Annotated in this window: 36 protein-coding genes, 2 tRNA genes, 1 rRNA gene and 1 other annotated feature (1 of these 40 only partly in view); of the genes, 18 read left to right on the top strand and 21 right to left on the bottom strand. The window is 64.0% G+C overall.

All coding sequences use genetic code 11. The annotated features are described in order from the left end of the window. Positions 1 to 181: a sequence feature (23S ribosomal RNA rRNA prediction is too short), on the bottom strand. 270 nt (positions 182 to 451) lie between these two features. The 5 genes from M1D44_RS16620 to M1D44_RS16600 all read right to left on the bottom strand — a co-directional run bounded on the left by M1D44_RS16620 (position 452) and on the right by M1D44_RS16600 (position 4,480). Next, positions 452 to 527 (bottom strand) — tRNA-Ala (locus M1D44_RS16620). A gap of 36 nt (positions 528 to 563) precedes the next feature. Next, positions 564 to 640, bottom strand: a tRNA-Ile gene (locus M1D44_RS16615). Between the two features lie 60 nt (positions 641 to 700). Then, positions 701 to 2,238: ribosomal RNA gene (locus M1D44_RS16610) — 16S ribosomal RNA — on the bottom strand. A 498-nt stretch (positions 2,239 to 2,736) separates the two neighbouring features. Beyond that, positions 2,737 to 3,597, bottom strand: a complete 861-nt coding sequence (locus M1D44_RS16605; RefSeq protein ID WP_024977484.1) for a CHAD domain-containing protein — start codon at positions 3,595 to 3,597, stop codon at positions 2,737 to 2,739. Positions 3,598 to 3,706: 109 nt separating this feature from the next. Next, the gene (locus tag M1D44_RS16600; RefSeq protein WP_024977483.1) at positions 3,707 to 4,480 is read right to left on the bottom strand and encodes a DeoR/GlpR family DNA-binding transcription regulator; all 774 of its coding nucleotides are present in this window, start codon (positions 4,478 to 4,480) and stop codon (positions 3,707 to 3,709) included. 143 nt (positions 4,481 to 4,623) lie between these two features. Between M1D44_RS16600 and glpD the strand changes: the two genes are divergently transcribed. From glpD to glpK, 8 genes are all read left to right on the top strand, one after another. Next, complete coding sequence (glpD, locus tag M1D44_RS16595) at positions 4,624 to 6,201, top strand: glycerol-3-phosphate dehydrogenase (protein WP_316854077.1); 1,578 nt, start codon at positions 4,624 to 4,626, stop codon at positions 6,199 to 6,201. Between the two features lie 65 nt (positions 6,202 to 6,266). Then, entirely contained in the window at positions 6,267 to 7,385 is a 1,119-nt protein-coding gene (locus M1D44_RS16590) for an ABC transporter ATP-binding protein (RefSeq protein ID WP_316854076.1), read from the top strand. Beyond that, entirely contained in the window at positions 7,372 to 8,469 is a 1,098-nt protein-coding gene (locus M1D44_RS16585) for an ABC transporter ATP-binding protein (RefSeq protein WP_316854075.1), read from the top strand. The genes M1D44_RS16590 and M1D44_RS16585 overlap by 14 nt, the downstream gene beginning before the upstream one ends. Continuing rightward, a complete protein-coding gene (locus M1D44_RS16580) occupies positions 8,466 to 9,356 on the top strand; it encodes a carbohydrate ABC transporter permease (RefSeq protein ID WP_112186783.1) in 891 nt (296 codons plus the stop codon). The genes M1D44_RS16585 and M1D44_RS16580 overlap by 4 nt, the downstream gene beginning before the upstream one ends. After that, a complete protein-coding gene (locus M1D44_RS16575; RefSeq protein ID WP_027680527.1) occupies positions 9,349 to 10,182 on the top strand; it encodes a carbohydrate ABC transporter permease in 834 nt (277 codons plus the stop codon). The genes M1D44_RS16580 and M1D44_RS16575 overlap by 8 nt, the downstream gene beginning before the upstream one ends. A 144-nt stretch (positions 10,183 to 10,326) precedes the next feature. Further along, positions 10,327 to 10,608, top strand: coding sequence for a DUF2160 domain-containing protein (locus tag M1D44_RS16570; protein WP_024977477.1), 282 nt, complete (start codon positions 10,327 to 10,329; stop codon positions 10,606 to 10,608). A 171-nt stretch (positions 10,609 to 10,779) separates the two neighbouring features. After that, positions 10,780 to 12,516 carry an ABC transporter substrate-binding protein gene (locus M1D44_RS16565; protein WP_024977476.1) on the top strand — a complete coding sequence of 579 codons (1,737 nt, stop codon included), beginning with the start codon at positions 10,780 to 10,782 and terminating at the stop codon, positions 12,514 to 12,516. A gap of 252 nt (positions 12,517 to 12,768) precedes the next feature. Continuing rightward, positions 12,769 to 14,265: a glycerol kinase GlpK gene (gene glpK, locus M1D44_RS16560; RefSeq protein ID WP_024977475.1), complete on the top strand. Its 1,497-nt coding sequence runs from the start codon at positions 12,769 to 12,771 to the stop codon at positions 14,263 to 14,265. 68 nt (positions 14,266 to 14,333) lie between these two features. Here glpK and M1D44_RS16555 read toward each other — a convergent pair whose 3' ends face one another. Further along, positions 14,334 to 14,699, bottom strand: coding sequence for a hypothetical protein (locus M1D44_RS16555; RefSeq protein ID WP_316854074.1), 366 nt, complete (start codon positions 14,697 to 14,699; stop codon positions 14,334 to 14,336). A 191-nt stretch (positions 14,700 to 14,890) separates the two neighbouring features. On the opposite strand from M1D44_RS16555, the gene M1D44_RS16550 reads away from it, so the two are divergent. Further along, positions 14,891 to 15,517: a DUF1415 domain-containing protein gene (locus M1D44_RS16550; protein ID WP_316854073.1), complete on the top strand. Its 627-nt coding sequence runs from the start codon at positions 14,891 to 14,893 to the stop codon at positions 15,515 to 15,517. A 265-nt stretch (positions 15,518 to 15,782) separates the two neighbouring features. Here M1D44_RS16550 and M1D44_RS16545 read toward each other — a convergent pair whose 3' ends face one another. Then, positions 15,783 to 17,396 carry an OpgD/OpgG family glucan biosynthesis protein gene (locus tag M1D44_RS16545; RefSeq protein ID WP_316854072.1) on the bottom strand — a complete coding sequence of 538 codons (1,614 nt, stop codon included), beginning with the start codon at positions 17,394 to 17,396 and terminating at the stop codon, positions 15,783 to 15,785. Between the two features lie 277 nt (positions 17,397 to 17,673). On the opposite strand from M1D44_RS16545, the gene M1D44_RS16540 reads away from it, so the two are divergent. Together M1D44_RS16540 and tcuC are read left to right on the top strand one after the other, a co-directional pair. Continuing rightward, the gene (locus M1D44_RS16540) at positions 17,674 to 18,912 is read left to right on the top strand and encodes an AGE family epimerase/isomerase (protein WP_316854071.1); all 1,239 of its coding nucleotides are present in this window, start codon (positions 17,674 to 17,676) and stop codon (positions 18,910 to 18,912) included. 8 nt (positions 18,913 to 18,920) lie between these two features. Next, entirely contained in the window at positions 18,921 to 20,222 is a 1,302-nt protein-coding gene (gene tcuC / locus M1D44_RS16535; protein WP_024977470.1) for an MFS transporter, read from the top strand. 218 nt (positions 20,223 to 20,440) lie between these two features. Here the strand turns inward: tcuC and M1D44_RS16530 are convergent, their stop codons facing one another. Beyond that, positions 20,441 to 21,532 carry an ABC transporter substrate-binding protein gene (locus M1D44_RS16530; protein ID WP_316854070.1) on the bottom strand — a complete coding sequence of 364 codons (1,092 nt, stop codon included), beginning with the start codon at positions 21,530 to 21,532 and terminating at the stop codon, positions 20,441 to 20,443. A gap of 283 nt (positions 21,533 to 21,815) precedes the next feature. On the opposite strand from M1D44_RS16530, the gene M1D44_RS16525 reads away from it, so the two are divergent. Then, positions 21,816 to 22,613, top strand: coding sequence for an AraC family transcriptional regulator (locus tag M1D44_RS16525; protein ID WP_024977468.1), 798 nt, complete (start codon positions 21,816 to 21,818; stop codon positions 22,611 to 22,613). A gap of 28 nt (positions 22,614 to 22,641) precedes the next feature. On the opposite strand, the gene M1D44_RS16520 is transcribed toward M1D44_RS16525, so the two are convergent. Together M1D44_RS16520 and M1D44_RS16515 are read right to left on the bottom strand one after the other, a co-directional pair. Next, the gene (locus M1D44_RS16520; RefSeq protein WP_112186768.1) at positions 22,642 to 23,949 is read right to left on the bottom strand and encodes an ATP-binding protein; all 1,308 of its coding nucleotides are present in this window, start codon (positions 23,947 to 23,949) and stop codon (positions 22,642 to 22,644) included. Between the two features lie 3 nt (positions 23,950 to 23,952). Further along, a complete protein-coding gene (locus M1D44_RS16515) occupies positions 23,953 to 24,684 on the bottom strand; it encodes a response regulator (RefSeq protein ID WP_024977466.1) in 732 nt (243 codons plus the stop codon). A 202-nt stretch (positions 24,685 to 24,886) separates the two neighbouring features. On the opposite strand from M1D44_RS16515, the gene M1D44_RS16510 reads away from it, so the two are divergent. Beyond that, positions 24,887 to 25,684: a MipA/OmpV family protein gene (locus M1D44_RS16510; RefSeq protein WP_037031881.1), complete on the top strand. Its 798-nt coding sequence runs from the start codon at positions 24,887 to 24,889 to the stop codon at positions 25,682 to 25,684. 24 nt (positions 25,685 to 25,708) lie between these two features. Here the strand turns inward: M1D44_RS16510 and M1D44_RS16505 are convergent, their stop codons facing one another. Then, the gene (locus tag M1D44_RS16505; RefSeq protein ID WP_316854069.1) at positions 25,709 to 26,629 is read right to left on the bottom strand and encodes an alpha/beta hydrolase family protein; all 921 of its coding nucleotides are present in this window, start codon (positions 26,627 to 26,629) and stop codon (positions 25,709 to 25,711) included. 112 nt (positions 26,630 to 26,741) lie between these two features. Between M1D44_RS16505 and M1D44_RS16500 the strand changes: the two genes are divergently transcribed. Next, on the top strand, positions 26,742 to 27,695 hold the full coding sequence (locus M1D44_RS16500) for a helix-turn-helix domain-containing protein (protein ID WP_316854068.1): 954 nt from the start codon (positions 26,742 to 26,744) through the stop codon (positions 27,693 to 27,695). Positions 27,696 to 27,719: 24 nt separating this feature from the next. Here M1D44_RS16500 and M1D44_RS16495 read toward each other — a convergent pair whose 3' ends face one another. The 3 genes from M1D44_RS16495 to M1D44_RS16485 all read right to left on the bottom strand — a co-directional run bounded on the left by M1D44_RS16495 (position 27,720) and on the right by M1D44_RS16485 (position 30,062). Beyond that, positions 27,720 to 28,496 (bottom strand): hypothetical protein, encoded by a 777-nt coding sequence (locus M1D44_RS16495; RefSeq protein WP_024977462.1) that lies wholly within the window; start codon positions 28,494 to 28,496, stop codon positions 27,720 to 27,722. 574 nt (positions 28,497 to 29,070) lie between these two features. Beyond that, positions 29,071 to 29,727 (bottom strand): hypothetical protein, encoded by a 657-nt coding sequence (locus M1D44_RS16490; RefSeq protein ID WP_024977460.1) that lies wholly within the window; start codon positions 29,725 to 29,727, stop codon positions 29,071 to 29,073. Next, positions 29,724 to 30,062 carry a hypothetical protein gene (locus M1D44_RS16485; protein WP_024977459.1) on the bottom strand — a complete coding sequence of 113 codons (339 nt, stop codon included), beginning with the start codon at positions 30,060 to 30,062 and terminating at the stop codon, positions 29,724 to 29,726. Before M1D44_RS16485 ends, M1D44_RS16490 begins: the two co-directional genes overlap by 4 nt. Before the next feature lie 213 nt (positions 30,063 to 30,275). Here M1D44_RS16485 and M1D44_RS16480 point away from each other — a divergent pair, with 213 nt between their 5' ends. Beyond that, on the top strand, positions 30,276 to 31,052 hold the full coding sequence (locus tag M1D44_RS16480; protein ID WP_316854067.1) for a PepSY-associated TM helix domain-containing protein: 777 nt from the start codon (positions 30,276 to 30,278) through the stop codon (positions 31,050 to 31,052). Positions 31,053 to 31,108: 56 nt separating this feature from the next. Here M1D44_RS16480 and M1D44_RS16475 read toward each other — a convergent pair whose 3' ends face one another. Continuing rightward, positions 31,109 to 31,972, bottom strand: a complete 864-nt coding sequence (locus M1D44_RS16475) for a MurR/RpiR family transcriptional regulator (protein WP_024977457.1) — start codon at positions 31,970 to 31,972, stop codon at positions 31,109 to 31,111. 287 nt (positions 31,973 to 32,259) lie between these two features. On the opposite strand from M1D44_RS16475, the gene M1D44_RS16470 reads away from it, so the two are divergent. Beyond that, positions 32,260 to 33,306, top strand: coding sequence for a porin (locus M1D44_RS16470; RefSeq protein ID WP_316854066.1), 1,047 nt, complete (start codon positions 32,260 to 32,262; stop codon positions 33,304 to 33,306). A 281-nt stretch (positions 33,307 to 33,587) separates the two neighbouring features. Here the strand turns inward: M1D44_RS16470 and M1D44_RS16465 are convergent, their stop codons facing one another. Next, positions 33,588 to 35,858: a mechanosensitive ion channel family protein gene (locus M1D44_RS16465; protein ID WP_316854065.1), complete on the bottom strand. Its 2,271-nt coding sequence runs from the start codon at positions 35,856 to 35,858 to the stop codon at positions 33,588 to 33,590. A 66-nt stretch (positions 35,859 to 35,924) separates the two neighbouring features. Beyond that, positions 35,925 to 37,190 carry an MFS transporter gene (locus M1D44_RS16460; protein WP_024977454.1) on the bottom strand — a complete coding sequence of 422 codons (1,266 nt, stop codon included), beginning with the start codon at positions 37,188 to 37,190 and terminating at the stop codon, positions 35,925 to 35,927. A 119-nt stretch (positions 37,191 to 37,309) separates the two neighbouring features. On the opposite strand from M1D44_RS16460, the gene M1D44_RS16455 reads away from it, so the two are divergent. Further along, entirely contained in the window at positions 37,310 to 38,026 is a 717-nt protein-coding gene (locus tag M1D44_RS16455) for a glutathione S-transferase (protein WP_316854064.1), read from the top strand. A 43-nt stretch (positions 38,027 to 38,069) separates the two neighbouring features. On the opposite strand, the gene M1D44_RS16450 is transcribed toward M1D44_RS16455, so the two are convergent. From M1D44_RS16450 to M1D44_RS16435, 4 genes are all read right to left on the bottom strand, one after another. Next, entirely contained in the window at positions 38,070 to 38,471 is a 402-nt protein-coding gene (locus tag M1D44_RS16450; RefSeq protein WP_316854063.1) for a hypothetical protein, read from the bottom strand. 41 nt (positions 38,472 to 38,512) lie between these two features. Next, positions 38,513 to 38,935, bottom strand: a complete 423-nt coding sequence (locus M1D44_RS16445; RefSeq protein ID WP_024977451.1) for a hypothetical protein — start codon at positions 38,933 to 38,935, stop codon at positions 38,513 to 38,515. A 336-nt stretch (positions 38,936 to 39,271) separates the two neighbouring features. Further along, a complete protein-coding gene (locus tag M1D44_RS16440) occupies positions 39,272 to 39,499 on the bottom strand; it encodes a hypothetical protein (protein ID WP_024977450.1) in 228 nt (75 codons plus the stop codon). Between the two features lie 44 nt (positions 39,500 to 39,543). After that, complete coding sequence (locus M1D44_RS16435) at positions 39,544 to 39,753, bottom strand: hypothetical protein (RefSeq protein WP_112186756.1); 210 nt, start codon at positions 39,751 to 39,753, stop codon at positions 39,544 to 39,546. Between the two features lie 275 nt (positions 39,754 to 40,028). Between M1D44_RS16435 and M1D44_RS16430 the strand changes: the two genes are divergently transcribed. Next, positions 40,029 to 40,739, top strand: partial view of a hypothetical protein gene (locus M1D44_RS16430; RefSeq protein WP_316854062.1) — the 5' portion only. 504 nt of this gene lie beyond the right edge of the window; the window shows 711 of its 1,215 coding nt (coding positions 1-711); it begins with the start codon at positions 40,029 to 40,031; its stop codon lies off the right edge, out of view.

The following is a 40,739-nucleotide window of genomic DNA, read 5'->3' as shown; positions in this document are numbered from 1 at the left end:
TGCGTTCGCTTCCCTTGCCTATGTATTCAGCAAGGGATGACCATTCGGGCCGGGTTTCCCCATTCGGATATCTGCGGATCAAAGCTTGTTTGCCAGCTCCCCGCAGCTTTTCGCAGGCTACTACGTCCTTCATCGCCTGTAATCGCCAAGGCATCCACCACATGCACTTATTCGCTTGACCCTATAACGAGTATGTCTCGATATAGGCTGAGTTCTCGCGTTGTGCCGTATTCCAAGACAATCTTTCGATTGCTCTGGTAATACTGGTTGATACAATCACAACCCAGTGTCGCGTTTTGAATGTGCGTCTCATCAACGCACCGCGACACCTTTACTACATTCCATATTGTTAAAGAACAGCCGAGTTATCACTCGTCTTGGCTAAGCCAAACGCAAACACCGCATTCATCGACTTCTCTGTCGATGCTTGCGTTTGGCAACCAAAAGGTATTGGTGGAGGATGACGGGATCGAACCGACGACCCCCTGCTTGCAAAGCAGGTGCTCTCCCAGCTGAGCTAATCCCCCAGTCACGGCAGAGAACAACTTCCACCGTCCGTAACTTGGTGGGTCTGGTAGGACTTGAACCTACGACCCCCGCCTTATCAAGACGGTGCTCTAACCACCTGAGCTACAGACCCTTGGCTGTAACATCAAACAAACCGATAAGTGTGGACGCCTAACGTCGGATGCACGCTCTTAAAGGAGGTGATCCAGCCGCACCTTCCGATACGGCTACCTTGTTACGACTTCACCCCAGTCATGAACCCTACCGTGGTAATCGCCCTCCTTGCGGTTAGGCTAACTACTTCTGGTAAAGCCCACTCCCATGGTGTGACGGGCGGTGTGTACAAGACCCGGGAACGTATTCACCGCGGCATGCTGATCCGCGATTACTAGCGATTCCAGCTTCACGTAGTCGAGTTGCAGACTACGATCCGGACTACGATGCATTTTCTGGGATTAGCTCCACCTCGCGGCTTGGCAACCCTCTGTATGCACCATTGTATGACGTGTGAAGCCCTACCCATAAGGGCCATGAGGACTTGACGTCATCCCCACCTTCCTCCGGTTTGTCACCGGCAGTCTCTCTAGAGTGCCCTTTCGTAGCAACTAGAGACAAGGGTTGCGCTCGTTGCGGGACTTAACCCAACATCTCACGACACGAGCTGACGACAGCCATGCAGCACCTGTGTCCACTTTCTCTTTCGAGCACCTAATGCATCTCTGCTTCGTTAGTGGCATGTCAAGGGTAGGTAAGGTTTTTCGCGTTGCATCGAATTAATCCACATCATCCACCGCTTGTGCGGGTCCCCGTCAATTCCTTTGAGTTTTAATCTTGCGACCGTACTCCCCAGGCGGTCAACTTCACGCGTTAGCTACGTTACTAAGGAAATGAATCCCCAACAACTAGTTGACATCGTTTAGGGCGTGGACTACCAGGGTATCTAATCCTGTTTGCTCCCCACGCTTTCGTGCATGAGCGTCAGTGTTATCCCAGGGGGCTGCCTTCGCCATCGGTATTCCTCCACATCTCTACGCATTTCACTGCTACACGTGGAATTCTACCCCCCTCTGACACACTCTAGCCGTGCAGTCACCAATGCAATTCCCAAGTTAAGCTCGGGGATTTCACATCGGTCTTGCACAACCGCCTGCGCACGCTTTACGCCCAGTAATTCCGATTAACGCTTGGACCCTACGTATTACCGCGGCTGCTGGCACGTAGTTAGCCGGTCCTTATTCTTCCGGTACCGTCATCGACCCCAGGTATTAACCAGAGCCATTTCTTTCCGGACAAAAGTGCTTTACAACCCGAAGGCCTTCTTCACACACGCGGCATTGCTGGATCAGGCTTTCGCCCATTGTCCAAAATTCCCCACTGCTGCCTCCCGTAGGAGTCTGGGCCGTGTCTCAGTCCCAGTGTGGCTGATCGTCCTCTCAGACCAGCTACTGATCGTCGCCTTGGTGGGCCTTTACCCCACCAACTAGCTAATCAGACATCGGCCGCTCCTATAGCATGAGGCCTTGCGGTCCCCCACTTTCACCCTCAGGTCGTATGCGGTATTAGCTAATCTTTCGACTAGTTATCCCCCACTACAGGGCACGTTCCGATGTATTACTCACCCGTTCGCCACTCGCCATCAATCTAGCAAGCTAGATCATGCTGCCGTTCGACTTGCATGTGTAAGGCATGCCGCCAGCGTTCAATCTGAGCCAGGATCAAACTCTTCAGTTCAATCTGCTGTTTTTCGCTCTTTACGAGCGGTCGCTCACTCTCAGAATCTGACTTGAACTTTCGTTCAAACCTTACTTCTGTGCGAGCACTTCATTACTTGTTAGCTAGCGGATCGAAATCCGCCGCATCCAGTATTAAGCGCCCACACTTATCGGCTGTTTGCTTGTTAAAGAACTTCGCGATCAACTTTGTTCACCGCGTCGCTGCGTTGTCTGCAGCAGAGAAACGAGATTATGCAGAGCTTTTTCGTCGCTGTCAACAACTCGTCGAAGAATTTTTATCATCAACTCGCCACCAACCACTCCTGAATTTCCAGCCAATCGCCAACCACACAATCGACCGCAAACCCGCCCCACTCCTGCTTCTCCACCACCCAACTCCACCGCCTCAACCTGCGTCTCGGCGCTGTGTTTTGCAGCGAGGGGCGAACTATAGGCGGGTTTTCCGAACAGTGCAAGCCCTTTCTCATTACGGGGTCTTTCTGCACTTTCCCCAGGGTTATGGCGCCTTGTGGGACCGCATCCATCGCAGACCCTTGGCTGCCCGGCCCCGCGCGCTGCTGGCGCGCTTGTGAAAGGCGTTCACTATAGACAGCGGCGGCGTCGCATCCAATACGCCCGCAACGCAATCAAGGGCGACACTCGCATCGTGTACCTCGCCCAGGGCGTCTTGCAGTTTGCGCAAATGGCTCCGGTACCGCTTGGCTACGTTGGCGCCAAGCGCCGGGTAGAACGCTTCATATAGATAGCGCCATTGCTTGGCGGCGATGCGAGCACGATGCAGCCGCGGTGCAGACAACCGCCTGGGGTGGCGCCCGCGACGGATCAGCTTCTTTCTGAGCGCCCGGGCCTGTGCACGAGCGAAACGGAGATGCCGTTCGGGCTCACCTTCTATATGAAACGCAGCGACCGCCTGCTCCAGTTCAAGCAGCGCTTCCGACACATCTGGCGACGCCAGCTCGGCACGCAGTTCCTCCCATGCACGGTTGCGCGCCCCTTGGGACTTTGTAAGCGCCTCGTCCAGCCATGCCCGGCCTGCCTCGTCACTATCGAGTAGCGACTCCCGGGCAGCGGGAAGCCAATCGGAGAGCAACACATCCCATTCGCGCACAGGACCCGTGGAAGCGGCGAGCGCACGCAGGCGCGGTATCCACTCTGCGGCAAAGCTGGTTGGCAGGACCGGCGCGAACGTCACCCAAGCCGAACGCAGGCGGCGCAGAGTGACGCGAAACTGGTGAAGATCTTCGCCGCTTGGGCTGGGCGCAGCCAGCCTGGCGAGGGCATCGCGCAAAGCAGCGATGTGTTCGGTGACGATGCCCGCGAAGATCGAAAGGATTGCCGCATGTGAGTGCTTGCTCACGATGCTCCCCGTATGACGAATCTGGATGACAGTGCGGCTCGCAAGGTGCGCGCCTTGTCATTTCACTGTAGTCGACGGGGCGAAGACTGCAGGAGCGCCAGATCAAACGTCAGAGCGTTTCGCTGGCGACGACCACGTCGACCTCGGCGGCGCGGAAGACTTCGGCCATCGGCTCGGGCACCGGGACGTCAGTGAAGAACTTGTCGATCTGGGAAACATGGCCCAGGCGGACGACCGCGCGGCGGCCGAACTTGGAGTGATCGGCGACGAGCCAGACTTCGCGCGACTGCTCGATGATGGCCTGGGCGACGCGGACCTCGCGGTAGTCGTAGTCGAGCAGCGTGCCGTCTTCGTCGATGCTGGAGACGCCGATGATGCCAATGTCGACGCGGAACTGCTTCATGAAGTCGATCGTAGCCTCGCCAACGATGCCGCGGTCGCGGTTGCGCACGAGGCCGCCGGCGACGATGACTTCGGCATCCGGGCTGCCGGAGAGGATCGACGCGACGTTCAGGTTGTTGGTGATGACGCGCAGGCCGCGCGGTCCGCTCTGGCCGACCAGCGCCTTGGAGACTTCTTCGGTGGTCGTTCCGATATTGATGATGAGCGAGCGGCCGGGCTCGACATGGCGCGCGACGACTTCGGCGATGCGGCGCTTGGCGTCGATGTGCAGGACCTGACGCTGGTCGTAGTCGATGTTCTCGACCGACGATGGCAGGCCAACGCCGCCGTGGTAGCGCGCGAGCAGGCGCTCGTCTTCGAGCTGCCGAATATCGCGGCGAATGGTTTGCGTCGTGACGCCGAGCACGCGAGCAAGCGCGTCGACGGAGGCATCGCCGTGCTGGCGGACGTATTCGAGGATCTGGCGGTGTCGCGGAAGCATCAAATCACGAAATGAACACAAACGAACACATATGAGCGGATTAGGCGATTCCCTATGTTGCTTTATTTTCGCCCTTCACTAAACTATCCGCCAACGCGTCACTATTCGCAAGAAAAGACGCGCAAATCAACAGATTCCAACCCATGCAACTCACTGACGCGTCGCATCTGGACTGTGATCTGCTGGTGGTCGGAGGCGGCATCAACGGCGTGGGTATCGCGCGGGATGCCGTGGGCCGTGGCCTGTCGGTGGTCTTGTGTGAAAAAGACGACCTGGCCCAGCACACCTCTTCGGCCTCAACCAAGCTGATCCACGGCGGGCTGCGCTACCTCGAATATTACGAATTCAGCCTGGTGCGCAAGGCTCTGCAGGAGCGCGAGGTGCTGCTGCGCATGGCGCCGCACATCATGTGGCCGCTGCGTTTCGTGATGCCGCACGATGCGGCGCAACGCCCGGCATGGATGATCCGCGCGGGCCTCTTCCTCTATGACCACCTGGCGCGCCGGCGCTTTCTGCCGGGTTCGGAATCCATCAAGCTTGCGCAGCACCCGGCAGGTAAGCCGCTCAAGGCAGGCTACACGCGGGGTTTCGTCTATTCCGACGGCTGGGTGGACGACGCCCGCCTGGTGGTGCTCAACGCCCGCGACGCGGCGGACCGCGGGGCGCAGATTTTCACCCGCACGCGCTGCCTGAACGCCGAACGCCGCTCCGATGGCTGGCATGCCTCGCTGGCCGGCCCGGAGGGCATTCGCTCCGTGCGCGCCAAGGCAATCGTCAATGCAGCCGGGCCGTGGGCGGCGGAGTTCGCCCGCTCTGCGCACGCGCTGCCGAGCACGCGCGGCCTGCGCCTGATCAAGGGCAGCCACATCGTCGTGCGGCGAATGTTCAACCACCCGTTCGCCTATATCTTCCAGAACCCGGACGGGCGGATCGTGTTTGCGATTCCGTACCAGAACGAATTCACGCTGATCGGCACGACGGATCTGGAATACAAGGGCTCGGTGGACCAAGTGGCCATTGACGCGGGCGAAATCCAATACCTGTGCGAAATGGCCAGCCGCTATTTCACCCAGCAACTGACACCGGCCGACGTGGTGTGGAGCTACTCGGGTGTGCGGCCGCTGCTGGACGACAGCGCCGCCAACGCTTCGGCCATCACGCGCGATTACCTGGTCGAATGCGAAACCGGCGCCGACGGCGCCAGCGCACCGCTCGTCAACGTGTGGGGCGGCAAGATCACCACCTACCGCAAGCTGGCCGAAGAAGCGCTGGACCACCTGGCCCCGCATTTGCCTCTTGCGGGCAAGCCTTCGTGGACGGCCACCGCATCGCTGCCGGGCGGCGATCTGGAAGCGCCGGGGCAGTTGGTTGCCGAATACACCTTCGACGATTTTGTGACGCGCCTGCAAAAACGTTTGCCTTGGCTGCCGACCCAACTTGCGATGCGCTATGCGCACCAGTACGGCACGCGCCTGAACACGATGCTGGCCGGCGCCACGCGGCTGGAAGAGCTGGGCGCCGAAGTGACGCCCGGGCTGTACGAAGCCGAAATCCGTTATCTGATCGAACACGAATGGGCCCGCACGGCGCAAGACATCCTGTGGCGGCGGACCAAGCTGGGCCTGCACGCCAGCGATGCAGACCGCAGCCGCCTGGAAGGCTGGCTGGCGCGGCATCTGCCCGAAGGCGAGACCGCTCCAGTTGCGGAACGCGCGCCCTGACGCACCGGGCCGGGCGCACGAGCCAAGACATCAAGAAATCAAAGCAGTAAGACGGGAGACATCAATTGATTCTGGAACTGGACCAGGTTACGGCCATGGTCGGGGCGCAGACGCACCTGTACCCGACCAGCCTGCGGCTGGCGCCCGGCGCCATCAACGTGTTGCTGGGGCCGACGCAGGCCGGCAAGACCACGTTGATGCGCATCATGGCCGGGTTGGACCGTCCGACGACCGGTCGCGTACTAGTCGACGGCAAGGACGTGACGGGCGTGGGGGTACGCGATCGCAACCTGGCGATGGTGTACCAGCAATTTATCAACTACCCGGCGATGACGGTGTACGACAACATCGCCTCACCGCTGCGCCTGCAGGGCACCAACAAGGGCGAGATCGACACGCGTGTGCGTGCCGTCGCCGCCAAGCTGCACATCGAACACCTGCTGCAGCGCCTGCCGGCGGAGCTGTCCGGCGGACAGCAGCAGCGTTGTGCGCTGGCCCGGGCACTCGTCAAGCGTGCACCGCTGGTGCTGCTGGACGAACCGCTCGTCAACCTCGACTACAAGCTGCGCGAAGAACTACGTGCCGAGCTGGCATCGCTCTTTGCCGACGGCGGCACGACCGTCGTCTATGCCACCACCGAGCCGCAGGAAGCACTGCTGCTGGGCGGCCACACCGTCGTCATGCATGAAGGCCGCGTGCTGCAGGACGGTCCGACGCTCGACATGTACGAAGTGCCGGTGTCGGTCAACGCGGCGGCCATCTTCAACGACCCGCCGATGAACGTGCTGGACGCCACCGTGGTTGAGGGCAACCAAATCCGGCTGCCGCAAGGCATTGACGTTGCGTGGACGCGCCCGCTGCCGATGGCGGCCGGCACGCGCTGCCGCATCGGCCTGCGTCCGAGCCACATCCGCCTGGCGCCGCGCAACGGCGGCGCAGTTGCCCTGCCGGGCACGGTGGAACTGGCCGAGTTGTCGGGCTCCGAAACGTATCTGCACGTGCGCGCGCATGCCGCCGGCCAGTCGAACACGATCGGCTTGGTCGCGCAGTTGCCCGGCGTGCACGAGTTCGAACTCGGCGCGGCGCTGGACGTGTTTGTCGATCCGGCCGAACTGTTCCTGTTCGACGATGCGGGCAAGCTGGTGAGCGCGCCCAAGCAGGGAGGCGCACATGGCACGCATTGAATTCCGCAACCTGGGGCACAGCTACCGGCCCAATCCGCAAAGTCTGAGCGACTACGCGCTGCAGCCGATGAACATGACCTGGCGCGACGGCGGTGCATACGCATTGCTGGGCCCGTCGGGCTGCGGCAAATCCACGCTGCTGAACATCATCTCCGGGCTGCTGACGCCGTCCGAAGGACAGGTGCTGTTTGACGATCGCGACGTCACGCACGCAACGCCGCGCGAACGCAACATCGCGCAGGTGTTCCAGTTCCCAGTCATCTACGACACGATGACCGTGTTCGACAACCTCGCCTTCCCGCTGCGCAACCGCAAGACGCCGGAAGCCGAAGTGAAGAAGCGCGTGGAGGAAGTGGCCGAGATTCTCGAACTGCAGCACGCGCTCAAACGCCGCGCCTCGGGCCTGGCGGCCGACGCCAAGCAGAAGATCTCCCTGGGCCGCGGCCTGGTGCGCAAGGACGTGGCGGCCATCCTGTTCGACGAGCCGCTCACCGTCATCGACCCGCACCTGAAGTGGCAACTGCGTCGCCAGCTCAAGAAGATTCACCACCAGCTCAAGCTCACGCTGATCTACGTGACACACGATCAGGTGGAGGCGCTGACCTTTGCCGACGAGGTGGTGGTCATGACCGAAGGCAAGGTCGTGCAGCAAGGCGGCCCGGAAGCGCTGTTCGAGCGGCCGGACCACACCTTCGTCGGGTACTTCATCGGAAGCCCGGGCATGAACCTGTACCCGGTGACGGTGGACGGCGATGTGATTGCCCTGGGCGATCAGCGTCTGACGGTCGGGGGCGACACGCTCGCCACGCTCAAGAACGCAAACGGTTCGCTCAAGCTCGGCATCCGCCCGGAATTCGTGCAGCTGGCGGCGGCCGGTGAAGTCGGCACCGTGGCCGCCAACGTGCATCAGGTGCAGCAACTGGGTACGCACCAGTTGCTGACGGCCAGCCTGGGCGAGGCCGGCGGCTTGCCCATCAAGGCAAAGCTGCCGAATGAAGTGAGCATCACCGAATCGCGCGTGTGGCTGCGCCTGGATGCGCCGCAGACGCTGTACTACAGCAATGACGAGAGGATCGGCCGATGAACAAGCCGCTCAACAACAAGGCGTGGTTCCTGATCCTACCGGTGTTCCTGTGCGTGGCGTTCTCCGCCATCCTGCCGCTGATGACGGTGGTGAACTACTCGGTGCAGGACATCATCAGCCCCGAGCAGCACGTCTTCGTGGGCGTGGACTGGTTCCGCCAGATCCTGCGCGACAGCGATCTGCAGGACGCGCTCACGCGCCAGCTGATTTTCTCGCTGTGTGTGCTGGCCGTGGAGATTCCGTTGGGCATCGGCCTGGCGCTGTCGATGCCGTCCAAGGGCTGGAAGGCTTCGGCTGCACTGGTGGTACTCGCCATGCCGCTGCTGATTCCCTGGAACGTGGTCGGCACGATCTGGCAGATCTTCGGGCGCTCGGATATCGGCCTGGCCGGATACTGGCTCAACGAGATGGGGATCGACTACAACTACACGTCGCACTCGTTCGATGCGTGGATCACCGTGCTGATCATGGACGTGTGGCACTGGACGCCGCTGGTGGCGTTGCTGGCGTATGCCGGCCTGCGTTCGATTCCGGATGCGTTCTACCAGGCCGCCGAGATTGACGGCGCCAGCCGCCTGGCCGTGTTCCGCTACATCCAGTTGCCGAAGATGCGCGGCGTGCTGATGATCGGCGTGCTGCTGCGCTTCATGGACAGCTTCATGATCTACACCGAGCCGTTCGTGCTGACCGGCGGCGGCCCTGGCAATGCCACGACGTTCCTGTCGCAGTACCTGACGCAGAAGGCGGTCGGCCAGTTCGACCTGGGTCCGGCGGCGGCATTCTCGATCGTGTACTTCCTCATCATCCTGCTGTTCTGCTTCGTCCTCTACAACTGGATGCAGCGCATGGGCAGCGCCAGCACGGCCGCGGGAGACGACCATGCCTAAGCAGAACAACAATAACGAGCACAAGCGCAAGATTGCTCGCGCGATCACGCTGGCGGTGTATGTGGCGTTTGCCGTGCTGCCGCTGTACTGGATGTTGAGCATGTCGCTCAAGACCAACGAGGAGACGCTCGCCGGTTTCTCGATCTGGCCGAAGCTCGTCACGTTCGACAACTACAAGATCATCTTCACGGACCCGTCGTGGTACTGGGGTTACATCAACTCCATCATCTACGTGACGATGAACACGGTGCTCTCGACCGTGGTGGCGCTGCCGGCGGCCTACGCCTTCTCGCGCTACCGCTTCCTGGGCGACAAGCACATGTTCTTCTGGCTGCTAACGAACCGCATGACGCCACCCGCGGTGTTCCTGCTGCCGTTCTTCCAGCTGTATTCGACGGTCGGCCTGATGGATACCCACCTGGGCGTGGCGCTGGCGCACATGCTGTTCAACGTGCCGCTGGCGGTGTGGATTCTGGAAGGCTTCATGTCGGGCATCCCGCGCGAGATTGACGAGACGGCCTACATCGACGGCTACAGCTTCCCCAAGTTTTTCCTGAAGATCTTCCTGCCGCTCATCAAGGCCGGCGTGGGCGTGACGGCGTTCTTCTGTTTCATGTTCAGCTGGGTGGAGCTGCTGCTCGCGCGCACGCTTACGTCCGTCGATGCCAAACCCATCACCGCGGTGATGACGCGCACGGTGTCGGCCTCGGGCATGGATTGGGGCGTGCTGGCTGCGGCCGGTGTACTGACGATCATTCCCGGCGCGCTGGTGATCTGGTTTGTGCGGAACTACATCGCAAAGGGTTTTGCGATGGGCCGCGTGTAAACGCGATCAGGACGATTCTGACGGCCCGGCGCGGCCTTGCCGTACCACACGTACTGTCTGCGGCCACGCCGAACCGTCAGAACCGCTGTGCTTCGCCCTGATCACGTTTCCACGAACGCGGGAACGAATGTTGGAGAAAAGAATATGTTCAGTTGGATGGCCTGGACGCCCGAAGTGGCGACCTTCTTCGGCTGCATCGCCTTGATGCTGGCCAGCATGACGGTGTGGGAGGTCGTTCGACCGACCGTGGAGCGCAAGGGCTTCCTGCCCATTGCCACCACGCGCGGCGACCGCCTCTTCATCGGCCTGCTGACTGCGGCCTATATCAACCTGGCGTGGGTTGGGCTCACGTCGGAAGAGACGAGCGCCTGGGGTGGCTTCATCGCCTCGATGGTGGTGCTGGTGATCGTGATGTGGCGCGGCTGATGCGCCATCGATGTACTTGAATTTGCAAGTCCGGAGGCATCGGCACACGTTGATGGTTCCACGCCCAAATTGACGTACGGGCACAGGCATTCCATCACGCTCCCCGCGTCGGAATGCCGGATGTTTTCGCTGCGGGGAGAACAACAAGCCAACAAGCACGAGGAGATACCAATGAAAACATCCTGGCGCATGACGCTTCAGATCAGTGCCATTGCACTGGCGAGCGCCCTGGCAGTCGGCGCAGCCCATGCCGGCGAAGCCGAAGCCAAGAAGTGGATCAGCAGCGAATTCCAGCCCAGCACGCTGTCGCAAGACAAGCAGATGGCGGAAATGAAGTGGTTCATCGACGCCGCAGCCAAGCTCAAGGCCAAGGGCGTGACCGAGATCCACGTCGTGTCGGAAACGCTCGACACGCATGCGTATGAATCGAAGACGCTCGCCAAGGCCTTCGAAGAAATCACCGGCATCAAGGTCAAGCACGACATCATGCAGGAAGGCGATGTCGTCGAAAAACTGCAGACCTCGATGCAGTCGGGCAAGAGCATCTATGACGGTTGGATCTCCGACTCCGACCTGATCGGCACGCACTACCGCTATGGCGTGGTGATGCCGCTGTCGGACTACATGGCCGGCGAAGGCAAGGAGTTCACCAACCCGGGCCTGGACCTGAAGGACTTCATCGGCACGAGCTTCACCACCGCGTCTGACGGCAAGCTGTATCAGCTGCCGGACCAGCAGTTCGCCAACCTGTACTGGTTCCGCGCCGACTGGTTCGCCCGCAAGGACCTGCAGGACAAGTTCAAGGCCAAGTACGGCTACGACCTGGGCGTGCCCGTCAACTGGACGGCCTATGAAGACATCGCCAACTTCTTCACGAACGACGTGAAGGAGCTGGACGGCAAGCGCGTCTACGGCCACATGGATTACGGCAAGAAGGATCCGTCGCTGGGCTGGCGCTTTACCGACGCCTGGCTGTCGATGGCCGGCTCCGCCGACAAGGGCATCCCGAACGGCCTGCCGGTCGACGAATGGGGTATTCGCGTGGAAGGCTGCGCCCCGGTGGGCGCCTCGATGTCGCGTGGTGGTGCCACCAATAGCCCGGCCGCGGTGTACGCCCTCACCAAGTACATCGACTGGATGAAGAAGTACGCGCCGCCCGAAGCCACCGGCATGACCTTCAACGAAGCCGGCCCGGTGCCCGCACAAGGCCACATCGCCCAGCAGGTGTTCTGGTACAGCGCCTTCACCGCGCCGATGACCAAGCCGGGCCCGGTCGTCAACGCCGACGGTTCGCCGAAGTGGCGCATGGCCCCGTCGCCGCACGGCCCGTACTGGAAGGACGGCATGCAGAACGGCTACCAGGACGTCGGCTCGTGGACGTTCTTCAAGTCCACCCCGTTCGAGCGCCGCTCGGCCGCGTGGCTGTACGCGCAGTTCGTCACGTCGAAGACCGTGTCGCTCAAGAAGTCGATCACCGGCCTCACGTTCATTCGTGACTCCGACATCCACAGCGACTACTTCACCAAGAACGCAGCGAAGTACGGCGGCCTGATCGAGTTCTACCGCAGCCCGGCCCGCGTGGCCTGGACGCCGACCGGCAACAACGTGCCCGACTATCCGAAGCTGGCCCAGCTCTGGTGGAAGAACGTCGCCACGGCCGTCACGGGCGAGAAGACCCCGCAAGGCGCGATGGACAACCTGGCCAAGGAAATGGACCAGGTGATGGGTCGCCTGCAGCGCGCCGGCATGAAGAACTGCGCGCCGAAGCTGAATCCGGAAAGCGATCCGTCGAAGTGGCTGTCGACCGAACACGCCCCATGGAAGAAGCTCGACAACGAGCGTCCGAAGGGTGAGACGGTGGCCTACGACAAGCTGCTCGCAGCCTGGAAGGCAGGCAAGGTGCGCTGAACCCGCTCACGATCCTACGGCGCGGCCCGATCTTGGCCCCGCGATGCTCGCCGTACCCATGTACGGCTGCGCTTCTCAAGCCAACCTCGGGCCGCTCGCTACGGATCGTGAACAGGTTCCAGATAACGAGTGATCCGGCACCAGGATCATCTGCATCGCACGCCTGCCAACGGCGGGCTATGCTTTCGCATCACCATTGCATCAATTGCCGGGGTAGAGTGATCTTCCCCGGCACTTCAATGTCTCTGCCTTATGGAATACCTCCTCGCGCTCGACCAGGGCACGTCCAGCTCACGCGCTATCGTCTTCAACCGCGCCGGCCAGATCGTCGCCAGCGCCCAGCAGGAGTTTCCCCAGCATTTTCCGCAGCCCGGCTGGGTCGAGCATGACCCGTTCGACATCTGGAACAGTCAGCTCGCCACCTGCCGCGCCGCACTCGAACAAGCGAAGCTCTCCGCCGCCGACATGGCTGCGCTGGGCATCACCAACCAGCGCGAAACGACCATGGTGTGGGAGCGCGCCACGGGCAAACCGATCTTCAACGCCATCGTCTGGCAGGACCGCCGCACGGAATCCATCTGCGAGCGCCTGCGCGCCGAGGGCCTGGAAGACGAGGTGCGCAAACGTACCGGCCTGATCATCGACCCGTACTTTTCCGCCACCAAGCTGCGCTGGATTCTCGACCACGTGGATGGCGCCCGCGAGCGCGCCGCGCGCGGCGAACTTGCCTTCGGCACCATCGACAGCTGGCTGGTGTGGCAACTCACGCGCGGCCGCCTCCATGTGACCGACGTGTCGAACGCCTCCCGCACGATGCTGTGGAACATCCACACCGGCGAATGGGACGCTGACCTCATGCGCGCGCTCGACATTCACCCGAGCCTGTTGCCCGAGGTGCATCCATCCGCGTATCAATTCGGGCAGACCGATGCCGACTGGCTTGGCGCCTCGCTCACCATCGGCGGCATTGCAGGCGACCAGCAATCGGCCCTATTTGGCCAAGCCTGCTTCAAACCCGGCATGGCCAAGAACACCTACGGCACCGGCTGCTTCATGCTGCTCAACACGGGCGACAAAGCTGTCCAGTCGCACAACGGCCTGATCAGCACGGCGGCTTGTCAGAGCGGCGCGAAACGCAGCTACGCACTCGAAGGCAGCGTGTTCGTTGGGGGCGCGGTCGTGCAGTGGCTGCGCGACGGTCTGCGCGCCATCCAGCGCTCGGCCGACGTCGAAGGCCTGGCCGCCTCGGTGCCCGATTCCGGCGGCGTGGTGTTCGTGCCGTCGTTCACGGGCCTCGGTGCGCCGTACTGGGACCCGACCGCGCAAGGCGCCATCGTCGGCCTGTCACGCGGCACGACCATCGGACACATCGCGCGCGCGGCGCTGGAATCCATCGCCTTCCAGAGCACCGCCCTGCTGCAGGCCATGACGCGCGATGCTGTCTCTACCATCTCGGAACTGCGCGTCGATGGCGGTGCCTCGGCAAACAATCTGCTGCTGCAGTTCCAGGCCGATTTACTCGGCATCCCGGTGGTGCGCCCGGAGATCATCGAAACCACGGCGCTGGGTGCGGCCTATCTGGCCGGCATCGCCACGGGCTTCTATCGTGACGAAGCCGAGGTCGCCCAGCAATGGCGCGCCTCGCGTACATTCCACCCCGTCATCAGCCGCGACGAAGCCGCGCATCGCATCGCCCAATGGGAAATGGCCGTCGCGCAGGTCCGCCTGCCGACAACGCGCGGGCACTGAAGGCAAAATCAGCGGACAGAAAAAAGGCGACCCTCGGATCGCCTTTTTTTCATGGTTCGGCCGGCGGCTTACTTGCCTTCGCTGGCCGGCGTCTGGGCAGGCCCGCCCTGTTCGCTCATGGCTTCCTTGCGCTTGGCGCGGGCTTCCTTCTTCTCCGCCTTGCGGTTGGCCTTGGCGGCCTTCTTCTCTTCCTTGTACGCGGCCTTGGCGTCGGACTTGCGGGTCTTGTATTCGTCGCTGGCGGCCTTGTCGTCAATGCGCTTCTGCACCAGCGGGTCAGACGACGAGGTGGCCGGCCCACCTTGTGGGGCGGTCTGCACGGTGCCGGTGGTCTGCGGTGAAGTCTGCGGTGCCGGCGTCATCTGTGCGAAAGCAGCCGACGCAGCAAACGTGGCGGCCACGGCGAGGGCGGTTTTCAGGCGCAGTTCAATCATGGTTGGGCTCCTTCTTTTACAAAAACACGGAATGGACTGACCACATAAGCGGCGCGCGAAGCACCCGAAGTGATCTCGACGCACATCAACAGCGCACGCCGGACGTTGCAAATCACAACACCCATCCCGTCGCAAGAAGCGCTCCCAGGCCATCGACTACACTGCGCGCTATCTCATCCCTCCTATGCGCCGTGTCCAATCACGCCCCTGATTTCGTCCTGCTTGATCCGCCCGCCGATGCGCTGCCCCTGAACGCGGATGACGCAGCCCATCATGTCGCGCGCGTGCAGCGCTGGCTCGAAGACGCCGTCATCGGCCTGAACCTGTGCCCCTTCGCCAAGGCCGTGCATGTCAAACAGCAGGTTCGATACGCCGTCAGCCGCGCGACGATGGACGGCGACGTGCTCGACCACCTGCGTGCCGAAGCCGATTTGCTGCACGCCACCCCCGCCGCACAGATCGACACCACGCTGCTGATCGTTCCCGCCCTGGCTGACTTCCTCGATTTCCACTCGCTCACGGAGCGCGCTGACTCCGTGCTCGCCAAGGCCGGCTACGAAGGCGAGCTGCAACTGGCAAGCTTCCACCCCGATTTCGTCTTCGCCGATGCCGACCCAGACGACATCGCCAACGCCACCAATCGCGCGCCCGTCCCCATCCTGCATCTGCTGCGCGAAGACAGCATCGCCCGCGCCGCCGCAGCCGTACCCGATGCAGCGGACATCTACGAGCGGAATATCGCGACGATGGAAAAGCTTGGCCCCGAAGGCTGGGCAGAAATGGCGGCGAAGTTCAGCAAGACATCGCCCCGCGACTAACCCAGAGCAGCGACGGTTTGGCCGTCCCCTGCCCTAGATGGCGCCTTGAATTTCTGTTGCGGGGAGGAAAAAGAAGGGAGGCCTGTCTGAGCGCAGCGAGTTTGCCTCCCTTCCCTCCCCGCGACATAAATTCAAGGGATGGGTCGCCATCTCGGGCGCGCCTTTCTTTGCCTACTTTCTTTGGCAAGACAAAGAAAGTAGGTCAGCCCCGGCAGGGGATGAAACAAGGGACGCACCACGCGCATCAATCAACCAAGCCAAAGAATCAAACCGCCCGATCCACCGGCGGCGTCCACTGATACGCCCAAGTCTCAGACAGCAACCGCTCCCCCGACTGCAACGTCAGCAACAACTCGATCGGCGCGTTGCTGGCATCCGGCACCACGTCAAACATCGCCCGCACACCGTCGATGCTCGCCAGCGGCCGCGCCGATGCAATCTCGACCCGCCCGCGCGAGGCTCGGATGACAGGCTCCACGGTCGACCCCGCCGTGCTGCGCCCCAGCCGCGACAACTCCCCACCGGCAAAGTCCACCACAAACCGCCAGGAGAAGTATTTGCGCGGCTGCCCGACCACGCCGCCAATGCCCGTGCGCGTGGCTACCACCCGCGCGAGCGGCGAGGCCGCCGCAGGCTGCGCGCCCCACGTCAGCCGATAGCCAAACGCCAGCTCCTGCCCCGCATGCGGCGCCACGGCCGGTCGCCAGAACGCGACGATGTTGTCGAAGGTTTCATCGTTGGCCGAAAGCTCCACCAGTTCCACCGCGCCTTCCCCCCAGTCATGCGTGGGCTCCACCCACACACTTGGGCGCTTCTCGTAGAACACGCCGTCATCCTGGTAATGATCGGGATTGCGATCGCGCTGCAGAAGGCCGAAGCCGCGCGGGCTGTCGTCGGCAAAGCGCTGACTGCGCAGCATGGGCGGATTGGCCAGCGGCCGCCAAACCCACTCGCCCGACCCGCGCCAGATGGCCAGACCGTCGGAATCATGAATTTCCGGGCGCCAGTCCGATGCACGCCAGCGGCGGGCGGCGCTGTGGCGATCGCCAGCGCGGTCGGCGCGGTCGTTCTCGCCGTAAAGGAACATGCTGGTCAGCGGCGCGATACCCAGGCGCTCGATCGGCTTGCGCACGTAAAGCGTGACGGCCACATCCATCACCAGCGTGTCGCCGGGGCGGATGTCGAAACGGTAGATGCCCGCCACGCTTGGGGAATCCAGCAACGCATAGACGCGCAACATATCGGCGTCGGCGGCCGGGCGCACCAGCCAGAATTCGGTGAAGTCCGGAAACTCTTCTGCGCGGGGCAAGCCGGTATCAATCGCCAGCCCCCGCGCCGACATGCCGTACTGCCACTGCCCGCCGACGGCTCGGAAATAGCTGGCACCGAGGAAGGCAGCCACATCACGCGTCGGGTCTGCCTTGGTGGTCAGCCGAAAGCCGGCAAAACCGAGATCGGCCGGCAACGCCCGATGATCCAGCCCGCTCTTGCCGTAATCGAACATGGTGGGGTCGTAGGCGATTAAGCGAGCTTGGCCGTCGACCACCTCGTGCATCTGCACGGCCGACTTGAAGAACAGCCCCAGGTGGAAGAACTTGGCCTCAAAAGGCAGGTGCTGCCCGGCCCACAGGGCGTGATCGCGGCGATAGCCGATGGATTGGTAGCCGTCCCAGCCGAGTGCGGCCAGTGGCGGGGGCAACTGCGTGCTGCGAGGCCGGTATGGCCGCGCCGCCAAGGCCCGTGCACGCGCCAGCAGGCGTGCTTCGTCAAACGGTTCGGAGGCGCCAGCGGCGGAGCCGGGCGCGGCACTGCGGGACAAACCAGGAGCCAGGGCAAGCAGCCCGGCGGCCAACTGCTTGAGCAGGTCGCGACGGTGCATGGATCGGGGCAAGACCAGGGGGTGAGCCAGGGATGATTCATCTTCGCACAACCCACGCCCGGGCAGCATCCGGGAAAAAACCTTTCATTGGACCCACAACCCTGCGCCGTGACCGGGATTGGACCGGTTGCGCGTGGCGCGGGGCAGCCAGTTGGAGCACAATCCCGGGTCTGTTCACATGTACAACGCATGTACGTCGCCTATGGTGAACAGAACAGATCCGAGCAATCGGCCTGGCTAAAACGGGTCGACGCCCGCCACGATCATCACGGCGCACATGCTTTCACAATCCTCCACGCCCCCGCTGCCCGATACGGCCACCGAACTGTCCGCTGACATTGCGGCTGCCCTGGAATCATTCGACCGCTATTACGACGACGTTCTGCTGCCCATGTGGCTCGGCCCGGGCTGGAACGCGCAGGCCGGTCTCTGCTATGAGGCGCTCGTCGTCAACAACGGCGCGCTGGTGCCGGCATCAACCGCGCGGTACCGGGCGATGGCATGTGCGCGGCAGTTGTATACCTTCGCGCGCGCCACGCAGCTCTCCAAGCGCCACCGCGATCTCTGCGCCGAACGCGCCGCCGCGCTGTGCCATGCACTGGACACGCGCTTTCGCGAAACGATCCACGGCGGCTGGCTGTTTGCGATCGACAGCGCGCTGGCCCCGCACGACACCACCAAGGATCTGTACACGCACGCCTTCGTGCTGTTTGCCGCTGCACATTGGCTGGCCGTGAGCGAAGACCCGCGTGCCGCCGCGCTGATGCACGACGCGCACGACGTGATCGCGCGCAGCTTTGCTCGCGCCGGGGCCAAACCGCTGCCGGTCGCATCCATGGACGCCACGTTCAGCACCACGCTGGCCGGTGTCGCGCAGAACCCGGTGATGCACCTGACCGAGGCCTACCTGGCCGCCGCCGCGCTGGACGAACCGCCCGCCTGGGCCGAGACCGGCGTGCGCACGCTGGCCGAAGGCATCCTCGCGCGCTTCATCGACACCCGCACGGGCAGCATCGCGGAGTTGCCGGTGGACGAGGCCAGCGCCGACAACCGCATCGAGCCCGGTCACCAGTTCGAATGGTTTTACCTCGTGCGCGCGCACGCCGACGTCTTTACGCGCTCCGAAGCCGGCCGCCATCTGGCCGAGAGCCTCGCCCGTGCGGTGGACGCGGCCTGTGCCGATGGCGTTGATGCCGAGACGCAGGGCGTGTGCCTGTCACTCAATCTGGACGGCACGATGCGCGATGCCAGCCAGCGCATCTGGGCACAGACTGAATACGGCCGCGCCCTCGCGCTGTGCACCGAAACGCAGGGCGCCATGCTCGCGCGCCTGCTGCCGGCGTGGTCGGCACGCTTCCTGCACGCACACGGCTGGAACGAGGTGATCGACCCCGCCGGCCAGCGCCTGCGCGCCGACATGCCGTCGAGCACGCCGTACCACATCACCACTTTTTACGAGGCGGCCCGCAGTTCGCTGTCCGGCTCGCCCGCGCGTTGTACCCAAGCTGTTGAGTGAGACCCTTCATGCATACCTCCAACCCCAACGAATCCAAGGCCCGCACCATCTTCCGGGTGGTCAGCGGTAACTTCCTGGAGATGTACGACTTCATGGTCTACGGCTATTACGCCAAGGCCATCGCCGACACCTTCTTCCCCGCCGGCAACGAGTTCCTCTCGCTGATGCTGTCGCTGGTGACCTTTGGCGCCGGCTTCCTGATGCGGCCGCTGGGCGCGATCTTCCTGGGCGCGTACATCGACCGTCACGGCCGCCGCACCGGCCTGATCGTCACGCTAGCGCTCATGGCCTGCGGCACGCTGCTGATCGCACTGGTGCCCGGCTACGCCACCATCGGGCTGGCGGCGCCGCTGCTGGTCCTGGTCGGCCGGCTGCTGCAGGGCTTCTCGGCCGGCGTGGAGCTGGGCGGTGTGTCGGTCTACCTGGCCGAAATCGCCACCCCCGGCAAGAAGGGCTTCTTTGTGAGCTGGCAATCGGCCAGCCAGCAAGTGGCCGTCATGTTTGCCGCCCTGCTGGGCGTGTTGATGTCGTACCTGCTGCCGCCGTCTGAGATGAGCGCATGGGGCTGGCGCGTGCCGTTCCTGATCGGCTGCCTGATCGTGCCGTTCCTGTTCATCATCCGCCGCTCGCTGCAAGAGACGGAGGAGTTCCAGAAGCGCAAGCACCGCCCGGACCTGGCCGCCGTGTTCCGCTCGATGGGCCAGAACTGGCGCCTGGTAGGCGCAGGCACACTGATGGTCGTGATGACCACGGTGTCGTTCTACCTGATCACCGCCTACACGCCGACCTTCGGCAAGAGCGTGCTGCATCTGTCCGACATGGACAGCCTGATCGTCACGCTGTGCGTGGGCGCCTCGAACTTCTTCTGGCTGCCTGTGATGGGCGCCGTGTCTGACCGCGTCGGCCGCCGCCCGCTGCTGATCCTCTTTACCGTGCTGATGCTGGTGACGGCCTACCCGGCCATGCAGTGGCTGGTTGCCGCACCGTCGTTCGCCCGCATGCTGACCGTGCTGCTGTGGCTGTCGTTCCTGTATGGCAGCTACAACGGCGCGATGGTCGTCACGCTCACCGAGATCATGCCGCCGGAAGTTCGTACCACCGGCTTCTCGCTGGCATACAGCTTGGCCACGGCCATCTTCGGCGGCTTCACTCCCGCGATTGCCACGTGGCTGATCCACACCACCGGCAACAAGGCGATGCCTGGCGTATGGGTGTCGTTTGCCGCGCTGTGCGGGTTGATTGCCACGCTGGCGATCGTCAAGCCGGCGGGCAGGCATGAGCATGGGGCGAGCACGGCGCCTATTGCCTGACCGACATCGTGGATGAATGAACGCCTCTCAGAGGGGAATCTCTGAGAGGCGTTTTGCTTTGTGCTTTTGGCTTTTTGCTGGGATTTTTTTTTAGTGGTTCATCCCCCTTTCGGTCCCGGCAGGGGATGAAACAAGGGATACACCACCAACAAAGAAATCCCCGCCCCTCGCAACTTCCAAATCCGCCATTAGGCACAACAAACTGCACAGACGCAGCCTTACTGAATCACCAGCCCATTCGGCCCCACCACCCCCAGCTCCACATAGTGCGAACCAGGCCGCGTACGGTCGGAAAAGTCCACCATAAACCCGCCTCCCACATCGAAATTGCGCAGGTGGGCCAGCTCGCGGCGCACCTGGTCGCGCGTGGGCTTGGGGCCCGCGCGGCGCACGGCTTCGGCAAGCACCTTGGCTGCCACAAAGCCTTCCACGGCTCGGAATGAAAGTTCGACATCTCTGGCGCCCACGGCTGCGCGTGCGCGGTTGAATTCGCGGATGACGGGGTTGACGCCCTTGCCCGGGTTCGGCATCACAAGCGCCAGCGAATAGCCGCGCACCGCATCGATACCGGCCACCTTGAGCAGGATGCCCGGATCGATGGACGACAGCCCCAGGAGTTGCGCAGCACCGCCGCGCGCGCGGTATTGCTTGATGAACTGCGCGGCGGGCTCCGCCGTGGCGCCCAGGAAAATGGCCTGCGCATCGGCGCCGAGCAGCTTGTCGACAGCGGCGCTCACCGAGGCCGTATTGCGCGGGTACGAGGCGGTGGCCGCAATCGTCAGCTTGTACGGCTTGAGCGTGCGCTCAACGCCCGCCAGCACCTCCTTGCCCAGCGCATCGTCCTGATACAGCACGCCGATACGCGTAACGCCGATGGTGGCGAGCGCCCCCACCATCTTGTCCATCTCCTGCTGATAGCTGGCCTTGATGGGGAAGACCAGCGGATCGCCGGTCATGCTGGAGGCCCCCGTGGCGGGCCCGACCAGCGGCAGGTTGGCTTCGGCCAGCACGCCGCTGCGCATGAGCGCTTCCACATTGGCGGTGCCGACCACGGTGAGCGCCGCCACGGGGTTGTCGATCTTGGCCATGTCGCGCACATTGCGCAGGGTCTGCTCGACCTTCTGCTCGTCGTCGCGGGCGACCAGGCGGATGGTCTCGCCGTTGATGCCGCCATCGAGGTTGAGCCAGTCGAAATACAGGCGTGCCCCGGCATTGAGCGCCCGCCCCGTCGCGGCTTGTGTGCCGGACAGCGGCAAGGACTGGATGATGCTGATGTCGGCGCGGGCGGCCGGCGCTGTCAACGCAGCCATGCATGCCACACACATGGCAAGCGCGGCCCACGGCCGCAACCATCCCATCGCCCCGCGCGCCCCCCGGCTACGCGTGTGATTTCCCGTTTGCATTGTTCGCACCCATGTCGCCGCGTGCCTCGTGGGCAACGGCGTTTTTTGTCGAGACCGCTTGAGCGATCCGCTTTGTTGTGTGGCGCCAAACATCTGCGGCGCCGGGCGATAGCCTGCCATCGACATCTGGCTTCGACAAGTCCTGCCGGCGCATTTACACTGGGCTGACCGTTTCTGTCGCAAACCCGCCATGCCACAGCGCATCCTGCCTACCGATATCGAAGGCCGCACGCCGCCCTCAACGGCGCATCCGGTGCGGCTCTACACGCGGCAGATGGACGCCAACACGCGGTTCCCGCGCCACACCCATCCGTGGGCGCAGGTGGCGTATAGCCACAACAGTGTGCTGCGCGTGCAGGCGGGCGACACCGCCTGGGTAGTGCCACCTTCACGGGCGATCTGGATTCCGCCCGGCATTGAGCATGAGGTGTGGGTGGTCGAAGCCGCCTTTCTGCGCACGCTGTATGCCGACCCGTCCGTGGTGACCGGCACGCTGGCGCAGTGCCGCGTGATGGAGGTGTCGCCGCTGTTGCGCGAGCTGATTGCCGCGATGGACGTGCGCCAGCCGCTGCCGGCCGCGCGCGAGCAGGCGCTGGCCATGCTCATCCTCGACGAGCTGCGCCGTAGCGCCCCGCTGCCGCTGGATTTGCCCATGCCCGCCGACAAGCGCCTGCGCGCCCTGTGCGAGCGCGTGATGGCCGACCCCGGCACCCCGCTCACCTTCGACGTCCTCGCCCGCGATGTAGGCGCCAGCGCCCGCACGCTGGCGCGGCGCTTCCGGGACGAGCTGGGCGTAAGCTTTTCGCAGTGGCGCCAGCAGGCCGTGCTCGCCAGCGCCATCCCGATGATGTCGCAGGGGATGCCGCTGTCGCGCGTGGCGCAGGAGCTGGGCTACAACAGCCAGAGCGCGTTCTCTGCGATGTTCCGGCGGGCGTTCGGCAGCAGCCCGAGCGCGTTTCTGCATCGGCCGGGCGGCGACCAGGCCTAGCCCCCCAGGTTGACCGATCCAGCTGCGCTTACAGCGGCGGAATCGCCATGTCAGGCAGCAGCACGGAAAAGCGCGCACCGCCGCCCGTTGCCGCATCGAGGCGGACATCACCGCCATGCACCAGCGCAATACGCCGCACGATCGCCAGCCCGAGGCCGAAGCCTCCGGTGTGGCGGTCGCGGCTGGCATCCAGGCGCAGGAACGGCTCGAACACGCGCGCGCGGTCCGGCTCGGGAATGCCGGGGCCGTCGTCTTCCACCGTCAGGCGCAGCGCACCGGCGGGGCCCGCTTCGGCGCGGATGGTGATGGTGTTGCTGGCATAGCGCGTGGCATTGCGGATCAGGTTGAGCAGTGCACGCGCCAGCAGGCGCGGGTCGCACACGTGGTGCGCGGGGGCGCCCTCGGCATGCACGGCCAGGGTGAGCTGGCGGTCGGCCACGTCGTTGGCGACGCTGGCAACCACGCTGTCGAGCCATTCACCCACGGCCACGCGCATCAGCACGAGGTGCATGGCGCCCTGCTCCAGGCGGCTCAACGCCAGCAGCTCGCTCACCAGTTCATCGAGTTCACGCACGTCACGGCGCAGCGCATCGAGCCGCACGTTGCGCTGCATTTCTGACGACGGCGACACAGGCGACTGCAGCAGCGCAATGCCGAATTCCAGCCGCGCGATCGGCGTCTTCAGCTCGTGCGAGATGCCGTTCATCATCTCGCGCTGGTGCTGGATCGAGCCCTGGATGCGCTCGGCCATCTCGTCGAACTGGCGCGCCAGCGCATACACGTTCGAGCGCTTGCGCAGATTGGCGCGCGTCGCCAGCTTGCCCGCGCCAAAGCCGCGCGCCGCTTCTTCCAGCACGCGCAGGTCGCGCCAATGCATCCAGACCCAGAGCAGCAGCGGCAGAAGCGCGGCAATGGCGATCAGCGAATAGGCGACCAACTGGATGCCGAGGTAGTCCATGTCCTCGCTGTAGGCGTGCAGCACGGTGCCGTCGCGCAGCGGCAGGTAGTAATCCTTGCCGTTGGTCATCAGCACGAGCTTGTGATCCGCCAGATCGCGCCGCTGCTGGGCTGAGAAATTCGGCACGGTGTCCGGATCGACGAGGTCGAATGTCTCCCACGCGTTCTTGTTCAAACGCGCGATGGCGGCATCGCGCCCGTCGGGGCCCGCGCGATCCAGGTAGTCCTGCAGCACGAAGGCGTAACCCTTGCGCACCTCGCGCTCGCCGTGGGTGAGTGTGTCGTGGAACAGCCAGACGAACGACTTGTTGACGCCGATAAGTGCCAGCGCCGCGGCCACCACGACCATTGCGTACAGCTTCAGTAACGACTTGAGCACGGTTCAGTCCTCCCACGCCGACGGGCTGAACAGATAGCCGCGCCCCCAGATCGTCTTGATCTTGTGCGGCTCGGGCGAGGCGTCGCCAAAGCGGCGGCGCAGGCGCGAGATGCCTGAGTCGACGGTTCGATCCAGCCCGTCGAACTCGATGCCGCGCAACTGCTTGAGGATGTCGTCGCGGCTGAGCACGGTGCCGGCGGCGCGCGCGAGGATCAGCAGCAGATTGAACTCGGCCGTCTTGAGGTCGACCGGCTGGCCGCGCCAGGTGACGGTGCGGTTGGGTGGCGAGATGGCGAGTTCGCCAAAGACAAGCGTGTCGTCGCGCGGCGCCACCGGCTCGGACGTCGACATGGCCGGCACCGAACGGCGCAGCAGCGCGCGGGCCCGGGCAACGAGCAAGCGCGGCTCGATCGGCTTGAGCACGTAGTCGTCGGCGCCGATCTCCAGCCCGGCCACCTGGTCATACGTATCCACGCGCGCGGTCAGGATCAGCACCGGCACGCGCGAGAACGCGCGGATGCGCCGGCACACTTCCATGCCGTCCATGTGCGGCAGCATCAGGTCGAGGATCACCAGCGCAGGGTGGTGTTCGCGCACGGCAGCCACGGCGATGTCGCCACGGCGCACCACTTCGACTGCAAATTCATAGTTGCCCAGGTATTCGCTGACGAGCTGCGCGAGACGGTCGTCGTCTTCGATCAGCAGCACCTTGGTCTTGAGCGGCTCGTCGGTCATCGCCGTCATCGCTCGTACCCCCGTTTCTTCTTGTGTTGGCGCGCAGTGTACGGCGATGGCCTTGCGAGCGGATGGCGTGGAGAAACTTGCAGACACTCGCGCACAATTGCGCACAACTTCCCGGCAATTTCCAGACAGACGTGCGTGCGGCACCTCGCCAGACTGCGGGCTCTCTCTCAAGAGGTCCAACAAGAGGTCCTACGTGCTCAATCGTCTCTCCCCCCGGTTCTCCATCGCTTATCTGGCCGCGCTCTCGGGCATGTGGCTGTCGCCCTCTTCGGTGTATGCCGACGATGCGTCGTATTCGCTGTCGCTCAACGCGGGTGTAGCGCCGCGCTACCAGGGCGGCAAGGAGTACACCGTGACGGCCGGCCCCGGCTTGCGGGCAGATTTCGGCAACGGCTGGTTCATCGACCCGACCCAGGGCGGCGCGGGTTATGCCATCCGCTTCCTGAACGGCATGTTCGCCTCGGCCGCGCTGTCGTACGACCCCGGCCGCTCCGACACCAACCGCTATGGGCGCCCCGGCTCGGACCATCTCAAGGGCATGGGCACCGTCAAGGGCTCGCTGCTGGGCGTGGTCACGGTGGGCGGCAAGCTCATCGGCGACACCACGGGCAGCGCCACGCTGGAAGTGCCCATCACCAACCGCGAGCGCGGCTGGTCGGGCCACATTGACGTGGCGGCGCCGGTCGTGAGCTGGGGCAGCGACAAGATCACCGTCAGCCCGAGCCTGCATTTCGGCTCCAGCAAGTACATGCAGACGTACTTCGGGGTGACGCCGCAGCAGTCGGCCAACAGCGGCTTCGCCCAGTACAGCGCGGGCAGCGGCCTGCAAGCCGCCACGCTCACGGTGGCCTGGACGCACGAGTTTTCGCGCCATTGGGCGGTGCAGACGGCGATCGGCACCTCGCGCCTCTTGGGCAACGCGGCGAAGAGCCCGATCGTGCAGAACAAGCAGAGTTACTTTGGCGGTACGGGCGTCGTCTACACGTTCTAAGCGCGCGGAACCGCAAAGGACGGCTCAGGCCAGGGCATCGAGCCACGCCAGGGTTTCACGCCACCATGGCGCACCGGACGATGCCCGGAAGAAGCCCATGTGGCCGACACCCTTTGCACCCAATGCTGCGCCGCCCATTTGTCGGCGCGTCACGCGCGTGGCGGGAAACTGTGCGACCAGCGCGTCGATGGCGTTAGCCGGTGCCAACGGGTCATCGTCAAAACCCCAGGCGAGCAGCGGCACGGCGAGCCTCGGATAACGCGAGGTATCCAGCCCGGTGCGCGGCGCGAAGATGTAGCCGCGCAGGCGGGCAAAGCGCGCCCAATCGCCCAGGATGGCGGCCGGAATCGACATCGGCCCCATGCCGACGGCCGCGAGCGGCAGCATGCCACCGCGCACGCGCGCCACCGCCAAGGGAATCCGCACACGCAGCAGCCAGGCAAATTGCGGACGGGCCAGCGGCCCGCGCCACGGCCACAGCCGCGCATCTGCCAGCGGCACCGCTACGTGCGCCAGCGCATCGGCATGCACGATGTGCGGTGCCAGCCCCGCCAGTTGGCCGCCCGCGCTGTGGCCGAGCACCACCAGCTTGCGGCCGCTGCAGCCCTCGGGGACGAGCGTGTCGTGCACCCATTTCAGCACGGCGTCGATGTCCTGCCGGCCCCAATCGGCAAAGCGCGGGGTGCCCGGACCGGTCGCGACCGCCTCGCCAATGCCGCGGTAGTCGAACGTCACCACACGCCAGCCCGCCAGGCACAGGGCACGCGCAAACGCCGCGTAGAACTGACGTGGCACGCCCAGCGCCGAGCAGATCACCACCGTGCCGTGCGCACCCAGCCCAGGGCTGGTGACGGTCACGGGCAGCGTCCAGCCGTCGGCCGTGCGGACGTGGTCGTCGCGGGTGGGAAGGGCATCGGCGGGGTAGTCGATCGGTTCGCGCTGCATGGGCACTCCGCTCGGGGTCTCGGGATAGGCTCAGTATTGGCGCCGCCCGTTGCGGTCACAATTACGCGACAGGTAATCGCAGCAGCTACCTGACTCTGCTTCAATAGGTGGCATGACATCCGCCAAGCCTGCCTCATCATCCTCGTCCTTGTCCGCCACCGACGACACCCTCATGCTTGAAGACGCCGATGCCGCCCCAGTGGCGATTGAGCCGCCCGAAGCAGCGCTGTCGCGCTTTCCGCAGTTGCTGCGCTTCTGGCGCACGCGGCGCGGGTATAGCCAACTGGCGCTGGCCCTGGCAGCGGGCGTATCGCAACGGCACGTGAGCTTTCTGGAATCCGCGCGCGCGGCGCCCAGCCGGAACATGATCCTGCAACTGGCAGAGGAGCTGAACGTGCCGCTGCGCCATCGCAACCAGATGCTGCTGGCGGCCGGTTTCGCCCCCGCCTATTCCGAGCAGGGCCTCGCCACACCGGCCGATGAGGCCTCGCCGATGATGCAGGCGGTGCGCCATGCGGTGAAGCTGATCCTCGACAAGCAGGCACCGTATCCGGCCATCGTGCTCGACCGTTTCTGGCATGTGCTGGATGCCAATGCCGCGCATCGCCGCCTGATGCGCTGGGCCATCGGCGACGACCGGTCCGAAGGCGCACCGGGTGCCGTCAACATGATGAAACTGGTATTCGACCCGACCGCGCTGTGGCCGGCCATCGCCAATCGTGACGTTGTCGGCCGCTACCTCGCCCGGCGCGTGCGGCAGGAACTGGCGCTGCAAGCCATCGACCCTGCCACGCAGCGGCTGCTGCACGACATCCGCGCGATGCAACCGGCGCTGTTCGATGCGGCGGATGCGCCGGCAGCCCCCGCCGCGCACGCGCACGATGCCGGCGATCCGCCGCCGTTCCTGCCCATTTCACTGCAGCGCGACGGCGTGACGATCTCGCTGTTCTCCACGCTCACCACGCTGGGCACCCCGCGCGATGCCGGGCTGCAGGAGATGCGCATCGAGTGCTTCTATCCGGCGGATGAGGCATCGCGGCGGACGCTGGAGCGTATTACGTTGTAACCGTCGGCCGGCCTGAAGTCTGCTTCATGCAGGGGGGCCTTCGAGTGAGGGGACGTCAAAAGGTTGAGAGATGCCCTCATTTGGGAGCTCTCCTCGTGGCCAATGGCATATCGTGTCAATCGCTTCAGCCAGTTGAATCAACTGACCGGGTTGGTAATGCACAGGCTGATCGTTCTTGACCGAATCTTCCACGGTCACGCGAAAGCTCACGCCGTCCCGAACCCAGCCGACGTCCCAGAGCGCGGGGCCGTCACGTCGCCCCCATGACAGCATCAAGCTTGCGGGATTCTTATGGACCGAGAACTTGAGCGTGAGGCCAAACTTCCCAGACTGACCTCCATATGCCCAGAAATCAGAACGCCCTAAAAGCAGACGCCTTTTCCCGTTGTCGACTGAATACACCGCGGACCAGATTCCGGGTTGCTCTGGGATCGCGCCTACCAACTTGCTCCCATGTGGCATGCATCTGAGGGCCTCGTCAGTGACCTTCTGGTCTCCCTCACGCGGCTTCTGCGCTACACGCTTCGCTTCATTTTCCGCAGTATCGAGCAGGCTGAGATATTCATCGCGACCACGATTACGTACGTAGCCGGATGCATCAAAGACGTTGTCCCCCATCAAAATCTGGCGTTCTTCGTTGGTGATATCCCACTGAATACAAGCTTCACCAGATTGGATTCGACTCAGACACTGGTTTGGGACATAGCCGGGCGCCCGGTAGTGCTGAAAGCTCCCTTCGTACCAATAGACTGCGGCTGCAACAGCGAAACCAATCACACCCATCGTCAAAAAATATTTCATCGCGTTTCAAAACCCCATTCCGCCAAGTTGCAGTCAGTGGCCTTCGTTTTCGCCAGCGGCCTCGTCTCCTGTATGAACGGGTCGTAAAGCCAATGAGTTCCGCCGACGCGTGCGGTGGGCCCTTCGATCACGTCGTAAATGGCCGGATGTCCTGCTCGAGCGCTATACAAGGTCCCTCGGTTATGTAGGAATATCTGCAGCCTAGAGTCCTTCAGCACCGCGTCGCTCGGTCGCTGGGCCGCCCAGCGGGAATAGCGGGTCTCACCAACAACATACTTTCCCTCCCCCGGGCGGTATCGATATAGGGTTGATGAGGCAAACAGGTAATACCTGACTGCGCCGTAGTCTGTGGTGATGGATTCAAGGATCCAGTGACTTTCCTTCTCTATCCGCCACGGCAAATTCACTGTGTTGGCGGGGGCACCCAGCAACACGAAGAACACAGCCGCCGGCTCTTGAAGCGCGCGGGGAATATCGCCAAACCGACATGCACGACTAAACTGTGACAATGCATTCGCTTGACTGGAAGCGAATGCGCAATAAAAGACGAAGGCCGCGAGAAGTAGGCGAGGCATTAGAAATCCTCCCAATTTCTGGGCGGATTGACGGTAGGCACTTGGCTTGGTGGTGGGCCACCTGGAACAGGCAAATCGATCATTCCAGGCTCTATGGCGGGAGTCCCCTCACCGCTACCGTCGCCGCTGCTTCCTGTGTCGAACAAGCCCACCAACAGCGGAGACGCCTCACCAAAATACTCGTACTGGTAAGTTCCCGAGCGACTGACTAGTCGCTGCAATCGCCATTGAAAACTAACCTGCTGACAGACCGATGGAGCAATGAGATTGCACGTCGCCTCTGTTATGAATCGAAATGTGAAATCATTTCCGGGATAAATTTCCTCTCTGTCACCCTCAATGCCAATACCCCACGAAGGCTTTAGATTTCCATTTCCCATGCTAGCGAGTTTCACCTCGCCCGCTTGCCATACCTTGGTACCGGTGTTTCTGAATGTGAGCGTGACGGTATATGGTGTATTGAATCGCAATGCACTTGCCGGAAAACTCTGCGCGACAAATTTGGAGTCAAACGAGCTCGGCATAGAGCTCATCATGAGCGGCACGTCCAGCAGGTCATCATCGTCCGTTGAGGTGCGCGGCTCCGCCGCAGTGGCTACCACAGCAGCAAGCCCCACCGCGAATGCGAGAGCGACACGTATGGCATTCGCTCTCATTGGTTCCGAACGGCGATGAAATACGGGGCCAAGACGACCCAGGAACTTTGTTGTGTGCACGACTTGCCATCATCAAAGTAGAGATCGACGATGGCGTTCCGTGCCTGTGCGGCCACCATCATGGAGTACCACCCTTTGCAGACCGTCGGCGGGATATTGGTCTGCGCATGCAAGTTGCAGACAACCCATATGCCGTATCCGTTGTCGACATAAACAGAACCGTCGGTATTCATCCCAAAGGTTCGAACCTGACCAGAGCAAGCGTAGGCGGCATACGAAGTCTGGCTAAACAGCAGCACGAGACAGATTGCAGCAACGTGTCGAAACAGTCGCATCAGATGGCTCCTTCCGAGGTAAGTACTTCATGACGAGAAGGAACTGTAGTTAGCAGTGACACGGAACATGGCGACGGCAACGAAACTTCACAGGCCGTCTGAAACGCATGACTCTCGCAGTAGCCTGCACCCGATTGCAACGAGAATCATTCTCATCTATATTGGCCGGTCGATTTGCCTCCCTCCGGCGGCCCTTGCGCCGGCTTGTGCTTCATGACCGACCTGTCCCATCCCCGGCTCTCGGCCGAGCCCGACGCCAATCCAGGCGCCAACGCGCGCCCCGCGAAGGCCAAGGCCGAGCATCCCGCCAATCGCCGCGCCACGATCGTCCGGTGGCTGCGCAAGACACACGGCTGGTTCGGGCTGTGGGGCGCGGTGATGGGCCTGATCTTTGGTGTGTCGGGCATCTGGCTGAATCACCGCGCGGTATTGAAGCTGCCCGTGGCGCAGCAGCGCACCAATACGCAGATCGCCCTGCCCGACCCGGTGCCTGCTACGCCCGACGCGATGGGCGCCTGGCTGCAGCAGACGCTGAACCTACCGGAGCCCGCCACCCGCACGCGCGTGGAAAAAGCCAAGCCGGTCGCCTGGGCCGAGCGCCCTGCCAAGGGTGAAGGCGCGCAGGACAAGAAGAACGCCGACGCCCCGCGCGAACCCGCCGCCAAGCCGCTCATGCAGCCCGAGCAATGGACCTTCAACTTCGGCAGCGCGACCACGCAAATCCAGGCTGAATACTGGGCCGGCAATCGCTCGGTATCGATCCGCCAGACCGACAATGGCTTCCTCGGCACGCTGATGAGTCTGCACAAGGGCGTCGGCATGACGGTGCCGTGGATTCTGCTGGTGGATACGCTGGCTGGCTGCCTGATCTTCCTGTCGATCTCGGGTCTGTGGCTGTGGGTGATGACGACCAAGCGCCGCACGGTCGGCTGGACGATCTTCGGGCTGGGGAGTCTGCTGGCGATCGGGCTGGCAATCTCGCGGCTCTGAATGCCGCATTGCAATGGATGGCGCCCGCGTGGCGCCATTTTTTTCGCCTTCGCCGTTTAGGGGCGGTCGACGCTGCGCTCTGTCAGCAGCCGCTGGATCGCACGCATGCGCGAGCGCACCATCTCATCGCGGCGTTGCGCCACGCAGGTCATCAGGATTTCGATGACGGTCAGGTGCACCAGGTACGCCTCGGTGCCCACCCGCATCACGGCATCTTCCGGCACGTCCACCGTCAGCGCGATCTGCGCGCGTTCCGCCAGCGGTGTGCCCGCCTGGGTGATGGCGATCACGCAGGCGCCCTGCTCCGCCGCATAGGCGATCGACTCGAGCAGATACGGCATGCGCCCCACGTGCGAGAACGCCACCACGACGTCGGACGCACCCAGCATGGCGGCCGACACGAGCTGCAGATGCGCATCGAAGTAGGCGTTGGACGCCAACCCCAGCCGCATCAACCGCGCTTGCATGTCGTTCGCCATGAACGATGACGCCGCACCGGCCGCATAGCAATCGACGCGGCGGGCGCGGGCGATGCGCTCGGCGGCGGCGTCGACTTGTGTGGTGGACAGCGATTCACGCAGCTTGGCCAACGCCCGCGCGGCACCGTCAATGACCTTGCTGGCGACCAGTGCCGGCGGATCTGCCCGGCCGACATGGCCCGGCAGCGTCGGCTGCGCGTGCGCCAGCTCGGCGGCCAGCGTGGCCTTGAACTCGCGCAACCCTTCAAAGCCGAGCGCCTGGCACATCCGCACGATGGTCGGCATCGACACCCCGGCGCGCACGGCCAGCGTCTCCACGGATTGTTCGAGCGACAGCTCCGGCGCTTCCAGGATCAACCGCGCCACACCCTGCTGCGCCGGCGAAAGCGCGGGCAACTTGTCACGCAGGGCGTTGAGCACGGGAACGGAGAGCGATGGCATGGCGGTACGCGGGTGGCGATCGGAAATCAGCGTCGCCAGTGTAGCGGCAGCCCCGCACCACGCCGCTTGCCCGAGGGAAAACCCCCAAGAATCTGTAAGCCGGCGGTTTACGCTCAACGCCCCTTCAGCGGGCAACACCCCAACCGGCGCGACGTGTGCGGCGCTTTGCCGGTGCATGCGTAACTTCAACCCTTACAGCGCAGACTTGCCTGAGAGTCGGCCCCCGAGCCAGGCCGGAAAGCCCATTCCGGCCAACACAACAGTCGTCACGACAACAAGGGAGCCACATGACCACTTCGAACCGTTCCATTCCGCTATCGGCCGTTGCACTGTCGGCACTGCTTGCCTGCGGCGCGGCGCACGCCCAATCGAGCGTCACGCTGTACGGCGTGATGGAAACCGGCCTGCGCTACAGCACCAACAACGACGCCGACGGCCACGGCAAGGCCGAGATGGCGGGCGGTTACTACAGCGGCAGCCGCTTCGGCATTCGCGGGTCGGAAGACCTCGGCAACGGGCTGAAGGCCGTGTTCCACCTGGTCAGCGGCTTTGCGCCGGACACGGGCGTGGGCTCCACCAACGACATGGGCCTGGGCGGCTACAAGCCCACCACGCCGGCAACGTCGCGCCTGTTCGGGCGCCAGGCGTATGTCGGGCTGGAAGGCGGGTTCGGCTCGCTGACGTTCGGCCGGCAAGAGAACCTCGTCTTCAACACGGCCGGCCAATACGACGCGCTCTCCATTGGCAACCTCGGCGCGACAGCCTGGCACGTGACCGCCACCGGCGTGCGCATCGACAACTCGGTCAAGTACGTGGGTGATTTCAACGGCTGGCGCCCGGGCGTGATGGTCGGCATGGGCGAGCAGGCGGGTACGTTCTCAGCGGGTAACTACAGCGCCCTGTCGCTCAACTACGCCAGCGGCCCGTTCGCCTTCGGCGGCGCGTGGGAGCAGCAAAAAGACCTGCAATCGGTCGGCACGCGCACGTGGACCACCGGCGGCAGCGTACAGGTCGGCCCCGCAAAACTGATGCTCGGCTACATCAACTACCGCGACGGCACGCCCACCAAGAACGACCTCATCCTCGGCGGCGTGAAGTACGACTTCAGCGGACAGTACAACCTGGTGGTCGGCGGCATGGCCACGCGCCAGCGCGACCCCGACGGCCTGCGCTACACCGCGTACGCGATCATGAATTACGTGGTCAGCAAGCGCACGTGGCTATACGTCGGCATGGACTACACCCACCAGAAGGATGCGGGCACCGTGCTCGCAGCCGCGCTGCCCAAGGCCTCGCAGACCGGCGTGATGGTCGGCATGCGCCACGGGTTCTAAATCAGCGCACGGCCATCCGAGCAAATTCGGCGCAGACACACGCGCCGAGACGGTTTGGCCGTACCCTGCCCTAGATGGCGCCTTGAATTTCTGTTGCAGAGAGGAAAAAGAGTGCAGGCCTGTTTGAGCGAAGCGAGTTGCCTGCGCTCCCTCTCTGCGACATAAATTCAAGGGGAAGTCGCCATCTCGGGCGCGCCTTGCTTTGCTTACTTTCTTTGGCAAGACAAAGAAAGTGAGTCGGCCCCGGCAGGGGACGAAACAGCAGCAAACCACCAACGCCCTTACGCCGGCGCAGCAGCAGGTGGTTCATTAGAAGCCGACGCCCCTTTCCCCTCATCCGCCCCAACCCGCGTCATCCACTCCTCAAACGCCGCCGAAGTCCGCAACACCGTCCCCGGCGCCGCCAGCGGCACGTGCGCCTGATCGAACGCATCCTTGAGCACAACGTTGAACGCCCGCAGCACGTCAGCCTGCTTCTGCGGGCGCGTCTTGAACCGCCCCTTGACGATCATCGCGCCACCTTCGAAGCGGTCCAGCCCGAAAATTTCCGCACCGCCGAGCAGCGTGTAGGCAAAGCGCGGCTCACCAGCAATCTGATCAGCCGCCGTGCGCACGAGCTCGATCGCCTGCTGCGGTTCAGCCTCCATCGACACGCGCACTTCAAAGTCGGCAAACGAGTAATCGCGCGACAGATTGCGCACGGTCTTGATCTGGCTGAACGGAATCGACAGCACCGCACCGGTGCCATCGCGCAACCGCACCGTGCGGATGGTCAGGTTGATGACCGAGCCGGTGGCCACGCCCACGTCCACCGTATCGCCCACGCTGATGGTGTCTTCCATCAGGATGAAGATGCCGGTGATGAAATCCTGCGCCAGCGACTGCGCACCAAAGCCCACCGCCAGGCCGATCACGCCGGCGCCGGCCACCAGCGGCGTCACGTTGACGCCCAGGTTGGCCAGCACGCCGATGCTGGCCGTCACCACCAGCGTCACCTTCAGGCCATTACGCAGCAGCGGCAGGATGGTCAGCGCGCGCGTGCTGGGCTGCGCCCGCGCCGAGGCCGGCGACAGCGCCCGCAAGATCGCCGTGTCGAGCAGGATCCAGACGAGCCAGGTGGCAAAGACGGTGCTGATCAGGCCCACCATGGCATCGGCGATGCGTTTGCCGTTGACGGAGCTGTGCGCCAGCTCCACCAGCGTGTGGCCCCACACGCGCAGCACCAACTCAAGAAAGGCGATCCAGATGACAAGTTTGATCAGCGCACCAACGAAATGCTTGAGCCGCTCCACGTAAGGCGAACTGCGCCCCAGACGTAGGTGCGAGCGCCAGTTCGCGCGGGGGCGAATCAGCGCCGACAGAAAGAACGCCGCCACCAGCAGCAGCGACGTCATCACCGCACGGCGCGCCACGACGTCAACGTTGTCGGGCGTCGTCAGCGTGGCCACGACGGTGGCGCTCGCCAGCACCACCACCGGCACGGGCCAGAACGCCGCCAGCAGACGGCGGACCTGGTTGCCCGTGTGTTCGCCGCTGCGCAGCTCCAGCGGGCGATTGGCGATCAACTGTCCGATCGGCCGGCGCGCCCACAATGCGCCCACCGCCAGCATCAATGACGCCACCACGTTGCATACCGTGGCCAGCAGCAGGCTGAGCGAGCCGCCCAGCACCAACGCCACGCGCGGGTCGACCAGCGCATCGCCGCAGGCCCCCAGACTGGCCGTCAGAAAGATCGGCCACATGCCGTGCTTGAACAGGTATTCCACCGCGACGCGCCGGTGCGCACTGCCTGAAAAGAGCGAGAACAGCATCGCCACGCCCGCCGTGATGATCGCGCCCCATACGATGGCGTAGGCCAGCACCAGCGCCAGGACAAAGCCGGGCGAGGCTTCGCGCTCCAGCCGCATGATGACGGCAAAGGAAATGGCCCATGGGCCGATCTTGCGCGCCGCGTCGATCAACAACGCGCGCGTGGTCGGATGCGGCCCGAGGCCCGCCGTGAGGCCAAACACACGGCGGATCAACCAGCCCAGGGCGAGCAGGCCACCGGCAATGGCGGCCCAGATGCCCACGGTGCTGGCAAAGTCGGCGGCCAGCGACATGCGCTTGTCTGGCGAGAAGAGCAGGCCGGCATTACCGCTGGCGGCCTCGATGCGGCGCAGCCAGTAGCGCAACGCCCCGGCTTCCACATCGGCCTGCAACGAGCCGTTCTCGATGAGCGACGCCACCGCGCCCAACAGACCCGGCGCCTGTTCGGCCTGAACCTTCTGCTGCGCGCTCATGCCGTCGCGCAACTGCTTCAGTTCATTGACGAGGGCCGTGCGCTGCTGGTCGTTGTTGAGCAGCGTGATGACGGTGTCGAGCGACTGGCGTGTCTGCGCAGGGTCCGCCGCCGGCGCCGATGCGCTGGCGGTGGAGCTCGGCAGCCCGGCCAGTTTGGCAAACGACACCGGGGCAGCGTTGGCCACGTTGGCGGCGCAGGCCACCAGCACAAGCAGGAACGATGCGAGCGGCCACAGTCGCCGCGTCAGGAAGAGAGAATGAGTACGCATGACAGGGAAAGCGATCGTGCAGACATCGACCACGGCACGATACGCGAATTCCCCGGGCGCACAACCTCACCGCTTGGCGCCCTGCGGCAGCGGCGCCCGCCGCCAGAGCCAAGCGGCCGTGCCGAGCGCACATGCCATGCAGGCCATCACCAGGGCCACCACCCCGGGCCAGCCCCACGGCGCATAGAGCTTGCCGCCTGTCGTGCCGATCAGGCTGGAGCCCAGGTAATACGCCAGCAGATACAGCGCCGCCGCTTGCCCCTTGGCACGTTGCGCGCGGCGCCCAACCCAGCCGCTGGCCACCGCATGCGCACCGAAAAAGCCGAAGGTCAGCAGCGCGATACCGCCAATCACCAGCACCAGCGGCCCCGCCAGAGTCAACAGCACGCCCGCCGACATCAGCGCCGTGCCCGCCAGCAGCATGCGGCCCCGGCCATGGCGATCCGCCAATCGGCCAAACCAGGCGGAAGCGCCAATGCCCAGCAGGTACACCATGAAGATGCCGCCCACCGCCGTCTGGCTGAGGGCATACGGCGCATCGAGCAAGTGAAAGCTCGCGTAGTTGTAGATCGTGACGAAGCCGCCCATCAGCAGAAAGCCCATGGCGAACAGCGCGCGCAGGCCCGGCTCGCGCAGATGCGCGCCCAGCGTGTCGAACAGATCGCCCAGCGCCAGACCCTTGCGCGGCACAAAACGGCGCGACGGCGGCAGCAGCCACAGGAACGCCAGCGCCACCAGCAAACCCAGCGTGCCGGTAAAGCCGATGGCGGCACGCCAGCCAAAATGGTCGGCCACGGCGCCGGTCAACACTCGTCCGGCCATGCCGCCGAAGGCCGTCCCGCCGATGTACAGCCCCATCGCCATGCCAAGCCCTTGCGGATGCACCTCTTCGGCCAGATACGCCATCGCCACCGCCGGCACGCCGCCAAGGACCACGCCCAGCAAGGCCCGCGTGGCCAGCAACCCGTGCCAGCCCGGCAGCACAGCCGCCGCCAGCGTGAGCCCCGACGACAGCACCAGCGACACGCCCATCAGCGTCTTGCGATGGATCGACTCCGACAGCAACCCCGCAAACAGAATCGCAAATGCCAGCAGCAGCGTGGACACCGACAGCACGAGGCTCGTCTGCGCGGGCGTGAGGCCGAAGTCGTGCGCCAGCATTGGCATGAGCGGCTGCACGCAATACAGCAGCGAGAACGTAGAGAAGCCCGCCGCGAACAGCGCCAGATTGGCGCGCAGATAACCGGGGTGGCCCCGGACCAGCCAGTGGGCAGGATCAGCGGCGTCGATGGCGGGCGAAGGAACCTGCGAAGAAGAAAGTGGAGCGTTCACGGCGGGCGGGTTGAAACAAGCGCAGAGGCAAGCGCCTATTATCGTTCGCAGGCACCGTTCCCGCTGCGATGCGGCATCGCTCTTGCTGCGCAGCACCCACCTCGCTTATCCGCCCGACCATGGAAACCACGCTCTACTACTGGCCCGAAATCCAGGGCCGCGGTGAATTCGTCCGGCTGGCGCTGGAGCAGGCCGCCGTGCCCTACACCGACCTCGGCCGCGAAGACGCGTCCGCCATCGAAGCGTTTCTCGACGATGCCGGCATTCCGACGCCGCCGTTCGCGCCACCGTTCCTGGTGGCCGGGCCGCTGGTGATCGCGCAGACGGCCAACATCCTGCTCTACCTGGGCCAGCACTACGGCTTGGCTCCGCACGACGAAGCCGGTGGCCTTTGGACGCACGGCTTGCAACTGACAATTGCCGATTTTGTGGTGGAGATTCACGACACGCACCACCCCATCGCGTCAGGCGAGTACTACGAAGACCAGCGGCCCGAAGCGAAGCGCCGCACGCAGGATTTTCTCGATCACCGCGCGCCCAAATTCCTGCATTACTTCGAGCGCGTGCTCGAGCGCAACCCCGCCGGCCCGACATGGGCCGTGCGTGATGCGTTGACGTATGTGGATTTGTCGCTGTTCCAGATCGTGGCGGGGCTGCGCTACGCATTTTCGCGCCACATGCGGCGATACGAGCGCGAGCTGCCGCATCTGGTGGCGCTGCACGATCGCGTGGCGGCGCAGCCGAACATCGCGGCGTATCTGGAATCGCCGCGGCGCATTCCGTTCAACACGATGGGCATTTTCCGCCACTACCCCGAGCTCGATGCGCTGAAATGACAGAACCCGGCGCAAGGCCGGGTTCGCATGGAGATTGAATCGCTCAGACCGCCAGCGGCGTATCGGGCAACCGGCGGGGCAACCGGCCGCGAATGTCTTCCAGCGCCGCGGGCCAGCTTTCGATGGCGGCCAGATCGTGGATGTCCTGCAGATTGATCAGCAGATCCACCACCTGATCGTCGTCGACATTCACGCCAGAGCAGCGCAGCGCACACGCGAGCGGATCGTCGCCAGGCACACGCAGCAGACTGACGCCCAGGCGCTCGATGGCGCCGCAGTAAAACGCATCGTCGATGAGAATGCCGACGCCGCACCGGCGGTTGTCGAGGCCTCGGTAACGCGGCTCGCCGTCGGCGTCTTCGGAGCGGCATTGCTGTTCGAGCAGGTGCGTGCGCACGCGTTCAAAAATGTCCTCGATGCCGAGGAACGTCCCCTTCCCTTTCATGGCGTCACCTTCTATAGGGTGATCTGTGACCGGCCGGTCGGTCAGAATGTATCGACGAGAGCGCCGCTCAGGCCGAATTGGCGCGCAATCGACTGCAGGCGGTCCTTCCACTCCCATGTGCCGAACACGTCGTGCGCGTTCTGCAGCTTGGAGAGCAGCTCGACGGTGTCGCGGTCGTCCACGTCAATGCGCGCACGCTTGAGCGCGCGGCGCAACGCGATGACGCCGGCATCCATGTAACGCGGAATCTCGTTGGTGGGCTTGAGGATGTAGCGCACCGGCACGCTTTCCATCGACGTGGTGTAGTCGCGCACGCCGATCAGGTTACCGATCGGGCAGCAGCGCCCGCCCTGGCCATGGTACGCAGCACCGCCGCGCGGCAGGATGGCAGCACCGCCCTGTCCGAACAGATGGCGGACTGCGCCGTCGTAGATTTCTTGTTTGCTGAGATATTGCGTCTTCATGTTCTTTCCCCTGACCCCAGATTGCAGGCGTCGCCGATTCGATTCACTTCCGACTTCCGGCCTGACGTTGCGTCCGACGTCGCACAATCTGCCATCCGTGCGATCTATCTTGGTTCAGGATGCACCAGAACCATGGGCCGAAAAAGGACCGGAATGTAAGTCATTTTTACCGTTTGCTTTTTGGCAACGGATTGCCCGCAAAGGTGCGCCAGTCAACGCTTTGCGGGTGCTTCAGACACCACGCGATCGGGCCGTTTTGGCATGCCCTGATGCGCGCTCGCAACAGCATGTGCGCATGGCTGCTCGCACGTGGCGCATGCGTCGTAGGCGCGGCGCTTACATCCCGATGATCTGGTCTGCGTGGCCGAGACAGAAGCCACGTCGGTCATGGTGCCCACAGGTGGGCATCACCTCGTAGCCGGCAGCGCGCAGCAACACTGCACGCGCGGCCACCTCCACCGGAGGCAGGGGCTGCCCCGAGTCTTCATCGCGCACCAGCCGGCCCAGTTGGGCAAACGGCTGGCGCAGCAGATGGTCCAGATCCAGCGATCCGCAGTACCGCATCACATCACCTTCTTCAAAACGGCGGCAGCACTGGGGTGCGCCGACTACATCGATTCGTCTGCCAGCTCAGGACACGCAACGAGCGTCCGGCGCACACGCGCATAGGCGGCACGCTGCGCCCAGATCGAGTCGGTCAGGGCCGCGATGAGCGCATCGCGTGGCAGGCTTTGCGGTGCCACGCCGAACTGCGCCTCCACGGTACGTAGAGCCTCCGTCACTTCGCTTCGCCATCGGGCGTCGAGTCGCTGGGTCATGTTGTTCTCGTTGGGTCGGTTCTGGCGCGGTGGGCGGCGGGCTTGTGCCCACTCTGGCCGCGCTGGGAAGGGATTGGCGGAATGGGTTCCGCTCTTGTTTGTGAAGAACGGCACACGGGGCCGAAACTTGATTGCTGCGGCGGGGGGTAAACCGGCGCCTCCGTCGGACTTGGCGACACCCGGCGCCACTCCGCCAAATGGGCTCCCCCATTCGCGCAGCAACTTCGGCGGGTGCCCGTGGCCCAATCGGTTCTGAAACCGCCACCGAGCCACCGATGAAGATGGAGCGTCACGTGTCCCGACTGTCTTTCCTGCGCCGTACCGTGCTGGCCCTTGCCTGCGCGCTGACCGTGCCCGCCGTTGCGACGGCCGGCGCGCCGGACCCGCGTCAATACATGCATGGCATTGGCGCGGTGCCTGGCACAACGGCCAACACCTTCAACGTGTTCTTCAGTGCCTCGGGCCTGCCCCCGCGCGGCGCCGATCGCAACGGCAGCTGGCCGCACGATGTCTATGTCGCGCAATGGCATGCCGACACGGGCGTGCTCGATGCCCCGCGCATCTTCATCCAGAAGCCCGAAGCACAGGAACCTGTGACGGTGGCCCGCAACCGCGCTGGCCAGGTGATGGTGTCATTTGAAGACGGCTGGAATGCGCCGGAGAACGTCAACCAGCGCTTCGGCATCTACGACACCGCGCTGCGGCCCATCAAGCCGTATCCGCAACTGGTGGAATCCGGTGGGCACTCGGGCCACATCACGGCCGTGGGCGATCGCTTCGTGGTGTTCTATTCCGACGGCTGGATCACCGGCGGCGGCGTCGACAACCTCGGCAGCGGCAACGGTGTCTACCTGAAGGTCTACGACGGACGCGGCCGTCGCCTGCACAACGTCGATGTTGCCGATGGCCGGCGCGAATGGTGGCCCATGGTGGCAGGCGGCAGCACCAATGCGCTGCTGGCCTGGCAGCAGTTCGTGCCGGGCCAG

The sequence above is a fragment of the Ralstonia sp. SA306 genome (genome assembly GCF_054792405.1).
Note: the sequence above shows the minus strand (reverse complement) of the source record. Positions and strands in the feature narration are given on the sequence as shown.

Excerpts from the sequence above, each read along its gene's own strand:
- M1D44_RS16600 (WP_024977483.1), bottom strand. The coding sequence starts at position 4,480 with ATGCTTCCGCGACACCGCCAGATCCTCGAATACGTCCGCCAGCACGGC.
- glpD (WP_316854077.1), top strand. The coding sequence starts at position 4,624 with ATGCAACTCACTGACGCGTCGCATCTGGACTGTGATCTGCTGGTGGTC.
- M1D44_RS16585 (WP_316854075.1), top strand. The coding sequence starts at position 7,372 with ATGGCACGCATTGAATTCCGCAACCTGGGGCACAGCTACCGGCCCAAT.
- M1D44_RS16580 (WP_112186783.1), top strand. The coding sequence starts at position 8,466 with ATGAACAAGCCGCTCAACAACAAGGCGTGGTTCCTGATCCTACCGGTG.
- M1D44_RS16575 (WP_027680527.1), top strand. The coding sequence starts at position 9,349 with ATGCCTAAGCAGAACAACAATAACGAGCACAAGCGCAAGATTGCTCGC.
- M1D44_RS16570 (WP_024977477.1), top strand. The coding sequence starts at position 10,327 with ATGTTCAGTTGGATGGCCTGGACGCCCGAAGTGGCGACCTTCTTCGGC.
- M1D44_RS16565 (WP_024977476.1), top strand. The coding sequence starts at position 10,780 with ATGAAAACATCCTGGCGCATGACGCTTCAGATCAGTGCCATTGCACTG.
- glpK (WP_024977475.1), top strand. The coding sequence starts at position 12,769 with ATGGAATACCTCCTCGCGCTCGACCAGGGCACGTCCAGCTCACGCGCT.
- M1D44_RS16555 (WP_316854074.1), bottom strand. The coding sequence starts at position 14,699 with ATGATTGAACTGCGCCTGAAAACCGCCCTCGCCGTGGCCGCCACGTTT.
- M1D44_RS16545 (WP_316854072.1), bottom strand. The coding sequence starts at position 17,396 with ATGCACCGTCGCGACCTGCTCAAGCAGTTGGCCGCCGGGCTGCTTGCC.
- M1D44_RS16540 (WP_316854071.1), top strand. The coding sequence starts at position 17,674 with ATGCTTTCACAATCCTCCACGCCCCCGCTGCCCGATACGGCCACCGAA.
- tcuC (WP_024977470.1), top strand. The coding sequence starts at position 18,921 with ATGCATACCTCCAACCCCAACGAATCCAAGGCCCGCACCATCTTCCGG.
- M1D44_RS16530 (WP_316854070.1), bottom strand. The coding sequence starts at position 21,532 with ATGGCTGCGTTGACAGCGCCGGCCGCCCGCGCCGACATCAGCATCATC.
- M1D44_RS16525 (WP_024977468.1), top strand. The coding sequence starts at position 21,816 with ATGCCACAGCGCATCCTGCCTACCGATATCGAAGGCCGCACGCCGCCC.
- M1D44_RS16515 (WP_024977466.1), bottom strand. The coding sequence starts at position 24,684 with ATGACCGACGAGCCGCTCAAGACCAAGGTGCTGCTGATCGAAGACGAC.
- M1D44_RS16505 (WP_316854069.1), bottom strand. The coding sequence starts at position 26,629 with ATGCAGCGCGAACCGATCGACTACCCCGCCGATGCCCTTCCCACCCGC.
- M1D44_RS16500 (WP_316854068.1), top strand. The coding sequence starts at position 26,742 with ATGACATCCGCCAAGCCTGCCTCATCATCCTCGTCCTTGTCCGCCACC.
- M1D44_RS16495 (WP_024977462.1), bottom strand. The coding sequence starts at position 28,496 with ATGAAATATTTTTTGACGATGGGTGTGATTGGTTTCGCTGTTGCAGCC.
- M1D44_RS16490 (WP_024977460.1), bottom strand. The coding sequence starts at position 29,727 with ATGAGAGCGAATGCCATACGTGTCGCTCTCGCATTCGCGGTGGGGCTT.
- M1D44_RS16485 (WP_024977459.1), bottom strand. The coding sequence starts at position 30,062 with ATGCGACTGTTTCGACACGTTGCTGCAATCTGTCTCGTGCTGCTGTTT.
- M1D44_RS16480 (WP_316854067.1), top strand. The coding sequence starts at position 30,276 with ATGACCGACCTGTCCCATCCCCGGCTCTCGGCCGAGCCCGACGCCAAT.
- M1D44_RS16475 (WP_024977457.1), bottom strand. The coding sequence starts at position 31,972 with ATGCCATCGCTCTCCGTTCCCGTGCTCAACGCCCTGCGTGACAAGTTG.
- M1D44_RS16470 (WP_316854066.1), top strand. The coding sequence starts at position 32,260 with ATGACCACTTCGAACCGTTCCATTCCGCTATCGGCCGTTGCACTGTCG.
- M1D44_RS16465 (WP_316854065.1), bottom strand. The coding sequence starts at position 35,858 with ATGCGTACTCATTCTCTCTTCCTGACGCGGCGACTGTGGCCGCTCGCA.
- M1D44_RS16455 (WP_316854064.1), top strand. The coding sequence starts at position 37,310 with ATGGAAACCACGCTCTACTACTGGCCCGAAATCCAGGGCCGCGGTGAA.
- M1D44_RS16450 (WP_316854063.1), bottom strand. The coding sequence starts at position 38,471 with ATGAAAGGGAAGGGGACGTTCCTCGGCATCGAGGACATTTTTGAACGC.
- M1D44_RS16445 (WP_024977451.1), bottom strand. The coding sequence starts at position 38,935 with ATGAAGACGCAATATCTCAGCAAACAAGAAATCTACGACGGCGCAGTC.
- M1D44_RS16440 (WP_024977450.1), bottom strand. The coding sequence starts at position 39,499 with ATGCGGTACTGCGGATCGCTGGATCTGGACCATCTGCTGCGCCAGCCG.
- M1D44_RS16435 (WP_112186756.1), bottom strand. The coding sequence starts at position 39,753 with ATGACCCAGCGACTCGACGCCCGATGGCGAAGCGAAGTGACGGAGGCT.